The following is a 53,900-nucleotide window of genomic DNA, read 5'->3' on the forward strand; positions in this document are numbered from 1 at the left end:
ATGGAGAAGATCGCCGTCGCGCTCCCCCGGCTCCGGCTGGTGATCGTCGGCGAGGGGGACGAGGCCGGGGTCGCGCGGATCGTCGCGGACGCCGGGCTGGAGGGGCGCGTCCTCACCTCGGGCGGGTTCGTCGACGTCGCGGCGCTGCTGGAGTACTACGAGCTGGCCGACCTCTGCGTCTTCCCCTCGCTCTTCGAGCCGTTCGGCCTAGTGGCGACCGAGGCCATGGCTCTGGCCAGGCCGACGATCCTCGGCGACGGGTTCTCCCGGATCTTCCTCGGCGACCCCGCCGACCCCGCCGTGCGGTACGCGCGAAGCGCCGACCCCGGCTCCATCGCCGACGCCGTGATCGACCTCATGGCGGATCCGGTGGCCCGCCGCGCTCTCGCGGACAGCGGGGAACGGTTCGTCAGGGAGCGGCTGAGCTGGGCCGGAGCCGCGAAGGAGACGATCGCGGTCTACCGGTCCGCACTCGCCCGTAAGTGAGCCGTACGCGGCGAGTCACCGTGTACATCCGGCGGTGAGCCGTACGCGAAGTCACCTGTACGCCCGGCGGTGAGCCGTACGCGGCGAGTCGCGTCGTGGTCGCCCGGCGAGGGACCGTCTCTTACCGGCGTTTGTGCCCCTTGGATTTGGTGTGTCGGGCGGCGGGCTCGCGGCCGGGGGGCTGGCGGGGCTGTCCGTTCGACGGCGGGCGCGGTGGGTTGGGGCGGGCGACCGATTCCCGGTCGAGGCGGATCTGGTCGCCGTGGTGGGTCAGGGTGATCGGCGGGCCCTCCAGGAGCTCGTAGGTGGTCGTCTCTTCCGTGGCGGTGACGCTCAGGAGGCTGCCGCGGTAGCGCAGGCGGAAGGCGAGCCGGGTGATCTCCGGCGGCAGCTTCGGGGCGAACCCCAGCCGCCCCTGGCCGGCGCGCATCCCGCCGAACCCCGTCACGAGGACGATCCACGCCCCGGCCAGCGAGGCCATGTGGACACCGTCGACGGTGTTCTTCTCCAGGTCCTCCAGGTCCATCAGGGCCGCCTCGCCCAGATAGCGGTAGGCCAGGTCGAGGTGCCCCACCTCGGCGGCGATCACCGCCTGGGTGCAGGCGGACAGGGACGAGTCGCGGACCGTCAAGGGCTCGTAGTAGGCGAAGTTCCGCGCCTTGTGCTCGGCGGTGAAGGCGTCGCCGCGCAGGTGCATGGCGAGGACCAGGTCGGCCTGTTTGACCACCTGCTTGCGGTAGAGGTCGAAGTAGGGGAAGTGCAGGAGCAGCGGGTACTGGTCGGGCTTGGTGGCGGCGAAGTCCCACGGCGCGTGCTGGGTGAACGCCTCGTGCTGCGGATGCACGCCCAGGTCCTCGTCGTAGGGGACGGACATCGCGGCGGCGGCGTCGCGCCAGGCGGTGGTCTCCTCGGCGGTGACGCCGAGCCGCTCGGCCTCGTCGGGATGGCGGGCCGCGGTCTCGGCCGCCACGCGCAGGTTCTGCTGGGCCATCAGGTTGGTGTAGACGTTGTTGTCGACGACGGCGCTGTATTCGTCGGGGCCGGTGACCCCGTCGATCCGATACCGTCCGGCCGGGTCGTGATGGCCGAGGGCGCACCACAGCCGGGCCGTGCCGACCAGCAGCGGCAGGCCGGTCTCCCGCTCGAACGACGTGTCATCGGTGGCGTCGACGTACTGGGTGACCGCGTGCGCGATGTCGGCGTTGACGTGGAACGCCGCGGTGCCGGCCGGCCAGTAGCCCGAACACTCCTCCCCGTGGATGGTCCGCCACGGGAAGGCGGTGCCGTGCAGCCCCAGCTGGGTGGCGCGGGCCCGCGCCAGCGGGACGATGGACCGGCGCCACGACAGCGCGTCGGCGACGGCTCGCGGATAGGTGTAGGTGAGGACCGGCAGGACGAAGATCTCGGTGTCCCAGAACGCGTGCCCGTCGTAGCCCGAGCCGGTCAGCCCCTTGGCGGGTATGGGGCGCTCCTCCAGGCGCGCGGCCGACTGCAGCAGGTGGAACAGCCCGAAACGGACGGCCTGCTGCACCTCGGGGTCGCCTTCCACCTCGACGTCCGCGCCGTTCCAGAAGTCGTCGAGGAAGCGCCGCTGGTCGGCGCACAGACCGTCCCACCCGGCCAGCCGGGCGGCGGCGAGCGCCGCGACGACCTGATCGTGCGTGGCGGCCCGCGAACGCCGCACCGACCACCCGTAGGAGAAGTACTTGACCAGTCTCAGCGGCCGTCCGGGGGCGAGATTCGTGGCGACGGTGAGCCGGCTGACATCGCCGCTGCCGTCGGCGTCGACCAGGGTGCCGTCCGGCCCGTCGATCTCGTGGCTCATGCCGGCGGCCACCCGTATCCCGCTGACCCGGGTGCGGTGCACCATGATCGCCGGGCCGTTCTTGTTCGGGACGTTCTCCTCCAGCACCAGTGGCGACCGCAGCCGCGCGGCCGCCCGCGGGTCGTCGTCCGTGGTCTCCTGGGTCTCGTTGGCCACCAGCTCCGACTGCACGACGACGCGCAACGGCTCGTCGACCGCCTCGACCTCGTACCGGATCGCGGCGACGGCGCGGTGGGTGAAGGACACCAGCCGGGTGGAGGTGACCCGCACCCGGGTGCCGGTCGGCGAGCTCCACAGGACGGTGCGCGTCAGGGTGCCGGCGCGCAGGTCGAGGACCCGTTCGTGCTCGTGCACCGTCCCGTAGCGCACGTCGAAGGGCTCGTCGTTGACCAGCAGCCGGATCACCTTGCCGTTGGTCACGTTCACCACCGTCTGCCCGGACTCGGGGTAGCCGTAGCCCGCCTCCGCGTACGGCAGCGGCCTCAGCTCGTACAGCCCGTTGAGGTAGGTGCCGGGCTCCCCGTGCGGCTCGCCCTCGTCCAGGTTGCCGCGCAGGCCGATGTGCCCGTTCGACAGCGCGAACACCGACTCGCTCTGCGCCAGCACGTCCAGGTCCAGCCGGCGCTCCCGCACCGACCACGGCTCGATGGCGAACGCGGGATGCCGGATCATCGCCGGCCCTCCGACTTCAGCAGGTCGGCCAGGTCGCCGACGACGACGTCGGCGCCGTGCTCGCGCAGCGCGTCCGCCTGCCCCTTCCGGTCGACGCCGACGACGAAGCCGAAACCTCCGGCCCGGCCGGCCGCGACTCCGGCCAGCGCGTCCTCGAACACCGCCGCCTGCGAGGGCTTCAGCCCCAGCGCCTCGGCGCCCGCCACGTACATGTCCGGGGCGGGCTTGCCCGCCAGGTGCCGCTCGCGGGCGACCACCCCGTCGATCCGCGCCTCGAAGCGTCCGGCGATCCCGGCGGCGGCCAGGATGTGGGCGGCGTTGGCGCTCGAAGACACCACCGCCCTGCGCAGCCCTGCCTCCTCGGCGGCCCGCACGTATCGGACGGAGCCGGGGAACACCTGCACGCCGTCCCTGTCGAGTATGGCCTGCACCAGGGCGTTCTTCCGGTTGCTCAATCCGTACAGGGTCTGCGCGTCCTGCGGGTCGTCCGGCTTGCCCTCCGGGAGGCTGATCCCGCGCGCCTCCAGGAAGCTCCGGGTCCCGTCGAGCCGTTTCTTGCCGTCGACGTAGCGGTCATAGTCGGCCACCGCGTCGAACGGCACGAAAGGGGTGCCCGTGCGGTCTGCCCGGTCGCGCAGGAAGTCGTCGAACATCGACTTCCACGCGGCGGCGTGCACGGTGGCGGTGCGGGTGAGCACGCCGTCCATGTCGAACAGGCACCCGCGCACCCCGTCAGGCATCCCCAGCATGATCCCCCCGATCAGCGCCATGCGGCCCGACCTGCGACTTACCCCCTCTCCCGCTCTTGTCACCCGGGCCGGAGACGTCAGGCCGTGGACGGCGGCACCGGTTACCGGGGAGCCGGGGCGGACCACTCGACCAGCGGCGGGCGGACCGCGGCGCACAACGGGTGACCCCGGGCATCGGTCAGCCCCAGCCGCGCCACCAGCAGCCCGTGGCCCACCGCGGCGTCCAGCACGTCAGGGGGGACGCCGTCGAACAGCAGCTTCGCCCGCCGGAACATCGAGAACCTCCCGGCGTCGTCGGCCGACATCCAGGACAGGTAGACGAACCGGCCGCCCGGCCCGCCCTGGACGAACGGGCCCCGGAGATCCCAGCCGGACTCCCCGCGGGTCGCGGCCACTTCCAGCTCCCAGACGGCTGAAGGGGCGTCCGCGGGGAACGTGCCCGTCAACTCGCCGGGGCGCGCCCGCCGTTGCACGCCGACGTGGATGTCGCGGACCCCGGGAAGCCCGCATTCGAGCCCTGGCAGATCGGACGCCTCGATACGGAGCAGCATGCCGGCATCATGCCCCGGCCCTACGACAGAACCGGCCCGCGCCGGCATCAGCCCTGGCACGCGGGGCAACCTCCGCTCGCGGGCGGCGCGGAGTAACCCTCGGGCAGCAGGAAGGCCAGGATGCGATGGCCTTCCCCGGCGCGTACCGGAGCGAGCGTGGTGATGGTCAGCTGGACGTGACGGTCGTCGGCGCCCGTGTGACCCGGCTCGCGGAAGAGCATCGGCCTGGACGGGCCCTGCACGAGCAGCTCGGTGCCCCCGGCCCAGAGGCGTTCGGCGTCGGGGCTCCGCTCGCGCAGGTCGTCCACCACGGCCATCAGCTCGTGGCCGCGCCGCGACCGCATCGCCCGTCCGCGGACCAGCGACATCAGCGCCGTCGCCTCGCGCTCCCACTCGACCATGACGTGCTTGGAGTGCTCGTGCAGGAAGAACCAGTGGAGGATCGTCCGCTCGCCCTCGGGCATGGCGGTGAAGTCGCAGATCCACCGGGCGAACGCGGAGTTCTGGCTCTGGACGTTCCACAACCCGTCGGTCACGTACGCGGGGTGCGGTTCGAGAGCGCTCACCAGGCGGTGCAGGGCCGGGTCGGGCTCGACGGCGCCGTCAGGCTCGGGAGGAGGGGTGCCGTTCGCGAGGTACCACAGGATGCTGCGCTCGTCCTGACCGAGCTGGAGCGCCGACGCGATGGCTTCGAGCAGCTCGGAGGTGGGGCGGTGTTCGGCGCCCTGCTCCAGCGCGCTGATGGTGCGGATGGAGTATCCCGTGAGGTAGGCCAGGTCCTCCTGGGTGAGGGAGTCACGGCGGCGGGAACGTCGCGGGGGAAGGCCCACCTGGCTCAGGGTGATCCTGGCGCGGCGCTCGCGCAGGAACTGGCCGAGGAGCTCGCGGCTCTCGTGCAAGCGCTCCCCCCTTGCCGCGTCAAGCAGGAAATGGCGTTGCCGGTAACGGTATCGCCGGTAACGGCGTCCCGGGAACTCAGTTTGCCCTGGTGCCTCGGCGACCCCGTGATCACCATGGTCGACATGACAATCATTGAGGCAAAAGCGCGGAGCCGCCCGCTGCTGCTCACCGCCGGGATGCTCGCGGCGCCGATCTGGATCCTGCTCGCCGCGGCCCAGGCGGCCAGCCGAACGGGCTTCGACCTGACCCGGCACCCGATCAGCATGCTCTCGCTGGGCGACCTCGGCTGGATCCAGGTCTCCAGCTTCCTGGTGACCGGTGTGATGACCCTGTGCGGTGCGGCGGGGATGCGCCGCGCCGGCTTGGGCGGCGTGTGGGGGCCTCGCCTGCTCGGTCTCCAGGGGCTCGGTTTGATCGTGGCGGGCGTCTTCCCTGCCGATCCGGGCTTCGCGTTTCCTCCTGGTACGCCCGACGTGCCGGGGACGATGAGCTCGGTCGGAGCCGTGCATCTGGCGGGGGCCTGCGTCTCGTTCATCGCGATGATCACGTGCTGTTTCGTGCTGAGCCGGCGGTTCGGCGGCACGTCCTGGGCCGTGGCGGGCCGCGCCGGCGGCGTGCTGCTCGCGGTCGGCCTGTGCTGGGGGATGAGCGGCGCGCCGGGCGGGCCGCTCGCCATGTTCGCCGGCGTCGTCGCCGCGTGGGCCTGGATCGCGGTGACCATGTCCAAACTGGAGAAGGCCGTACGGGCCTGACAAGTCGTCATACGAGAGGGAGAGTCATATGTCGTTCCAGGCTTATCTGGACAACATCGAGACGAAGACCGGGCTGACGCCCCGCGAGTTCGTCGAGCTCGCGAAGGAACGCGGGTTCGACGACCCGTCCGTGAAGGCCGGCCACGATCGTCGAGTGGCTCAAGCAGGACCACGGGCTGGGCCGCGGGCACGCGATGGCGCTGGTACACGTGATCAAGAAGGGCCCGGCGATCGACGCCAAGCATGTCGGCAGCACCGGAACTCACCGGGACGAGTCCGACACCCTGTGGCTGGACGGAAAGGACAACCGGCCCTGATCCAGCCGGCGGCTCACCCATCGGTGGCCGCTAGGCGTGTCCCGTTCGAAAACCGGTGACCGGTGGTTACCGTAATGGTGCGCTGATGTCACTGGTCCGCGGCCGGGCGATGCGGTCGCCGCGCGGCCACGAGCTGACGGCCGTGGTGGACGACCTCCGCGATCGCAGATCGGACGCCGAACGCATCTGGGCGGGCGGCACCGATCTGCTCGTCCAGGGCCGTCCAGGCCGATGCTCTTCCGCGAGCCCGGCCACACCGACCCCCGCCGGCCGGACGACGAGGACCATCACGTCCGGTTGACCATCACCACGCTCGCTCCGGTGCCGGCTGTCTGACCCGGGGCCCGGGGTTCACGGGGCGACCAGCAGAGCCGACAGTCTGCGCAGGCCGCGGGAGGTGCGGGCCTTCACGGTGCCGAGCGGCACCCGCAGCCGTTCGGCGATCTCGCGCTGGCTCAGGTCGCCGAAGTAGGCCAGCTCGATCGCCTGCCGCTGGGCGTGCGACAGCTCGGCCAGCGCCCTGCTGAGCCGGTCGCGGTCCGCGAGGTCGTCGACCTCGGAGCGTCCTCGTCCTGGCGGGTCGCCGACCTCCTCCAGCGGCACCGTGACGGGCCTGCGTCCGCGCAGGTGGTCGACGGCGCGGCGGTGGGCGATGGCGAAGATCCAGGCCGCCAGGCTCCTGGACGGGTCGTACCTCTCGCGCGAGCGCCAGACGTCGGCGAAGACGACCTGCACCAGGTCCTCCACGTCCTGGGCGGGCACGTACCGGCGCAGGTAGGAGCGCACGGCGGGGCCGTGCGCGCGATAACACCCGCTGAGCGATTCCTCGTCACTGATCCGCATGTCCCTGCCCCTCACCCCAAAAACCTATTCAAAACTTATTCATAGCTGGGCATAGGGGGATGCCACAAGGTCCTCCGGTGAAAGGGCTGCTCAGGCGAGCGTGGCCGTGATGCGCGCGACGGCCTCGGGCAGCGTCGACACCCGGACGACGCCCGGGGGCGGCTCGCCCTGCCAGCCGAGCCCGCCGATGACGATCCGGCACGCCGGACGGAGCCTCGGCAGGGCCGCGAGCGGGGCGGTGTCACCGGTGATCGCCTGCTGCGACCAGACGAACACGACCACCGGGCCGAGCCTCCGCATCGCGTGGGCCAGCGCCGCGTAGGGGGTGCGCGCGCCGAGGACGCGGGTCTGCACGCCCACCTCGCCGAGCGCGGCGGCCAGAGCGTGCACCGGCAGGCTGTGCTGCTCGTCCTCGGCGCAGGCCAGCAGCACCGGACGGCCCTCGTGCGGCGGGACGTCGCGGGCACGGCGCTGCAGCGCCGCCTGGACCCGGTCGGACAGCAGGTGCTCGACGTCGATGCCGGCGCCGGTGTCGTCCTGGCGGCGGCAGATGGCGTCGAAGACGGGGAGCAGGAGCCGCTCCCACGTCCACACCACGCCGTGCCGGGCCAGCGTCTCCTCGACCAGGCCGGAGACCTGGTGGCTGTCGAGCACGAGCGCGGCCCGGGCCAGCGCGGCCGTTGGCGGCCGCCGCAGACCGGCCTCAGAAACGCCGGTCGGGGGTGCGCCGGTCGCGGGGGTGCCGGTCGGGGGTGCGCCGGTTTCCGGGGCGTCGGCGGGGGTCTCCTCCGTGGGCTCCGGCGTCGCGGCGGGAGGCGGGGGCGGCAGCGCCAGGGCGAGCCTCGCGGCCTCCGCCGGCGCCAGGCCGGTGGCGATCAAACGCTTCATCTCGGTCAGCCGCCGCAGGTCGGCGGCGTCGTACCGGCGGTGGCCGCCGGGGGTGCGGCGGCTGGGCCCCAGGCCGTAGCGGAGGTTCCAGGTGCGCAGTGTGGGGGCGGGCACGCCCAGCCGCCGGGAGGCGGCTCCGATGCCGTAGCCCGCGTCCTCCACGTTGTCCGGTGTCTCCTCGACCATGGTCTTCCCGCTGACGTTCGACGTGTCCGACCATCTTTTCGCGGTTCCGGAGCCGCTCGGACGCATGACCAGGCGTGTCCCCCGCGGAAACCCGGTACGCGCTGGTTACCGTGATAGTGCGATTCGAGCTCGCGTGCAACCGGGTCGGGCCCCTCCTGCGAAGACTTCCCATAGCGACAGAAGGGGCTGCGTACATGGACACGGTGATCGCGCGAACCACCCGCGTGCGCGAGCAGGTCGACCGGCGGCTGGCGCGGCTGCTGGACCACCAGGTCCGCCGGCTCGGCTTCCTCGCCCCGGCGGAGGTCGGTCTGGTGCGCGAGTACCTGACGGCGTTCGTCCTCGGCGGCGGGAAGAGGCTGCGGCCCGCGTTCGTCTACTGGGGCTACCGGGCGGCCGGCGGCGAGCGGCTGGAGTCGGTGCTGCCCGCGGCCTGCGCCGTGGAGCTGGTGCACGCGGCGGCGCTGCTGCTGGACGACGTGATGGACGAGGCCGGCTCGCGGCGTGGCCGACCGGCGGCGCACGTCGCGCTGGCCGAGCTGCACCGGCGGTCCGGCTGGCGGGGCGACGCCGACCGGTTCGGCGAGTCGGCGGCGACCCTGCTCGCGCTGCTCGCGCTGAGCTGGGCCGACGCCGCGCTGCTGGATACGGGGCCGCACCTGGGCCCCTCGCTCGACGTCCTCACCCGGCTGCGGGTGGAGGCGATCGGCGGCCAGTATCTCGACCTGGCCTGTACGGCCGGGGCCCGGACGGGTGACGAGCCGTCGCGGGTGATCTCGCTCTACAAGTCGGGCAAGTACACCGTCGAGCGGCCCCTGCACCTCGGTCACGCCGTCGCGGACGGCTGTCCCGAGACGCGCCGCACGCTGAGCGCGTACGCCATCCCCCTGGGCGAGGCGTTCCAGCTCAGGGACGACGTCAACGGCGTGTTCGCCGACCCGGCGCGCACCGGCAAGCCCTCGGGAGCGGACCTGCTCCAGGGCAAGGCGACCTACCTGCTCGCCTACGCCCGGCGCGAGACGGGCAGCGCGCTCCTGGACGACATCACCGACCAGCGGGGGGTGGCGGCGGCGCGCGAGCTGATCGTGGAGTGCGGAGCGCTGGACGCGGCGGAGCGGCGCATCGCCACGCTGGTCGACGAGGCGGTCACAGCGCTGGACCGGCCGCCCGGCATCCCGCACGAAGCCAGGACGGCGCTGGTGGACCTGGCCGCCCAGTGCACGGAAAGGACCTTCTGATGAGCCCCGTGGTCGTCGTCGGCGCGGGCCTGGGCGGGCTGTCGGCCGCCATCCACCTGGCCGCGGCCGGTCGCGAGGTCACCGTGGTCGAGGCCCTCGGCGAGCCCGGCGGCTGCTGCGGAACGACCCGCCTCGGGGCGTACCGCTTCGACACCGGTCCGTCCGTGCTCACCATGCCGGGCGTGCTCGCGGAGGTCTTCGGGGCGGCCGGGCAGGAGCTGCGGCACTGGCTGCCGCTGCGCCGGCTGGATCCCTCGTACCGGATGGTCTTCGACGACGGGTCGCGGCTGGACGTGCGGGCGGAGCGGGAGGCGATGGCGGAGCAGGTCCGCGCGGTGTGCGGGCCGGCGGAGGCGGCCCGCTACGAGCGCTACCGGAGCCTGCTCGACGAACTGTTCCGCGTCGAGTGGCCCGCGTTCATCGACGCGGACATGACCCGGCTGCGCGCCCTGGCCCGGCCGGCCGCGCTGCTGCGGCTGGCCCGGCTGGGCGGGTTCCGCCGGCTGGACCGCCTGGCGGCCCGCCACCTGACGGACCCTCGGCTGATCAAGGCGCACACGTTCCAGTCCCTGTACGTGGGGCTGTCGCCGCAGCGCGCGCTGGGCATCTACGCCGTCATCGCGCACATGGACACGGTCGGCGGCGTGTACTTCCCTCGGCACGGCGGCATGCACGCCATCCCGGCGGCCATGGCGGCGTTGCTGGAGAAGCTGGGCGCGGACCTCCGCTACGGCGCGCCCGCCGACCGGGTCGAGACGGACGGCGACGGTGTCACCGGCGTGCTGCTGCGGGACGGCGAGCGGCTGGCGGCCCGGCACGTGGTCGTCGCCTGCGACCGGCTGGCGGCTCGGCGGCTGCTGCCTTCCCGCGCGGGCGACTGGCGGCTGCGCCGTCCGCGCCACTCCCCGTCGTGCCTGGTGATGCACGTCGGCCTGGACCGCCCGCCGACCGGCCAGGCGCACCACACGCTGCACTTCGGCCGGGACTGGAACGAGACGTTCACCGCTCTGGAGGCGGGCCGGCCGCAGCCCGACCCGAGCCTGCTGGTCACCTGCCCGGCGCCGGACGGGCACGCCACCCTCAGCGTCCTGGAACCCGCGCCCAACCTGCGGCACACCGACTGGGACCGGCTGCGCCCCCGGCTGGAGTCCCGGCTGCTCGACCGCATGGCGCGACTCGGCTACGGCGACCTGTCGGGCGCGCCCCGGCTGGTGCTGGACCCGCCCGCCTGGGCGGCGCGCGGCCACACCGCGGGCACCCCGTTCGCGCTGGACCACCGCTTCACCCAGACGGCGTGGCTGCGCCCCTCCGCCGTGGCCCGGCGGGTGCCGGGGCTGCACTTCGCCGGCATGTACACCGCGCCCGGAGTCGGGGTGCCGCCCGTGCTGATCTCCGGCCGGCTCGCCGCCGAACGCATCCTCAAGGAGACCCGTTGACGCTCACCGCCAGCTACGAACGCTGCCGGCGGCTCCACGCCCGCTACGGCCGCTCCTACTACCTGGCCACCCGGCTGCTGCCGCGATGGAAGCGGAGGCACGTGCACGCGCTGTACGGCTTCGCCCGGTACGCCGACGAGATCGTCGACTCGTTCACGATGACCGCCGACCGGGCCCGCGCGCTGGACGCCCTGACCGTCAAGGTCGAGGCCGGGCTCGCCGGGGCGAAGCAGGACGATCCGGTGCTGCCCGCGTTCCTGCACACCGTCCACTCCTTCGGCATCGGCCACGACGACATCGCGGTCTTCCTCGCGTCCATGCGCGCGGACCTGTCGGTGACCCGGTACGCGACCTACGACGACCTGCTCGGCTACATGGCCGGATCGGCCGCCGCCATCGGCACCATGATGCTGCCGGTGCTGGAGGCGACGCCCGGCCGCGAGGAGGCGGCCCGCGAGCCCGCCCGCCAGCTCGGCCTGGCGTTCCAGCTCACCAACTTCCTGCGCGACGTGCGCGAGGACTACGCCAGGGGCCGCGTCTACCTGCCGATGGAGGATCTGGACAAGTTCGGGGTGGACCCGGACGAGCTGGGCGCCCGCCGTACGGGGCCCGCCCTGCGGGACCTGCTCGCCTTCGAGGCGGGGCGCGCCCGCGACCACTACCGCGCCGCCGCCGGGGGGATCGGCCTGCTCGCCGCCTCCTCCCGGCCGTGCGTCCGCGCCGCCTACGCCCTGTACGGCGGCATCCTCGACGAGATCGAGCGCCGGGGCTTCGAGGTCCTGGCGGGCCGGGTACGGGTGCCGCGCCGGCGCAAGGCGGCCGTGTTCGCCCGCCACCTGCTGGCCTCCGCCGAGGCGAGCAGGGCCGAGCGCCGCGTCAGCGTGGAACTCCCATGACCGCCGGCCTTTCCATGACTCCGCCTGTTGTCCTGGACGCGATGGGTGGGGACCACGGGCCGGTGGCGACGGTCGCCGGGGCCGTGGCAGCGTGGCGGCGGCACGGGGTGCCCGTCGTCCTGGTCGGCGCGCGGGACCGGGTGGAGCGTGAGCTGCGCGGGCACGGCGCCGCCGGGGAGATCGCGGTGGTGCACGCCGAGGACACCGTGCCGATGGCCGAGCGCGGCGCCGCCGCGGCGACGCTGACGACGTCGAGCCTGGCCGTGGGCTGCGAGCTGATCAGCCGGGGCGAGGGCGGTGCGTTCGTGTCCGCCGGGTCGACCGGCGCGGTGGTCTCGTGCGCGGTGCGCGGCATCGGCCGGGCCGGCGGGGTGCTGCGGCCGGCCCTGGCCGTGGCTCTGCCCTCGCTGACGGGTGGAGCCAGCGTGCTGGTGGACGCGGGTGCGACCGCCGACCCCAGCCCGGCCATGATCGCCCAGTTCGCCCAGCTGGGGGCGGCCTACGCGCGGGCCGTGCTGGGCCGTGCCGACCCGGTGGTGGGGCTGCTGTCGATCGGGTCCGAGCCGGGCAAGGGCAACCGGCTGACGCGCCGGGCCGGGGACCTGCTCGCCGCCCTGCCGCTGCGTTTCCACGGCAACGTGGAGGGCCACGACGTGCTGGCGGGCACCGTCGACGTGATCGTCACCGACGGCTTCACCGGCAACATCGTGCTGAAGAACGTCGAGGGGTGCGTTCGCACGGCGCTGGCCATGGTCGCCCAGGCCGGCATCGCCTCCCCGGAACGGCTCGCCGAGATAGCCCGCCGCTACGACCCGGAGACCCACGGCGGCGCCGCCCTCCTGGGTCTGCGCGGCACGGTCGTCGTCGCCCACGGCTCCTCTCCGGCGGCCACGATCGCCCGCGCCTGTGTGGTGGCGCACGCGCTGTCATCGCAGGACCCGGCGGCCGGCATCGATGCCGTGGCGGTGGAGACGGCGCCATGACCGCCGTCGGCGTCCAAGCCGTAACGGTGGAGACATCGTCATGACGTCCTCAGCGCAGCGGATCGGCTCCGTCCCAGGTGCCCTCGCTGGCGTACGGGGTGAAGCGGGCGAACAGCTCCTCCGCGTACCAGTCGTCGGCCCGCACGCGCTCGATGACCCGCCGGTGCGCCTCGCCCCGGTAGGCGAAGGCGCGCACCGCCTCGCGGTCGCGCCAGAGCGAGAAGGTCGCCTGCCGGGCCAGCGGCCACTCGCCGATGCCGATCGAGGCCAGGCAGCCGTCCTGCCGCCGCAGCAACGCGTCGACCGGCGGCACCGACCGGTAGAACGCGACCAGGCGGCGAGGCCGGATCGACGCCCTCGTGAGCACCGCCACCGGCCCGCCACCCCGGCGCGCCGCGCCCGCCCCGAAGGCCCCCGGAGACTCGAAAAGTACCCCGGTCGCCTCGCCCCTAAGAGGCTTCCTTGGGGCGTCGCCAGGCACACCGGACCCCAGGAATCCACCCACACCCTGGACCCGCTCGGACCTGAGGGGCTCCCCCGGGATGTCGCCAGTAGCCCCGGACCTGTAAGACCCGCCCATACCCCGAACCCGCTCGGCCCTGTGGGAGTCCCCGGGGGTGTCGCCGGTGGGCGCCGTAGGCTTGGACGGCCCCCTGGGGGTTTCGCTGGGCTTGAGGGGCGGGGGCGGGGCGAAGGGGTCGCGGCCCGACCAGGCGCCGCGCGAGGCCATCGGGGACAGCCGCGCCTGCCAGTATTCGGACGCCTCAGCCCGCCAGCGGGCCGCGATCGGCGAGGCGCGCAGGAACTCGTCCAGATCGTCCTCGCCGCGCCAGACCGCGAACAGCGCCCACCGGCGCAGGTCGGCGCCGAGGGACATGGCCCGGCCGCGGCCGGTGCCGAGCAGCCGCCAGAACAGCAGCCCGCCGGTGCGCCGCAACAACGGCCGGTCGAAGGCCATGTGCCGCATCGCGCGGGCGCTGTCGTACCGGATGAGGTGGAACGACGCGATGGTTGAGGTGTTGGTGTCGGTCATGGCCGGCTACCTGCTCGGCTCGGTGCCGGTGGCGGTCCTGGTGGCGCGGGCGCACGGCGTGGACCCGCGCGACGTCGGCGACCGCAACCCCGGGTACTGGAACGTCAAGGAGCAGCTCGGCCTGCGGGCCGCCGTGCCGGTGTTCGCCGGTGACACGCTCAAGGGCTCGCTGGCCGCCCTCGTGGCGCTCCTGGTCAGCGGCGTCCACACCACCGCGCTCGGCGTCGTCACCGGGGCGAGCGCGCTGCCGGTGTACCTGGCGGTGGCGGCGGCCATGGCGGGGCACGCTTGGCCGGTCTTCGCCGGCTTCCGCGGCGGCCGTTCGATCCTGACCTTCGCGGGGGGCGTCGCGGTCATCTGTCCTCCGGCGTTCGTGCTGGCGGTGACGGCGCTGGTGGTCACCGCCGTGGCGCTGCGCTCGTTCGCGGTGGGGGCGCGCCTGGCGGTGTTCGGCGTGCCGGTGCTGCAACTGCTGTTCGCGCCCGTGGAGCTGGTGGCGGCCACCGGGGGGCTGATGTGCCTCATCGGGCTGCGCTTCGGCCAGGCCGCGCTCGCCGAGCGCCGCCGCTGACCTCCGGGTACGTACGACCGCGCCAGGTCCGTACGGGACGCAGCGTCGCCTGGGTGAGCCGGAACGCGGCGGCGGGGTCGAGCAGCGGCGACAGCAGCAGGCCCAGGCCGGGGGCGCGGTAGCTGCCGCGCAGCGCGCCTGTGAGCAGCAGCCGCGCCGCCAGCAGCGCCGTGTCCAGACGGGTGGGGCGGCCGGCCGCCAGTCGGAGCACCGGCAGCGCCCCGGTCAGCCAGATGACGGCCAGGTCGGCCGCCTGCCAGCCGGGGCCCGTGACGTCGCGCAGCGGGAGCGAGCGGCCCCACTCCCGCCACAGCTCGCCCACCGAGTCGTGCATGTCGACCTCCAGCAGGCCGCCCGCGTCCAGAAAGCCGACCCTCCAGCCCTGCCCCGCCAGGCGCCTGGCCAGCGCCACGTCGTCGGTCATCCGGTCGCGTACCAGCGCGAACCCGTCCGCTTCTGCCATCCGGGCGCGCCGGAAGGCCATGCACTGGCCGTTGGCGACGGCGCGGTGCGGCGGCGGCGGGCTCGCCGGGCCGACGGGCCCGAACCGGTAGACCAGCGTCGCCAGCATGGAGGCGTGCAGGGCCTGTTCGAGCACGCCGTCGCAGACGAACCGGGGGCCGGCGCTCACCAGGTCGTACCGCTCCAGCGTGGCCGCCAGCGCGCCGAACAGGCCGGGCCCCGGCCGGGCGTCGGCGTCCAGCGTGACCACGACCTCGCCGCCAGCCGCCGCCACCCCCTGGCGCAGCGCCCACTGCTTGCCCACCCACCCGCCGGGCAGTGGCTCGCCGGTGACGACCTTGGCCCCGGCCGCTGCCGCCACCTCGGCCGTACCGTCGCGGGAGCCGTCGTCGACCACGATCACCTCGGTGACGGCGGGGTCGGAGAGCGCGGCCCGCAGGCACGGCCCGATCCTGGCTTCCTCGTCGCGCGCCGGGATCACCACGGAGATCGTCACGCCCGCGTCCCGGCGCGGCCGGAGCGGCGGAAGCCGCCGCCGCCCCCGCGCGAGCCTGGCCAGCGCCACCCCGGCGGCGACCGCCTGTACGACCGTGAGCGACCTCATCGGGAACCACCTCGCACGTCGCTCGCCGTGGGCCGCCCGGTGCGGAAGTCCTGGGCCACCAGGTCGGCCACGATGCGGGCGCCCAGTGTCACCATGGGCAGCCCGCCACCCGGGTGCGCGGAGCCGCCGACCAGGTACAGGCCGCGCCGGGGGCCGCGGTTGCCGGGGCGCAGGAAGGCCGACAGCCTGCCCCGGTAGGCGCTGCCGTAGATGGCGCCGCCCCAAGCCCCGTAGCGGTCGCGCAGGTCCGCCGGGGTGAAGACGTCGGCGAAGCGCAACCGGCCCGCCAGGTCGTGGCCGCGCTCGGCCAGCCGCTCCAGCACCAGATCCCGGTACGCCGCCACGCTGATCGGCCACCGGCCGGGATCACGGGCGGGCACGTTGACCAGCATCGTCCAGTTCTCCGCGTCCGCCGGGGCCTGCGAGGGGTCGTCCACGGCCGAGCAGCCGACGTAGATCGTCGGGTCGAGCGGCGGGCTCCCCCGGTCGAAGACGTCGGCGAACTCCCGTTCGTAGTCGGCCGAGAACAGCACCGCATGGTGCGGCAGGCCGGGCGTGCGCCCCTCCACGCCGGCCAGCACCAGCAGCGCCGACGACGAGCGCCCCAGCCGGGCGATCCTGCGCAGCCGCCCACGGTCGGGCAGCAGGCGGCCGTACAGCGCGGCGGCGTCGGTGTTGGCCACCACGACGTCCGACCGGACCCTCTCCCCGCTCGCCAGCCGGACCCCCGTGACGGCGGAGCCACCGGCCTCGACCGCCGCGACCGGCTCGGACAGGAACACCTGCACCCCCGCCGCCTTCAGCAGCAGGCCCAGGTCGTCGGCCAGCCGGGCCAGGCCGCCCGGCGCGTACCAGACGCCCTGCCCGTGCTCCAGCGCGGGGACGCACCCCAGCGCGGCGGGCGCGCGGTACGGGTTGGACCCGGCGTAGGTGGCGTAGCGGCCGACGTACTGCCGCAGCCTGGCGTCACGGAAGTAGCGGCGGGCCAGCCCGTCGAGGGTGCGCGCGGGCGCCACGGCCAGCAGGTCGGACAGCCGGGCCTCACCGGGGCGCCGGATCAGCGGCCCGGCGAACACGGTCCGGTCCGCCGCCTCCAGGGCGCCCCTGGCCCAGCCGTGGAAGGCCCGCCAGGCCCGCCCCTCGCCGGGGGCCAGCCGCTCCACCTCCGCGGCCATGCGCCCGGGGTCGCGCCGGGCGTCCAGCACCGTGCCGTCGGCGAACCGGTACCGGCACAGCGGGTCAGGTTCGATCAGCTCGCGGTCCAGGCCCAGCTCGCGGAAGAGGCCGGGCATGGTCAGCAGCGACGGCCCCAGGGAGAAGGCGAACCCGTCACGGCGATGCTCGGCCAGCTTGCCGCCCAGCCGGGGCAGCTGCTCGTACAGCCGGACCTCGTGCCCCCGCCGGGCCAGCAGCAGCGCGCACGCCATGCCGCCCACGCCGCCGCCGACCACCGTCACCTCTGCCATGACCGCCTCCAGGCCGGCGCGGCGAACGCGCCCATCGTGATCCCGCCGGCCGCCGCCACCAGCGGGTCGGTCGGGTCGAACACCGCGGCGAAGGCGATCGTCTCCATGACCGCCATGACCGTGTAGACCGCGAGCAGCCCTCGCCCCGGCGCGGCGTCGCCGGCGACGCGCCCGACGACCAGCATGACCAGGGCCGACACCAGCAGCCAGCCGGCGAAGTTGCTCAACGGGATGCCCCGGTAGAAGCCGTCGTCCGCCGCCCACGTCCACAGGCCGAGTCGGACCATCTGCGGGTCGAGGAACAGGTCCCACGCCGTCAGCGCGGCCGCGCCCGCGCAGACGCGCGCCCAGCCGCCGAAGAGGGTGGCGGCGACCGCGTACGCGGCGAGCCCCATGCCGCCCCACGCCATCGCCACCACGACGGGCACGCCGCCCACCTGGGGCCACAGCACGTCGCTGTAGGCGTACTCGCCGAACGGGAACCCGGTCAGCACCCCGACCACCTCGGCCGCGTACCCGGTCAGCACGGCCGCCCCGAACGCGGCCAGCGCCCGGCGCGTCCCCCACGCGCCGGCGGCGAAGGCGACGGCGGACGCGGCGAGCAGCGCCACGATCAGCCCGGTGAACCGTTCCGGCCGCGCGGCCAGCCCGGACGCCACCTGGAGGCCGACCATGGCCAGCAGGGACAGGACTCCCAGGGCGCGGGCCGGCCCGAGGGCCACGCGCCCCGCCTGTTCGCTTCTCGTCTGTTCCACACACTGTCTTTCGAAGCCGTCGCGATCACGGATGCACGTGCCCGATGGCGTCCCAAACGAGCGCCATGGCGGTCCGAGCATCGGGACAAGATTTCCCCGCGCCGCTGTGACCAGGTCCGACGCCGGCCTGCGGGTGGCGTGCGGCGACCCGTTGTGGGCAGCTGTGGGGCATGGTTGAGGACCAGTGCCTGGGCAGGCCGCGGGTGGCGGTGTCGAGCTGCCTGCTCGGCGCGCGCGTACGGCACAACGGCAACCACAGCCGCGCCCGCTACCTCACCGACGAGCTGGCGCCGTTCGTGGACTGGGTGCCGATCTGCCCGGAGATGGAGATCGGCCTCGGCACGCCCCGCGAGTCGCTGCGGCTCGAACGCTCCCCCAGTGGCCCCCGGCTCATGACCAGGAACACCGGCCGTGACCTCACGCCCGCCATGACCGGGCTGGCCGCCGAGCGGTCCGCCGGGCTGGACGTCGACGGGTACGTGTTCAAGGCGAAGAGCCCGAGCTGCGGCATCCACGGCATCCCGCTCTACGACGGGGAGACGATGGTGACCCGGCAGAACCGGGGCCTGTTCGCCGACGCGGTGATCGAGAGCCATCCCCTGCTGCCCGTGGAGGACGAGGGCCGGCTCCGCGACGCCGTCCTGCGGGAGGCGTTCACCGAGCGGATCTTCGCCCATGCGCGCCTGCGCGAGCTGCTGCGGAGCGACTGGCGGCCGCGCGACCTGGTGGCCTTCCAGTCCCGGCACAAGATGCAGCTGCTCGCGCACTCCACCGAGGGCTACCGCGAGACCGGCCGCCTGGTCGCGGAGGCGGGCACGCGCCCGCGCGAGGAGCTCGCCGGCGCGTACGGTACCGCGTTCTGCACCGCGATGGCGGTCAAGGCGTCGGTCGGGCGCAACGTCAACGTCCTGCAGCACTGCCTCGGCATGCTCGGTGACGAGCTCGACCCGGTCCGCCGGGCCGACCTGGCCGAGGTCATCGCCTCCTACCAGGAGCGCCGGGTGGCGCTCAGCGTGCCGCTCGCCCTGCTGCGCCACCACGCCCGCGGCGAAGCCGCCACCTACGTCCAGAACCAGACATACTTCCTCCCGTATCCGGACGAGCTGGGCCTGCGCAACCATGTCGTGTGACGTGCGCGGGCCCGGGTATGCGCAGGTCATGGCCGATAAACGGAAGAAGGACCCGTCGGTGGGCGACGAGGTCACCTGGCGCAGCCACGGTTCCACCGCCCACGGCAAGGTCGAGAAGAAGATCACCAAACGGGAGAAGGAGGCCGGCCGTACCGTGGCCGCCTCGCCCGACGAGCCCCAGTACGTGGTGCGCAGCGAGAAGAGCGGCAAGAAGGCCGTGCACAAGCCGTCGGCCCTGCGCAAGGACAAGGGCTCCTGATGACCGGGGAGGAGGAGCGGGCGATCGCGGCCGAGTTCGGCAAGGCGGTGAACATGACCGCCGGAGAGCTGAAGCGCTGGCTCGACACGGACGAGTCCAAGGCGGTCGGGCAGAAGGACGGCGGCGGCGAGTCCACCGGCCACGAGTCCGGCCGCAGGATCGTCGAACTGCTCCACAAGAAGGAGTCGGCTCTCACCGAGCAGGACTACGCGCACATGCGCAAGGTGATCGGCTACGTGCACCGCCACCTGGCGCAGCGGCCGTCCGGCGACGTCCGGGAGACCAGATGGCGTTACTCGCTGATGAACTGGGGCCACGACCCCCTCAAGTGACCGCGGTCCCGCGTCCGGGATGACACCTGTCACGGCCCTTCGATGACCGCGGTCTCTACCTCGGCACCGCCCCGTCCGGCGAAGATCTGACCATGACGAACGACAAGAAGACCTCCCCCGACTGGACGCTCGGCATGGCCTGCGGGCTGGCCATCGGCATGGGCCTCGGCGTCACCCTGCACGACCTCCTTCTGGGGATCTCGCTGTCCCTCTGCTTGGGGGTCGCCCTCGCGTACGCGCTTGCGCCGCGCGAGGCGGACACCGCGGACGCCGAGTAGCCCTCCTCTGACGGCTTGACAGCTGATCCAGAGCACCGGCTACTCTCTCATATATGAACAGCTCTTCAAGTGACAGTGTGTTGACCATCGACGGGTGCAGCGTCAAGGTGGTCGACGGTGACCGGGTGGCCGCCGTGCGCGAGCGGATGCCCGCCCCCGAGGACGTGGTCGACACCGCCGACGTCTTCGGCCTGCTGTCGGACCCCAACCGGCTGCGGCTGCTGGTCGCGTTGCTGGACGGAGAGCTGTGCGTGTGCGACCTCGCGGCGGTGACCGGGCAGAGCGAGTCGGCCGTCTCCCACGCCCTGCGGCTGCTGCGCGCGCACCGCATCGTGGCCGCCCGGCGGTCCGGCCGGATGGCGTACTACCGGCTTGAGGACCCGCACGTGCGGATGCTGCTGGACCTGGCGCTGGAGCACACCGGACACACCGAGGCGATCCACCCAGAGCGCGGCGGGGACCACTGATGGGCACCGGGCACGGGCACGGCCACGCGGGCGGCCGGCACCGCTGGCGGCTGGCGGTCTCCTTCGCCCTGATCGGCGCGTTCTTCGTGGTGGAGCTCGTCTACGGTCTCCTCTCCGGCTCGCTGGCGCTGCTGTCGGACGCCGGCCACATGGCCGCCGACGTGGTCACCCTCGGCGCGGCGCTGATCGCCACGCGGATCGCCACCCGGCCCGACACCACCGGCCGGCGCAGCTACGGCTCCTACCGCGCCGAGGTGTTCGCCTCGCTGCTGGCCGTGGTGCTGATGATCGTCGTGTCGGTGTACGTGGTGGCCGAGGCGATCGGCCGCATCGGCCACCACGTGGAGGTCTCCTCCGGCCCGATGCTGGTCGTCGGCGCGCTCGGCCTGGCCGTCAACCTGGTCGCCCTGATGCTGCTGCGTTCCGGCGCCGCCGAGAGCCTGAACGTCAAGGGCGCCTACCTGGAGGTCGTGGCCGACACCGCCGGCTCCGTCGGCGTCATCGTCGCCGGCTGGCTGGTCGCGACCACCGGCCGGCCCATCTGGGACACCGTCATCGCCCTGGCCATCGGCGTCTTCGTCGCCGCCCGGGCGATCTCGCTCGGCCGCCAGGTCTTCGCCGTGCTGGGCCAGCACGTCCCCGAAGGCATCGACGCCGGCGCCGTGGCCCAGGACCTGTCCGCCATCGACGGCGTCCGCGACGTGCACGACCTGCACCTGTGGACGCTGACGTCCGGCATGAACGTCGCCACCGCCCACCTGGTCACCGCCGACCAGAGCGACAACCACGCGGTGCTGGACCAGGCGCGCGACCTGCTGCTCCAGCGGCACGGCGTGGCGCACGCCACCTTGCAGGTCGAGCCCGCCGACCACAGCGGCTGCGACGAACTCGGCTGGTGACCCGAGCCCGGGGGCGGACGCGGCGCCGATCGAACTTCTTCGCCCGGGGTGCGTATCTCGGTATGGAAGAGCTCTGCCTACACCCCCGGGGACCGCACCATGAAGACTTTCGTCGGCAAGCCGCTCGGCGCCGCGTGCGCCGTGGTTCTCGGCACGCTCCTCACCGCGTGCTCGACGCCGGCCGCGGGGGAGCCCGCGGCCGCGCATCACGCCCACGCGGCTCCACCGGCCGCCGCCGCCAAGCCGGCGACCGCGGCGAGCATCGACCAGATCGGCGCCGCGCTCGGCTGCCCCAGCCCCGACGTGCAGATCGACGCCGACGAGCTACGGCAGGCCGTCTGCCGGACGTCCGCGGCCCACTCCGTCCTGATCACCTTCACCACGGGCAAGGGCCAGCGCGACTGGCTGGACGCCGCCCAGCCGTACGGCGGCACCTACCTGGTGGGCGAGCGCTGGGTGGTCGTCTCCGACCCGGCGGTGCTGGAAGGCCTGCGCACGAAGCTCGGCGGCGACATCGAGTCGACGCAGCACCACTGACCAGGACCGCGACACCCGGCTGAGAGGATGGGCACATGGCCCCGGTCCTCCGTCTGATCCGCGCGGCCGCCTTCGCGGCGGTCTGCGTCGTGGTCTCGGCCTGCGGCCACCTGTTCGCCGGCGGCGGCGCGATATCGGGGTCCGCGCTGGTGATCAGCCTGATCGCGTCCTTCGCCCTCGCCCTCGCCTGCAACAGGCGCGAGCGTACGCGGGAAGCCGTGCTCACCGCGACCGTGCTCGCCCAGCTCGTCCTGCACCAGACGTTCGCGCAGGTCGCGCCCGGCGGCGTCACCTCCACGGACCACGGCCACACGAACGCCGGCATGGCGCTGGTCCACCTGACCCTCGCGCTGGTCAGCGGCTGGTGGCTGCACCAGGGCGAGAGCGTCGTGTGGACGATGCTGCGGCTGTGGGGGGTCGCCCCGCTGCGGCTGCTGCTCCTGGTGCTCGCCTCGCCCGTACGGGCTCCCCGGTGCGTGCGGCCGGTTCGGTCCGCCGGCCGGAGCGGTCCCCGGCGCTCCCTGGAGTTCACGGCGGCGGTGCACCGGCGCGGCCCGCCCGCGCTCGCCCGCGCCGGCTGACGTACGCGTCCCCCGGCGCCCCGTGGTCATCAGGTGCGCGCGTCGTCACAGCCGCGCGCCCGCTCGGCATACCCGGCTGAGGGCCGGGCCTGTACCTACGGAGTTGCACGATGGCGATCGCGCCGCGTTCCATCCTGGCCGCGCTGATATGCGGCCTGCTTGTGGTGTTCTGTTCTCCCGCCGCCCTGGCTCACGACTCGTTGAAGGCGAGCTCGCCGGCCAAGGACGCCACCGTCACCTCGCTCGACGAGATCGAGCTGGAGTTCACCTCCCGCGTCCGCATGCCCTTCGTGGCCCTGCGCGACGCCGGGGACCGGCAGATGGACCTCGGAGAACCGCAGGTCGAGGGGAAGTTCGTCCGGACCGAGGTGCCCGAGCCGCTGCCGGCCGGGAAGTACGTCATCGCCTGGCGGGTGGTGTCGTCCGACGGCCACCCGATCGAGGGCGAGATCCCCTTCACGGCCGAGGGCGAGCCCTCACCGGAGCCGTCCACGCCGACCCCGGCCGCCGAGCGGAGCACGCCGCCGAGCGTCCCCGCCGAGACCACCGCGCCCGCGGCGCCGGAGAGTTCCGCCGTCGCCGCGGCCGAGGCGGGCGACGGGATCCCCGGCTGGATCTGGGTGGCCGCCGCGGCGCTCGCGCTGGTGGGTGTCGGCCTCTGGCTGGCGGGTTCCAGGGCGAAGCGGCCGGAGTGAACGGGCGGACGCCGGGGTTCTTGCGGCCCCGGCGCCGGTCCGTCGGAACACCGACCTCCTTCAGGACGGTGACCATGTGACCGGGCTGACAGAGGTGGTCATGCCGTTGAGTACGAGCCTGAGCATGGGGGCGACGGTGCCGCCGAAACCGGCCCGCGCCTGCGCCGCTCCCGCGGATCGGGGGTCCATGCCCTGGTGGGAGCGGTAGTTGGCGAAGCTGACCACGCGGAGATCCGGCAGCACCAGCCAGGCGTAGGCCTGGTCGGGTGCGACGGAGGGGTTCTGGATCACGAGTCCGGAGCTGTTCAGCGGTTCGTACGGGCCGGTCAGGCTGGGCGCGGCGAAGCCGTACAGCCCCGTGGGCGCACAGTCGGCCGGGTGGAACGAATGGCGGTGGGTGGAGAAGAAGAGGTAGTACCAGGAGTCGTGCACGATGACGTGCGGTCGCTCCAGCTCGTGGTTGACGCCTTCGGCGACGAGCAGGGGCGGAAGCAGGGACCAGGCGCCGTCCCGTGACTCGGCCAGGGCGATCGCACCGGTGAAGCCGTCCTCCCAGGCGGTGGACGCGGCGACGAGCAGGTAGTCGCGCCCGTCGGCCGGGTCGCGGAACCAGCCGGGATCGCGGAAGGCTCTGATGCGGCCCGGCGCCCCGTCGGACTCGTCGGCCGGCAGATACGTCAGGCCGTCGGAGCGCAGGACCTCACGGTGCTCGGCGTCTCGTCGCGGCAGGACCCCGCCGCGGTCCGCGACCAGGGCGGGGCGGGTCTCGACGACGCTCTGCCGGTAGGTCGGGCGTGCTTCGCCCCGCCGTCCGGCGGCCGTGTAGAACACGGACACGGTGCCGTCGGGCCGGCGGACCGCCGACCCCGACCATTCACGGCTGCCGGGCGAGGCGCCGTCAGCGAAGGCGTTCCCCAGGTCCTCCCACGCGTCGCCGCTCTTGCCGAGCAGGCGGATCCGGGCCTGGTCATGGCGCTCTTCGGGATGACCGAGGGCGGGAGCCGACAGGGCCATCCACAGTTCCCGGCCGCCGATCACGCTCGGTGAGCCGTCCTCCTCCTGAATCGGCCACAGGTCCCACAGATCGAGGTCCGGCAGGATCCTCGGCAGGGCCGGGGGATCGATGACGGGAGCCGTGGCCGTGCCGGTCTCGGTGAGCTGATCGAGGTGCCGGCGGGTCCATGGGGCGCCTGACCGTCCTCGGGAGTGCATGGATGATCTCTTCTTTCACTGGTCGGATGTGCTCTGCCGGTCACGCGAAGCAGCGCATGGCGAGTTCGACGGCGCCCGTGATTCCCGCGTGGTCGCCGAGCGAAGGGCTGACCACGTACTCGTCCATGGCGGCCCGATCGGTCAGCGCCGAGATCGCGGGGTAGCCGGCGGCGAGGTCGAACGCGCGTGCCCTCGTTCGTCCCATCAGCCCGGCGCGCTTGGTAACGCCACCCCCGACGATGATCCGCTCGGGTGACAGCGCGTAGGTCAGGTTCATGACGGCGTGGGCCACGTATTCGGCCTCGAGCTCCCACGCCGCCGGGTCGTCCAGGTCCTCGGCGCGCTGTCCCCACCGCCGGCGCATCGCCTCGCCGGAGGCGAGGCCTTCCAGGCAGTCCCCGTGAAAGGGGCAACTGCCCGCGAACGGGTCCCTGGTCCGATCGTGCGGGATGCGGACGTGGCCGAACTCCGGATGCAGCAGACCGTGCAGCGGCCGGCCGTTCACCACCGCTCCCACGCCGATGCCGGTGCCCACGGTCATGTAGGCGACCGTTCCCAGCCCTCGTCCCGCTCCGCGCCGCCACTCGCCCAGCGCGGCGGCGTTCACGTCGGTGTCGAGGCCGACGGGAACGCGCAGCGCGGCGCGCAGCGGGGAGACGACGTCGGTGCCGGACCACCCGGGCTTGGGCGTGGCGGTGATGTGGCCGTACGTCGGTGAGCCCGTCCGCAGATCGACAGGGCCGAAGCTGCCCACGCCGACCGCGGCGAGCGTCCGGTGCTCCCGGAAGAACCGCACGGCCGCGGTGATGGTCGTCTCCGGTGTGGTCGTCGGTATCACGCGGGTCGCGAGCACCTTCCCGTCGGCGTCGGCGATCGCGCACACCCACTTCGTCCCGCCCGCCTCGATCCCGCCGTAGAGCGGCGGCGCGCTCATCGCCGTCATCCTTTCAACGAGCCCTGCAGCAGGGCCTTGACGAAGTGACGCTGGAAGATGAGGAAGATCACCAGCGTGGGGGTCAGGATCAGCAGTGATCCGGCGCAGAGCAGCGGGATGTCGGTGCCCCACTGGCCCTGGAAAGCGCCCAGCGCGCCGGCCATCGTCCGTTTGGCAGGGTCGTCGACCAGGACGATGGCCAGCAGGAACTGGTTCCAGGTCCACAGGAACAGCAGGATGCCCAGGGACGAGATCGCCGGCATGGCCAGGGGGACGTGAATGCGGCGGAACAGCTGCCAGGTAGTGGCGCCGTCCATCCGGGCGCTCTCGGACATCTCCCCGGGCATGTTCACGAAGTGGGCGCGCATCCAGAAGACGCTGAACGGCATGAACAGGCCGATGAGCGGCAGGATGATGGCCCACCGCGTGTTGAGGAGTCCCATGTCGCGGATCTGGTAGTACAACGGCGTGATGATGCCCTCGAACGGGAGGGTCAGACCGAGCACGAACAGCAGGAAGATCACTCGTCCGCCGATCACGCGCAGGTGGCCGATGGCGAAGCCGGCCATCGTGCCCAGCAGGATCGAGATCGGGACCACACCCAGCACGATGAGCCCGCTCGACTTCAGCAGTTCGCCCATGTTGGCCGCCTCGAAGGCCCGCACGAAGTTGCCCCACTGCGGGTCGTCCGGCCAGGCCAGTCCGGCCGGATAGGTGCGCGAGGGGTGCAGGGCGGTGACGAACAGGCTGAGGAACGGCAGAAGCGTGACCGCCATCATGAGGATGAGCAGGAACCTGCCGGTCCACGCCTCCCGCCACGCGATGCTCATCGGTCGCCGTCCTTCGCGAACCACTGGATGGGAAGGGCGCAGGCGATCACGAGGACCATGAGCACCACGGCCAGGGCCGAGGCCATGCCCACCTCGCGTTCGGAGAAGGCGAGATAGAAGATCTGCAGGCCGGGCACCATGGTCGTGTTGCCGGGCCCGCCCTGGGTGGAGATGTAGATGATGTCGAAGCTGGCCAGCGCCGCGATCACGGTCACGGTGACGCAGACCGCGATCTCCTGGCGAAGGCTCGGGACCGTGATGGAGACGAACTCCCGCCACGGCCCGGCGCCGTCGAGCCGGGCCGCCTCGTACAACGCGGGATCGATCTTGCTCATGCCGGCCAGGAGCAGCAGCGTGCACAGGCCCAGCAGGACCCACGCGCCGATCATGCCGACCGCGGGCAGGGCGGTGGCGAAGTCACCCAGCCAGGCCCGCGTCACCCCGCCGAGGCCGATGAGCGAGAGCAACTGGTTGATCACTCCGGTGGAGGCCAGCAGCCAGCTCCACGCGATGCCGGCGGCCACCAGCGGGATGACCTGCGGCAGGAAGAGCACGGTCCGGGCCACGACGGCAAGCCTGCTCTGGGCGATGCGCCTGATCGTCGCGGCGATCGCCAGGCCCAGCACGACGGGGATCGCACTGAAGAACACGATCAGCTGGAAGGCGTTGACGAGCGAGTCGAACAGGTCGGGATCAGTGAAGACCTTGCCGTAGTTGGCCAGCCCCACCCAGGTGGAGGCGCCGATGCCGTTCCAGTCGTACAGGGAGTACTGGAATGTCAGGCTGATCGGGCGCAGCACGAACACCGCGTAGAAGGCGAGCGCCGGGGCGACGAACAGCCAGCCGACCAGGCCGCGCGTGCCGCCCAGCATGGTCACGACCGGCCGCCGGCGCGCGGCTCGGGCGCCGGCACGGCTGCTCATCACCGGTCTCAGTTCCCTTCGACCTGGGCGGCGTAGTCCGCCTGGACCGTCTTCAGCAGTTCCTGCGGCGTCTGCTCTCCGCCCACCAGCTTCTGCAGTTGCGGCGTCCAGCTCTTGGCGTAGATGGCACCTGTGGCGTTGGCGATGAAGTCCATCGCGCCGTTGTCCTCGGCGATGTCCGCCCCGGCTGCCAGCGTGCTCGCGGTGACCTGGTCCGAGGCGACGTCCGGCATGTACGCGTCGGCCGGTCCCATCGGACGCGATCCGCCGACCTCGACGCCGATCGTGCGGGCCTGCTTGTCGGTGGCCACCCAGTCGAGGAAGAAGGCGGCGCAGTCGGCGTTCTTGGCGTTCGCGGCGATGCCGAAGGTGAGGGGAGCCGACATCGCGGCCAGTTTGCCGCCCTGCTGCGCCGGCGGCATCAGGGAGAAGCCGACGTTGCCCGGCATCTGCTTGTCGAGGTTGCCCGACTCCCAGTCGCCGTTGAACATGAACAGGCCCTGACCGTCGATGAAGCGGCTCATCATGGTCGCGTAGTCGACCGCGTTGACGTCCTTCTGGAAGTATCCTGCCTTGATCCACCGCTCCAGGTGCTGGACGGCCTGGAGGTTCGACGGGGTGTCGATGCTGGCGCCGGGCTTCTGGAAGATCCAGTCGTTGATGGGCCCGGCCGGGCCGTAGGAGGCCATGAGGTTTTGCAGCGGGAACGCCAGGCCGCCGGTGGCGCCGCCGTTGAACTGGACGATGGGCGTGATATCCGCCTTCTTGGCCTTCTCCAGCACCTCGTCGAACTCCGCCAGCGTGGTGGGCGGGGCGGACATCCCGATCTTGGCGGCGAGCTCCTTGTTGTAGAAGACGCCGGTCATGCTGGAGTTGAGCCCCATGGCGTACAGCGAGCCCTCGCCGCGCGGCCGCCCGCCCTGGCCCAGGCGCAGCTGCTCAAGTTGGGAGGCCGGCCACTTGTCCCAGCCGAACGCCGTCGCGTAGCCGTCCAGGTTCTTCAGCAGGTTGTCCTTGACCAGCTCGGAGACCTGGGGCAGGCGCATCAGGTCGGGCGGGTTGTCCGCCAGCACGCGCGGCGCGTTCTGGGTGATCACCGCGAACTGGTCCTCGCGGAGGTTCCACGTGACGTTCGGGTGCTGCTTGGTGAACTCGGTGGTCAGCGCCTTGGGCAGCGGGAAGCCGGTCTCGAAGTAGCCGCTCATGGTGATCGGCTCCGTGCCGCACGTGGGTGCGGAGGACACCGGCGACGAGGCGGTGGCCTGAGGCTGCGGGTTGTCGCTGCCGGGCGCCGCGCAGGCGGCGGCCAGCGTCCCCATGGCGATCACCAGCGCGGCCCCGGACCTGCCGCGGCGACCTCGACGAGCCATGTGCGTCTCCTCTGCTGCTTGGGACGATCGGCGCCAGGCGGCGTCCGCCTCCGTTGCTAAATCGGGTTAGCGCCGATAGTCTCATCCTGCGCGTCGCAGGATGTCAACCCCCTGTAACACACTCTTGACGACCGGAGGTTCTGGGTGAGTCCACGACGGGTCACGCTGGCCGATGTGGCCAAGGCCGCAGGTGTCTCCCGCCCGACCGCTTCGCTGGTGCTGTCCGGCCGCGGCCGCGAACTGCGCATCTCCCAGGACGTCGAGGAGCGAGTGCTCAGAGCGGCCGACGAGTTGCAATATCGGCCCAACATCGTCTCCGTGGGCCTGCGCAAGGGCACCTCCCAGACGATCGGCTTCATCTCCGACACCGTCGCCACCTCGCGCCTGGCCGGCGACATGATCAAGGGAGCGCTGGAGGCCGCCCGGGACCGGGGCTTCATGCTGTTCATCGGTGAGACGGAAGGCGACCCCGAGCTCGAACGCCTCCTGCTGCAGACCATGCAGGACCGCCAGGTCGAGGGGCTCATCCTGGCCTCGATGTTCACCAGGACCATCAAGGTCCCCAAGAGCATGACGGCCTCACCCGCCGTGCTGCTCAACGCGCTTCCCCAGGAGCCCACGCCCTTGCCCGCCGTCCTTCCCGACGAGGTCGAGGCCGGCCGCCTGGCCGCCCGCGTCCTGCTCGACGCCGGCCACCGCGACGGGATCCACCTGATCGGTGCCGGGCCGGGCCTGCGCGACGTGCCCTCGGACAGCGTCGCGGCGGTGGAACGGCTCATCGGCATCCGCGAGACCCTCAGCGAGGCGGGAGTCGAGGTGGCGGGCGCTCGCAGGTGCCCCGACTGGCAGCCGGAATACGGCCTCGCCGCCACGCGCGACCTTCTGGGTACCGTACGGCCGCGTGCGCTGATCTGCTTCAACGACCGGATCGCCATGGGGGCCTACCAGGCACTCGACGACTTCGGGCTCAAGGTCCCCGCGGACGTCTCCGTCGTCTCCTTCGACGACCACCCCATCGCCTCGTGGATGCGGCCCAAGCTGACCACCGTGGCGCTGCCCCACTACGAACTGGGCCGCAAGGCCGTCGACGTGCTGTTCACCGAGATCGACCGCGACCGCTCGGACACCGGCCGGGTGGGCGACGTGCACCGGGTTCCGATGCACGTCCGCAGCCGCGAATCCGTCACGCCGCGGCCCGAGTAGGCGCCAGCCGACCTCGTACGGGATCGTCCCGCGTTAGCCTGATCCGTATGGACGACGGTGTGGAGATCATCGCCTTCCCCGACGCGGAGGCCTTCGAGAACTGGCTGGCCGAGCACCACACGCGGGCGGAAGGCGTCTGGGTCAAGGTGGCCAAGAAGAAGTCCGGCATCCCGTCCGTCACCGAGGACGAACTGGTCGACGTCGGGCTCTGCTGGGGCTGGATCTCGGGGCAGCGACGCGGCCTGGACGACCTCCACTACCTGCAGAAGTACGTCCCGCGCCGCCCCAGGAGCCTGTGGTCGCGGGTCAACGTCGACAAGGTCGCCGAGCTGACGGCCGCAGGGCGGATGCGCGAGCCGGGGCTGGCCGAGGTGCGTCGCGCCCAGGAGGACGGGCGGTGGGATCGCGCGTACGAGTCGCAGAAGAACGCGACGGTGCCGCCCGACCTCGCCGCCCTGCTGGACGCCGACCCGGCTGCCCGGCAGGCGTTCGAGGCGCTCGACAAGACTGGCCGCTACCTCGTGATCCTGCCGCTGCTCCAGGCTTCCACCCCGGAGATCCGGCAGGCCAGGCTCGCCAAGGCGCTGGAGTCCCTGGGGACGGGTAATGGAGACCGCTCCGCTTGAGGACAGCTGGATGCAAGTGATCCACAAGGTCGACGAGCTCAGATATCCGTCATGACAAACCAGAATAAAACCGGCGCCTTCGCGCGCACGAGCCGCCGAATCGCCGCAGCCGTGGTAATCGCCGCCGCGTCCCTCGCCATCATCGGCACCGCGGCACAGGCGAAGCCCAGGTACGACGACTATTACCCCTGCTGGGTCGAAGACTACGGCTGGATGTACTGCAAGGACGTCGGCTAGACGTACTCTTCGCAGCGCGGGATCCGGTCAACCATCGACGGCGTCCTCCGGGGGAAGGTCGACCTGGAGGACGCGTTCGATGAGGGTCTGCCAGCTTTCGGCCAGAGGGTGGGCCGCTTCCATGGCCGGTGGCGCGGCGTCCTCGTCCATGGACAGATAGAGCAGCAGCGGGCCTTCCAGGGCGGCGGTGAGCTGGACGGCGAGGGTGTCCGGGTGGGGCAGGCGCGAGCCTGACAGACCGAGGAGCATGCGGATGTGGGGCCGGGTCATGGCGACCTCGCCCACGGGGATCGGCTGGGCGCGGTCCAGGGCGGCCCGGGCGATGGCGTGGTGTTCCAGGAGGAAGGCGATGCGGGCGCGGCCGTAGGCGATCAGGCGCTGCGCGGGGTCGGCGCCCGGGCCCAGCGGGGGTGGGCCCGACAGCACCCGCTCCTGGAAGCGGCGCTCCTCCTCGTCGAGCAGCGCACGGAAGATGCCGGCCCGGGTGCGGAAGCGGCGGAAGACGGTGCCCTTGCCCAGACCGGCGCGCTCGGCGAGAGCGTCCATGGTCACCTTCCGCGTCCCGTGCTCAGCGATCATCGCGCGGGCCGCCGCCAGCAACTGCTCGCGGTTGCGTGCCGCGTCCGCGCGCTCACCACGTGGTTTTCCCAGGGGCACGACAGGGAAGTTCACCCGATCAATCTAACCGGGAATGTTAACCGGGGTAAAGTCCGTTTCTCTGTCGAGAGACGCGGGCCCTGGAGCTCTCCGGGCCGTCGCGTGCGACCACCCCCGCGTTCCGCGGGAAGCATCCACCCTGAAGAAGTGATCGATCCATGCACCTGTTCCGACTCGACGCCAGCATCCTCCCGGCCGCCTCCGTCAGCGCCGAGATCGCCGACCGAGCCGAAGCCGAGTGGACCGCCGCCCACCCCTGGGGCACGGTGACCCGCCGCCACCTGGGCACCGACCCGCTGGCCGCCGACGCCTGGGCACAGGCCGCCACCGCCCGCTCCACCCCCGAGGCCGACCGCACCCCGGCGCAGCGCGACGCCCTGGCCCTGGCGGCCGGACTGGCCGGGGAACTCCAGAACGCCGACGCCGTGATCATGGCCGTGCCGATCTACAACTACGGCGTCTCCCAGCACTTCAAGACCTGGTCCGACCTGGCCATGGCGGGCGCGGCCAAGGGCACCCCGCTGCTGAAGGGCACACCCGCCGTACTGATCACCACACTCGGCGGCGGCTACGGCCCCGGCACCCCGCGCGACGGGTGGGACCACTCCACCCCCTACCTGAAGCGCGTCATCGCCGACGTCTGGCAGGCGGACCTCACCCTGATCAAGTGTGAGCTCACCCTCGCCGCCACCACCCCGGGCATGGAGGCGCTGAGGGACCTCTCCGCCCAGCAGCGCGCCGACGCCCTGGCCGCCGCCCTCGAAGCGGGCCGGTCACTGGCCAAGGCCTGATCCCCGACGGCGACGGCGGGCCCCACGCCCCTGGCGGCCCGCCGTCGCCTCTCCTCTTCACGACGAGGATCATCCGGATTCGGTGGGGAGGCCGGCGTCGGTCCAGTCCTCGATGCCCTCCCGGTACTTGCGGACGTCGGTGTAGCCGAGGGCGGTGAGCCGGTCGGCGACCTGGCCGCTGTTGGGGCACGCCGGGTTGGAGCAGTAGGTGACGATGGCGGCGTCCAGGTCGGGGAGCAGGGCGGGCGCGAGCCTGTCGACGTCTTCCCTGACCAGGGCGATGGCGCCCGGCAGATGCCGCTTCGCGTGGTACTCGCCGCCCAGCGCGTCGACGACGGTCACGGTGCCCGCGTCGATCGCGGCCTTCAGTTCGTCCCGGGTGATGAGTGCGGTCATGCCGCCACCTCCAGAAGAATAGGACTATAGTCCGCTTATGTCTGGTGACAATAGCGGACCGCAGTCCGGTTCCGCAATCCCGTTGGAACTGCTTCTCAAGCCACCCCCGAAGGAACGGGCGGACGCGGCACGCAACCGGGCCGCCGTGCTGGAGGCCGCGGCCCGGCTGTTCGCCGAACACGGCGTGGAGGCGGTGTCCATGGATCAGGTGGCCGCGGCCGCGGGCGTCGGCAAGGGCACCTTGTTCCGCCGGTTCGGTGACAAGTCCGGACTGGCCGCGGCCCTGCTGGACGCCCGCGAGCGTGTGCTGCAGGAGGCGATCCTGCATGGACCGCCGCCGCTCGGCCCCGGCGCGGCAGCCGGCGAGCGACTCGCCGCGTTCGTGGACGCGTACTTCGACTACCTGCTGGAGCACCTGGACCTGATCCGCATGTCGGAGACCGCGGCGCCGGGTGCCCGCTACCGGATCGGGGCCTACCGGTTCTGGCACCGCCATGTGGCGATCCTGCTCGACGGCACGCCCGACCCCGACTACGCCGCCCATGCGGTGCTGGCCGCCTTGTCGGCCGAGCACGTGTCCGCTCTCCTGCCGGAGCTGGGCGAGAAGCGGATACGCGCCGGCCTTCATCGCCTCGCCCGTACGGCGGCACGACCCTGCGACGGGTGAGCCCGCGCGACCGGCCCCCCATTCCCCGCTAGAACCTCCCAGAACCCTTGACTCACACTCCGGTCAAATATACAAACGTTCATACACTGAACGAGGAGGCGGCCGTGACCACATACCGGACGGACGGGATGTCTCGGCGAGGATTTCTGGCGGGCACCGCGTCCATCACCGCGCTCGGCATGCTGGGCCTGGGGACGGCGGCGTGCGGAAGCTCGGCGGGAGCCGGCAAGACCACTGCCCGCATCGGGTGGGTGGAGCCGAAGACCGGCCGGCTCGCCGCCGCGTACAAGCCGATCTACGTCGGCGCGAGGCTGGCCCTGGAGGATCTCAAGGCGAACGGCGGGCTGCTCGGGCAGGCCGTTCAGGTCATGGAGGAGGACGACAAGGGAAGCCCGGCCTCTCAGCCGGCCGTGGCGCAACGGCTCATCCGGGAGGAGCCGACGTTCGTGGTCGGGCCGACCGGGAGTTCACAGGTCCTGGCGTCGGTGACGGCCCTCGCCCGGGCGAAGCTGATCCAGTCAGCCTGGGGCGGCGCGGAACTGCTCGGGGACGGCGACCGCTTCCCCTACCACTACCAGCTCGTGTACAACACCACCCAGCAGGCCAGGGTGGCGGCGCGTTTCCTGCACGAGGTCCGCGGGCTCCGCAAGATCGGCATCATCGTCGAGAACTCCGAGTTCGGCACGTCGATCCGGGACGCGGTCATCGCGACCCTGCGCGACTCCTACTCCGCGAAGCCGGTCGCGGTCGAGGTGTTCGAGGTGGACGCCTCCGACATGACGCCGTTCGTCCGCAACCTCGAACGGGCCGGCGTGGACGGCCTCGGCCTGTTCACCGGCCAGCCGCAGGCGACCATCCTGATCCTGCGGGCGATGGCGGCCAGCGACTTCCACCCGGTGATCGTCTCGCACGACCTCAACTACATCGAAGCTCTCGGGGAGTTCCCCCGCGCGCTGCTCGACGGGTTCTTCGGCACGACGTACCGAGGGCTCACCTACACCGGCGAGGAGGAGCCGTCCGCCGAGGTGCGCGCGCTGGTCGAGCGGATCGACAAGCATCCGGACACCGCGGGTCTCGGCTACTCGGCGGTGACCAGCCCCTACTACGACTACATGATGCTGATGGCCAAGGTGATCGAGGAGACCAAGAGCCTCGAACCGGCGAAGCTCAAGGCCGCGCTCGACCAGGTCGACGGCTACCAGGGCGTTCGGGCGAAGGTGTCGTTCACCGCGAAACGGCACTCCGGCATCGCCGACGAGGACATCACGGTGGGCACCCTCATGTCGGCCAAGGAGCCGCAGAGCCTGGGTGGGGTCCTCCGGCGGCGCGCGGACGGGATGTGACCGGCCGATGATCGCCGACATCCTGGTCGCCGGCCTGGTCTTCGGCAGCCTCTACGGACTGGTCGCGGTGGGCTTCAACGTCCTGCACCGGCCTACGAACGTGGTGAACTTCGCCCAGGGCGAACTCATCATGATCGGCGCGATGCTGATGGCGGCCACGCCGATCGGCGGGCTCCCCTGGGGAGTCGCCGCCGCCTGCGTGATGGTGATCGTGGCGGTCGTGGCGCTGGCCGAGGAGCGGGTCGCCGTGACTCCGGTGCTGCGCAGGTCATCCCACGCGGTCGGCTGGGTGATCACCACGCTCGCGTTCTCGCTGCTGCTCGCGGAGGCCGCCGGGCGGTTGTGGACGGACCAGCCGAGCGCCGTCGCGCCCCCGTGGCCGCTGTCCATGCGGGTCCAGGAAGTGCTGGGCGTCCGGTTCTCGAGCTACCAGGTCGCGGTGGTGGTCGTCGCCGTCGCCGTGGTGGCCCTGCTCGGCGTCCTGGATCGGTCCCGGCTCGGCACCGCGTTGCGGGCGGTGGCCGCCGACCGTGACGGCGCCCGGCTGCGCGGCATCGACCCGACGGCGCTCACCCGCCGTTCCTTCCTGCTCGGCGGCGCGCTCGCGGGGCTCACCGGGGTCCTCGCGGCGCCGCTGCTGCTGGCCTCGGTGACGATGGGGCTGGGCCTGTTGATCAAAGGCTTCGCCGCCCTGGCGGTCGGCGGGATCGGCGACAACCGCGGCGTGCTGGTCGCGGGCTGGATGCTCGGCGTCATCGAGGCCACCGGCGCCGTCTTCGCCTCCCCCGGGTCGCAGTCCGTCGTCCTGTTCGCGGCCATGCTGCTCATCCTGCTGATCCGGCCCAACGGCCTGCGTGGTCTGGCGGTGCAACGTCATGTCTGAAGTTCGCGGGGCACGGTCCCGCGCCGTGCGGCGCGCGGCCCCCTGGCTCGTCCTCGTGGCGGCCGCGGCCGCGCTGCCGCTGGTGAGCGGCGACCCGACGATCACCTATCTGGCCACCACGGCCGGGATCTACGTGCTGGTCGGTACGGGACTGAACCTCATGTTCGGCTACACCGGCCAGGTCTCGCTGGGGCAGGGCGCGCTGGTCGCCGTCGGCGCCTACACCACGGGCATCCTCATGGCCGACCACGACTGGACGTTCTGGGCGGCGGCCCCGGTGGCGGTGGCGGTCGCCGTGGGAGCGGGAACGCTGATGGCCCTGCCCGCGTTCCGGCTGTCGTCCTGGTACATCGCCCTGGTGACGCTCGGCGCGGCGATGGCGGCCCGCAGCCTCCTGGTCGAGTTCGAAGGGCTGACCGGCGGCTGGTCGGGGCTGATGGGCATACCGCGACCGGCTCTCGGGCCGTGGGAGCTCGGAGAACGGGACATCCTCTGGCTGGTTCTGGCCGTCAACGTCATGCTCTTCGTCATGGTCCGCACCATCGTCGGCTCCCGCCTGGGCCGCGGCATGATGGCCGTACGCGACGCGCCCGAGATGGCGCAGAGCGTCGGCGTCGCGCCCGCGCGGATGAAGCTGTTCGCCTTCGCCTGCGGCGGCGCCACCGCCGGGCTGGGCGGAGCGCTGCTGGCCGTCCACCACGGGCTGGTGACCCCGGACGACTTCACCCTCGACTTCTCCATCCTCTTCCTGCTGGTGGTCATCATCGGCGGCGCGGCGCGGCTGGCGGGCCCGGTCATCGGCACCCTGCTGTTCTTCGCCCTCCCCGAGCTGCTGACCGGCCTCGCGGAATGGCGCGGACTCATCTACGGCGCGGCGCTGCTCGTGCTGATGGTGTACGCGCCGCAGGGCGTCGCCGGCGCGTGGGAGAAGCTCCGGGCGCGCCGCCGGTCCTCCGGCGTGCCCGCCGACACCGACACCGCCGACCCGGGCATTCCGATCGAGGCGGGGCCGCCGCGGGGTGAGCCGCTCGGCGTCGAGCTGATCGGCGTCCGCAAGTCGTTCGGCGGGGTGCACGCCCTGCGGGGGATCGACCTGACCATCGAACCGGGCACGGTTCACGCGATCGTCGGGCCCAACGGATCGGGCAAGACGACGCTGCTCAACGTGATCAGCCGCCTGCTGCGGCAGGACGAGGGCCAGGTCATCCTCGACGCCGAGGACGTCAGCCGGGCCCCCGCCGAGCGGCTCGCCCGGCGTGGCGTGGCGCGCGTCTTCCAGACGCCTCGGCTGCTGGGCACGTCGAGCCTGCGGGACAACGTCCTGCTCGGCGCCTACACGCGGGAGCGGTCAGGCGGGCCGGCGATCGTCCTGCGGCTGCCGTGGGCCCGCCGCGAGCAGGCCGAACTGGCGGCGGAGGCCGACCGGCTCCTGGCCGGTCATGGACTGGCCGGACGGGCGTCCGAGGAGGCGGCCTCATTGCCGCACGGTGAGCAGCGGCTGCTGGAGGTGGCTCGGGCACTGATGGCGCGTCCGCGCCTGCTGCTGATGGACGAGCCGGCGGCCGGGCTCACGCCGCGGGAGCTGGAGTCGCTGGGCCGCCTCATCCGGGCGATCCGTGACACCGGCACCACCGTGGTGCTGGTGGAGCATCACATCGAACTCGTCGCGAGCGTCGCCGACGTGGTGACCGTCCTGGACCGGGGCCGGCTGGTGACGTCGGGACCGCCGCAGGAGGCACTCGGCGACGCGCGGGTCGTCGAGGTGTACTTGGGGGCACCCGCATGACAGCAGAGGAACTGATCACCGTGTCCGGGCTGAGCTCGGGCTACGGCGCGGTGCCGGTGGTCCGCTCCGTGGACTTCACGGTGCGTACGGGCGAGATCTTCGCGGTGGTCGGCGGCAACGGGGCCGGGAAGACCACCCTGCTCAGCACCATCTCGGGGCTGCTGCGCCCCACGTCGGGGTCGGTGCGGCTCTCGGGGACCGACATCACCGGGTGGAGCCCTGAGCGCGTCGTGGCGCACGGCCTGGTCCACATCCCCGAGGGCAGGCGCCTGTTCACCGGGCTCACGGTGGCCGAGCATCTGCGGCTCGGGCTCTGGAACGTCCCCAACCGGCGCGGGGTCGAGCGGGAGCGGACGGAACGGGTCGTCGACCTGTTCCCGGTGCTGGGCGAGCGGATGGACGCCTACGCCGAGGTGCTCAGCGGCGGGGAGCAGCAGATGCTCGCCATCGGCCAGGCGCTGATGCGCGAACCCCGGGTGCTGCTGCTGGACGAGCCGTCCATCGGCCTGGCTCCGGTGATCATCCAGCGGGTGTTCGCGGTGGTGGACCGGCTACGGGCGCAGAACATGACGGTGATCCTGGTGGAGCAGCGCGTCGGCCAGGCGCTGGCGCTGGCGGACCGGGGATTGGTGATGCGGCACGGCCGGGTGGAGGCGGCGGGGTCCGCCGCCGAGCTGGCGGAGGACCCCGCGCTGCGGGTCGCCTACCTGGGCGCGGCCGTGTCCGGTGACCAGCGGATCAAGGAGTGACATGAGCGGTGGATGGTGGGGCCCGGCGGTGCCCGCGGCCGAGGACTGCGTGGTCGGGGAGCTGCTCGTCCGCCGCGCCGCGGAGCATCCGGACCGCGTGTACGCGGTCTTCGAGGACGGGACGCGATGGACGTACGCCGAAACCCTGGCCGAGGCCGAGCAGGTCGCGGCCGGGCTGCACCGACTGGGTGTGCGGCCGGGTGACATGGTGGTCTCGTGGCTGCCCAACGGACCCGACGCCCTGCGCGTCTGGTTCGGTGTGAACCTGCTCGGCTGCACCCTCGTCCCGCTCAACACCGCCTATCGCGGTGGGCTGCTCGAACACGCGATCCGGCTGTCCGGAGCGCGGGTGGCGATCGTGCACGCCGAGCTGGCCGGGCGGCTGGACGAGATCGGCACCGGTGCGCTGGAACGGGTGGTGGTGCTCGGAGCGGACGACGCCCGGTCACCTCGCCGGGTCGCCGCGCCGGAAGTGCTGGGGCCGAAGACGCTGGCCACGCCGGCCCCGGGATTCCGCCCGGAGTCGCCGTCCTTGCCGTGGGACCCGTACGCGGTGATCCTGACGTCGGGGACGACCGGGCCGTCGAAAGGCGTCCTGTGCTCGTACGTCCAGCTCGCGGCGTGCGCGCGGGCCGCGTTCGACGGCTTCGGGGCGGCCGACCGCTACATGGTCAACCTTCCGCTGTTCCACGCGGGCGGCACCATCGGCACGTACGCCGCGCTGCTGCTCGGCGGCGGGATCAGTCTGGTCAGCGCGTTCGACACCGAGGCGTTCTGGCCGGCCGTCCGCGCGACGGGCACCACGCATGTGACGCTGCTCGGCGTGATGGCGACGTTCCTGGCCAAGCGCCCGCCGTCCCCCCAGGACCGTGCTCACCCGCTGCGGCGCGTCTTCATCATTCCGCTGATCGAGGACAGCGCGGCGTTCGCCGAACGCTTCGGCGTCGACGTGGTGGCCATGTTCAACATGACAGAGGTCTCGATCCCGATCATCTCGGGCCCCGACCCGGGCGTTCCGGGGACGTCGGGGCGGCTGCGGCCCGGTGTCGCGGCGCGGGTCGTGGACGAGCACGACCGGGTGGTGCCCGACGGCGAGGTCGGGGAGCTGGTGCTGCGCACCGACCAGCCGTGGGCGATGAACTCCGGTTACCTCGGGATGCCCGAGGCGACGGCACGGGCCTGGCGCAACGGCTGGTTCCACACCGGGGACGCCTTCCGCACGGTGGACGGCGAGTTCTTCTTCGTGGACCGGATGGGCGACACGATCCGGCGCCGGGGCGAGAACATCTCCTCGGCCGAGGTGGAGATCGAGCTGCTGGCGCATCCGTCGGTCCGGGAGGCCGCGGTGGTCGCCGTGCCGAGCCCGTACGGCGAGGATGACGTGCTCGCCGTGGTCGCCCCCGTGGAGGGCGCGACGATCGACCCGGCCGAGCTGTTCCGTTTCCTGATCCCGCGCATGGCGCACTTCATGGTGCCCCGTTACGTCCGCGTGGTCGGCGCGCTCCCGCACACCCCGACGAACAAGGTCGAGAAGCATCGGCTGCGCTCGGAGGGTGTCACGGCGGACACGGCCGATCGCGAGCGGCTGGGCGTGGTCGTCCGGCGGGACCGCATCGGCGGGAGCTGAGCCCGCCTGCCCGCCGGCCCCGAAGCCGGCGGGCAGGCGGACCGTCAGGCGTCCGGAGGGCCGGCGCCGACGAGTTGCAGGGCCAGGAAGGAGTACTGGTCGGCGAGGTCACGGGCCGACACCGCGCCCTCCGGGCGGAACCACTGCCCGGCGTTGATGCACATGTCGAGGATGGCCTTGGCGACCACGTCCACCTGGGCAGGGCGCGACGCCCGCGGGTCGCTGAGGCGGAACAGGCCGGCGGCCAAGCCTCGTTCGAGGGTGCGTTCGAAGATCCGGCGGATGCGCCGCTGGGCGTCGAGGATCTCCTTGGCCTGCTCCGCCGGGAGGTGACGCCATTCGGTCCGGGCGACCAGGCCCTCGACGCGCCGTTCGGTGTGGAAGAGCGTGAGCTCACGCACCAGCTCGGCCAGCTGCCGGTCGGCCCTGTCGCCGCCGCGCAGCAGCCCTTCCTCCAGCATGCCCTCCGAGTCCTCGTACGCCCGCTTGAGGATCGCGTAGAGCACTTCCTCCTTGGACTCGTAGTGGTTGTAGAGCGAGCCCGCGGTGACACCGCACGCGGCGGTGATCTTGCGGACGCTGGTAGCGGGGAACCCGTCCTCGTAGAACAGGCGCGCCGCCTCGTCGAGGATCCGCCGGCTCATCGAGGCCGTGGTCTGTGGTGCGCCGGCGGTCGTCCGGGAGCGTGTCGTAGCCACGCTTCGACGCTACCACCACATAAACGTTCATTGACCTGTCAGCGCCGCATATGGTAAACAAACGTTTGTACAAAATGGAGGTCTGATGCGTGAACCGGTGATCGACGTCTGTGAGGTCGTCTACGACACCGAGTGCTGGACGGCCTATCTGCGTGCGCTGGCCACCGCCGCGCCCCGCTATCTCATCCTGTTCGCCGGTCGGCTCGCCACTCTCACCGGGCGTGACCCCGGCGCCGTCGCGGCGGAGGCGGCCCGCGACGCGACCGGCACGGCGGACCAGCTGGCCGCCGTACTCGGACGCGGGTTCGACATCGACCACCACGTCGCCGCGCTGGCCGAAACCGGAGTCGCCCACCAGGTCCTGCACGGCGGGCCGTGGCCCATCGGGGACGGCACCGTCAACGACCGGGTCGCCTCCTACGCCGCTCGGCACCCGGACCTCCTCAGCGCCTGGGCCGGCGTCAGCTTCGCCGACCCGCGGGCCGCGATCAGCGAGGCCCGTCGTGCGCTCGACGACCTCGGCGCGACCGGCCTGTCGGTCATCCCGTTCCTCGACGGCGTCGACCCGTCCGGACCCGAGCACGCCGGGTTCTGGCGCCTCGCCGCCGACCGCGGTGTCCCGGTGTGGCTGCATTGCGGACAGCACTTCCGCTCGGACGTCCCGATCGACGTCTCCGCACCGCGTGTGCTGGACCGGATCGCCGGCGCGCACCCCGGCCTCGTCCTGGTCGCCGGTCACGGGGGATGGCCCTGGGTCACGGAGATGCTGGCGGTGGCACAGCGACACGCCGACGTCTACCTGGAGTTCTCCTCACACCGTCCGGCCAGGATGGGAGTCCCCGGGTCGGGGTGGGAGGCGCTGCTCGCCCTGGGCACCACGTCCGTCCGCACCCGCGTCCTGTTCGGATCGACCAGCTGGACACAGGCGCGCCCGCCCGCCGCACTCGCCGACGAGGTCACCCGGCTCGGACTGCCTGACGACGTCGTCCGGGCCTGGCTGCACGACAACGCCCGACGACTGCTGGGATCGGCGTCATGAACGGCCGCCGGATCCTGGTCACCGGGGCCGCCGGAGGCATCGGCACGTCACTCGTCGCCGACCTGCTCGGCCAGGGCGCGCGGGTGCTGGCGACCGATGTGGACGAGTCCGGATGCCGCCGCCTGGAGCGACGGTTCGGCGACCGGCTGCACACGATGCCCCTCGACCTGACGGAGAGCGGCGCGCCCCAGCGCGTCGTCGACCGGGCGATCGACCGGCTCGGAGGGCTTGACGGGCTCGTCAACAACGCGGGCGTGGAGCACCGCGCGGCACTGGCCGAGCACGGCACCGCCGACTGGACGCGCGTGCTGGAGATCAACCTGTCGGCGCCGTTCCGGCTGGCCCGCGCGGCGGCGCCCGTCCTCGCGGGACGGCCGGGCGCCGCCGTCGTCAACGTCTGCTCGATCGCGGTGACCGGGTTCGCCGGGCAGGCCGCCTACGACGCCAGCAAGGGCGGGCTGCTGAGCCTGACCCGCTCGCTCGCCGTCGAGCTGGGACCGCTCGGCGTCCGGGCGAACGCCGTGTGTCCCGGCTTCATCGACACGCCGATGCTCGACGTGAGCGGGCTCCGCGGGCTGGCGGAGAAGGTCGCGGCGAAGCTGCCTCTCGGCCGGTGCGGGCATCCGGAGGAGGTCGCCGCCGTGATCACGTGGCTGCTGGGAGCGGGGGCCGGTTACGTCACCGGCCAGGCATTGTTCGTCGACGGAGGGATGGTCAGAGCGTGACGCACGATACGGAGACCTTGCTGGTGTCCCGGCCGGCCCAGGGGGTGCTGTGGTTGACCATGAACCGTCCGGCCCAGCGCAACGCGCTCGATCGCACACTGGGCGAGGAGCTGCTGCGCGCGCTGGAAAGCGCCGAGACCGACCCGCAGGCCAGGGTCGTGGTGCTGACCGGGGCGGGCAGCGCCTTCTGCGGCGGGGACGACCTCGGCGCGGTGGACGAGCACCTCGCCGGGGACCGCAGGAACTCTCCGGTGCTCGGCGACACCGCCGATCCGGTGTACCTGCGGATTGTGGAGGCGATCGTCACGGCGCCGCAGCCGGTCATCGCGGCGGTCAACGGCCCCGCGGCCGGTGCGGGCACCGAGCTGGCCTGTGCGGCCGACCTGCGGATCGCCTCGGACACGGCGCGGATCGGAAGCTGCCTGGTGAACGTGGCGCAGACCGGCACCGCCGTCATGCTGCCCCGCATCGTCGGAACCGCGAAGGCGACCGAGATCTACCTGTCCGGCGGGCTGCTCGACGCCGCCGACGCCGAACGCCTGGGCATCTACACCCGCGTCGTCCCGTCCGGGGAGCTCCAGGACGCGGTCCTCGCCGAGGCGCGTCGGCTCGCGGCCGGCCCGACCCGGGCGATCGGGCTCTACAAACAACTGCGCGAGCGGGTGTACGGACAGCCGCTGGAGCAGGCTCTGCGCATCCAGAACGGCTTCCACATCCGCAACAACAGGGAAGTCCATGACGCGGTCGAAGGGGCGCGCGCCTTCCTGGAGAAGCGCAGCCCCGAGTTCACCGGCCGTTGAGGAGGAAAGCATGACCGTGACAGACGACAAGGCGGACGGTGACATCTTCGGCCGCCTCGACGGCCGGGTCGTCCTGGTGACAGGCGCGGCGAGCGGCATCGGCGCCGCCTCGATGAGGCTGTTCCGGGCAGTGGGCGCCGAGGTCGTCGGCGTGGACCTGACTCCGGGAGAGGGGATCGTCCAGGCGGACGTCTCCGACCCGGCACAGGTCGCCAGAGTCGTCGACGAGGTCGCCGCCCGGCACGGCCGGCTCGACGTCGTCCACGGCAACGCCGGCGTCAACGTCCCCGGCCGCCCGCACAGCATCACCGACGACGACTACCGCAAGGTGATGGGCGTCTGCTGCGACGCCAACTTCTACCTGGTGCGCTCCGCGGTCAGGCACATGCGCGCGCACGGCGGGGTGTTCGTGTTCACCTCGTCGATGTGCGGGGTGGCGGCGACACCCCGCTCCCCCGTCTACAACATGGCCAAGCACGCCCTCATAGGCCTCGCCCAGTCGGTCGCCGTCGACTACGGCGCGCAGGGGATCCGCGCGGTCGCCCTGGTCACCGGGCCGACGCACACCGCGATGGTGGACGAGCTGTGGCCGCCGGGCCCGCTCCGCGACTCCCTGACCGCCACCACCTCCGCCGGCCGGCTGGCCAGCCCCGAGGAACAGGCCCGCGCCGTGGTGTTCGCCGCGCTGCCCGGCAGCTCCTTCCTCACCGGCTGCACCCTGACCGTGGACGGCGGGGCCACCGCCGGATGGAACGAGATGGCCCGTACGATGCTCACCCTCAAGGCGGTGTGATGACGGAACTGGGACGTATCGAAGGCGGCGTCGAGACCCCCATGAGGGACGGCGTGCTGCTGCGCGGCGACCTGTGGCGGCCCGCGTCGCCGGCTCCGGCGGTGGTGTTCAGGACGCCGTACGGACGGCGTCAGATCAGCTCCGACACGCTGCAGCCCCAGCACTGCCTCGCCGGCGGGTTCGCCGCACTGATGCAGGACACCAGGGGCCGCTTCGAATCCGACGGCGAGTGGCAGGCCGTCATGTGGGAGCAGGAGGCCGAGGACACCTACGACACCGTGGAGTGGGTGGCGGCGCAGCCCTGGTGCAACGGCGAGGTGTTCCTCGCGGGAACGTCCTACCTCGGGATCGTCGCCTGGCTCGGGGCGGCCTCGCGCCCGCCGCACCTGCGGGGGATCGCCCCGGCCATGACGACCGGCGCGACGGCCGACCTCCGCGACACCGGCGGCGCGCTGCGGCTGGACCACCTCGTCGGGTGGCTCGCCTACATGGCCGCCGACTGGCTGGGCCGGCAGGGCCCGGACGCGGACCCCGCGCTGGCCGCGCAGGTCGCGTCGCTGATCCACGATCCCGAACAGGCGATGCGGCGGCTGCCACTGGCGGACATGATCGATCTGCCCGGGTTCCCGATCAGCATCGGCGACCTGCTGGACGGGCGGATCCGGGCCCTGCCCGACTGGGACCTCGCGGCGGTGGAGGTGCCGAGCCTGTCGGTGACGGGCTGGTACGACGTCTACGCCGCCGCGACCGTTCGCGGCCACCTGGAGATGCGCCGGCTGCGGCCGGATCTGCGGCACGAGCTGATCGTCGGCCCCTGGGCGCACACCGGCGCCCTGACCCATCTGCAGGGCGAGGTGAACTTCGGCGTCGCCGCCTCGGCGGCGGCCGCCCGGCTGCCCGCCCGGCACCTGGAGTTCTTCCGCCGCTGCGTGGACGGGCCCGGCGAGTCCGACCCCGTCCTGTACTTCCTGATGGGCGCCGACGTGTGGCGCACCGCGGAGCAGTGGCCGCCCGCGGACGCCGCCGGGCACACCCTGTACCTGACCGGCCCCGCCGTCCCGGGCGAGACGCCGGGCCGGCTGACCTCCGTGCCGAGCCCGGCCGCACCCGACGGTTACGTGCACGACCCGGCCGACCCGGTGCCGAGCCGCGGCGGGCGTGTCCTGCACCTGGGCCGCCTCACCCCCGGGCCGCTGGACCTCAGCCGGACGGCCACGAGATCCGACGTCCTCCTCTATCTCGGGGACGTGCTCGCCGAGGACGTCGACGTCGTCGGCCAGGTGCGGCTCCGGCTCACCTTCGCCACCGACGCGGCGGACGCCGACGTGATGGCCCGGCTGGTGAACCACCTGCCGGACGGCCGTCTGCTGCCGGTCTGCGAGGGAGTGGTCCGGCTCAGCCACCGCGACGGGCCGGGCACCCCCGTACCGCGAGGAGAACCGATCCAGGTGGACGTCGACCTCGGACACACGGCCCAGCGGTTCGAGGCGGGCCACCGCATCGGCCTGATGCTGTCCAGCAGCAACTTTCCGCACTACGACCGCAACCAGGGCGACGGGAAGCCGTCCACCCAGAGCGTCCACTACGGCGCCTCGGTCCTCATCCTGGGTGACGAGGGAGAGTCATGACGACATGGAGCCGTGAGGACCGTGACGGCGTCGCCGTCCTCACCTACCGCAACCCGCCGCGCAACTTCCTCACCTTCGCCGCGCTGGAAGAACTGGACGCGGAGCTCGCGCGGGTGGAGACCACACCCGGCATCGGCGTCGTCGTGCTGACCAGCGGCGTCCCCGGATACTTCATCGCGCACGCCGACCTGGACGAACTCGCCGGGCTGTCCCGCGGGCCGGTGCCGCGGGCCAAGATCTGGTACACCGCGATGCGGCGCATCGAGCGGATGCCCCAGCCGGTGATCGCCGCGATCGACGGCCAGGCATGGGGCGGCGGCCTCGAACTGTCCCTGGCGTGCACGCTGCGCTGGGCCTCGGCCTCCGCCCACTTCAGCCTGCTGGAGATCGCGCTCGGCATCATCCCCGGGGCGGGCGGCACCCAGCGCCTGGCCAGGCTGATCGGCCCCGGGCGGGCCGCCGACCTCGTCCTGTCCGGCGACGTCCTCACCGCCGACCAGGCCAGGACGTACGGAATCGTCGAACGCGTGCTCCCCACCCCTGACTTCCAGGCGGAGACACTGAAATTGGCCCGTCACCTGGCGTCGCGTCCCGCCGCCGCGCTCGCCGCCGCGAAACGCGCCCTGGTCGAGGGCTCCAGGCTGCCGATCACCGAAGGTCTCCGGCTGGAGGCCGCGCTCTTCGCGGAGAGGCTGGCCAGTCCGGAATCCGTGACGCTCCAGGAAGAGGCGCGGCGCCGCTACGCCGATGCGGCGGACGGTGACCCCATCACCTTCGGGGGCCGATCGTGAGAACCGCCGTCATCACCGGAGCCGGCCGGGGCATCGGCCGGGCCACCGCGTTCGCGCTCGCCCGAGACGGTTACGCCGTCGCGGTCGGCTACCACCGGAACGCCGAGTCCGCCGCCGAAGTCGTCGACACGATCAGCCGCAACGGGGGACGGGCCGCCGCCTTCGCGCTGGATGTCGCGGACCGGGACCAGTGTGCGGAGTTCGTCCGCGCGGCGGGTGAACAGCTCGGCCCCGTCCGCGCGGTCGTCTCGAACGCGACAGGCTTCGGCTCCGGCTCGCCGTCCCTGGGAAAGGCGCTCGAAACACCCTGGCACACCTATGAGCGGCAGTTCGCGACCCGGGTCGGCTCCCTCCTCGCCCTGGTGGCGGCGGCCCGCCCGCACCTCGACGGCGGCGGCCGCGTCGTGACGACCGTGAGCACCGGGACGGACAGGCACGTCCCCGGCTACGCGGCGATCGCCGCCGCCATGGCCGCGGCGGAGAGCGTCGTCCGCTACCTTGCCGTCGAACTCGGCCGCGACGGCATCACGGTCAACCTGGTGAGCGGCGGCGTGGTGGCGACGGACGCGCTCCGCGACATCAGCCCCGACCCGGAACGACTCCTGGCCACCGCCGCGCGCGCCACGCCGCTGGGTCGCGCCGGCACCCCCGAAGACCTGGCCGAGGTCGTCGCGTTCCTGTGCGGCGAGGGAGCGGGCTGGATCACCGGACGCTCCGTCGTCACCGACGGAGGAAACTCCCTCCGCTGACCTTCGACAGGTGAAACCGGCGTGAGGGGGCCGTGAAACCAGGGGCGCCGAGAGTGGCGCCATGAGCATCACAGAACTCGGCCGTACCGCCCCCTCCAGCGGAACAGAACCGGCCGTACTCGCGGAAGGGCTGGTCAAGGCGTTCGGCGATCACCGCGCCGTCGACGGGATCGACCTGGAGATACGGCCCGGTGAGATCTTCGGCGTCCTCGGGCCGAACGGCGCCGGCAAGACCACCATGCTGAGGATGCTGGCCACCCTGCTGGCGATCGACGCCGGCCGGGCGGAGATCTTCGGCGTGGACGTGGCGGGCCGGCCGCACGTGATCCGGCAGCTGATCGGCGTGACCGGGCAGTACGCGTCGGTCGACGAGCAGCTGACCGCCCGCGAGAACCTCCGGCTCTTCGCCCGGCTGCAGCGGATCCCCGCGCCGAGTGCCAGGCGGATCGCCGCCGACCTGCTCGGCCGGTTCGGTCTGGAAGAGGCCGCGGACAAGCCGATCGCGCACTTCTCCGGCGGCATGCGGCGCCGCCTCGACCTGGCCGCCAGCCTGATCACGAGACCACCGCTGATCTTCCTGGACGAGCCGACCACCGGCCTCGACCCGCGCACCCGTGGCCAGATGTGGGACACCATCCGCGGCCTGATCACCGACGGGTGCACGGTGCTGCTGACCACGCAGTACCTGGACGAGGCCGACCAGCTGGCGGACCGGATCGCCGTCATCGACCACGGCCGCAAGGTGGCCGAGGGCACGCCCGACGAGCTGAAGACCATGGTCGGCGCCTCCACCCTCCAGCTGATGCTCGCCGAACCCGGCGAGGTGCCGGCCGCCGTCGAGGCCGTCCGGCGCGGCCTCGGCTCCGAACCGGTGCTCAGCCCCGAGAAGGGCCGGCTCAACGTCGCGCTCGACCAGGCCGACATGGCCGCCGACGTGCTGATCGCGCTCCGTACCGCAGGGATCTCGATCTCCTCGGTGAGCGTCGCCAAGCCCAGCCTGGACGAGGTGTTCCTGGCGCTGACCGGTCACGAGACCGAGACGGAGGAGACCCGATGAGCACGACCACCGCACCCGTCAGGCAGGCGGTACGAGCGGCCGAACGGGTGGCGGCCACCCGGCGGCACGTCTCCGTGGGCGAGACGCTCGGCCAGACCCTCGCGATGGCGTGGCGGGCCGCCAAGAAGATGCGCCGCAACCCCGAGCAGTTCTTCGACGTGGCGTTGCAGCCCGTCCTGTTCACCGCGATGTTCGCGTACATCTTCGGCGGCGCGATCGCCGGGGACGTGCAGAGCTACCTGCCGCTGATGATCCCCGGCATCCTCGCCCAGACCGTGCTGACGACCTGCATGGTGACCGGCGTCCAACTGCGCGAGGACATGGAGAAGGGCGTCTTCGACCGGTTCAAGTCGCTGCCGATCGCCCGGATCGCACCGCTCGCCGGCCCGATGGTGGCCGATCTGCTCCGGTACGCGATCGCGGCGACCCTGACCTTCGCCATGGGCCTTCTGATGGGATACCGCCCTGGCGGCGGCGTGGCCGGGGTGCTCGGCGCGATCCTGCTGGCGATCCTCACGGGGTGGTCGCTGGCGTGGGTGTTCACCTGGGTCGGCACGATCGCCCGCAGCGCCGGAGGCGTGCACGGCATCTCAATGATGATCCTCTTTCCGCTGACGTTCCTGTCGAACGCGTTCGTCCCCGTCGAGACCCTGCCCGGCTGGCTCGCCTCGTTCGTCCGGATCAACCCGGTCTCACACCTGGTCACGGCCGCTCGCGACCTCGCCAACCACGCTCAGGTGAGCGGGGCGGTGGCGTGGACGCTGCTGGCCTGCCTGGTCGTGGTCGCGGTCTTCGCGCCGCTGTCCGTACGGAGCTACAAGCGGCACATCTGACCCGCGGCGAGCCGTCCGACGAGCGCCCGCGCCTCGTCGAGCAGTTCCGCGCCGCGCCGGTCGCCGTAACCGGCGCGGACGCGGGCGAGCGCGCCGGGCGCGACCTGCTCCGCGTACGGCTCGATCCGGTCGAAGGCCATGCCGGCCATCATGCCGTTGTAGGCGAACCGCTCGGCCAGCACCAGCAGGGCGACCGCGTCACCGGGGGCCAGGGCCGCCCGCAGCAGCCCCCAGGCGCCGAGCGCGAAGAGCAGCGAGCCGCTGACCGGGTAGTCGAGGAGCCGGCCGTCGGCGCTCAGCACGTCGCGGGCGCGCCCAGCGGCGCAGAAGCGGAACAGCTCCTCGCCGTACGGGAGATCCGCGGGCTCCCCGTGGTAGGCGTGCGCCGCGAGGGCGAGCGCCTCCGCCGTGACCACCCATGGTTCGAAGCCCGAGCGCGGCATCCCGGGCAGCCGCAGATCGCGCGCCCGCTCGACCGCCAGCCGGTAGTCCGAGAGGGCGGCGGCCGTCTCGCCGCGGGCGAGGGCGAGCTCGGCGGCGCACAGCGCGGCCACCGCCGGCCCGCCGAGTACCGCCCCGCCGTCGTTGAGCCGGTTGATCTGCGCGAGCTCGGCCTCCGCGGTCCGGTGATCGCCCTCGCCGAGCGCGATGATCAGCAGCAGCGAGCGCAGCTGCGTCTCGTCGTCCGTGGCGCCGATCCGGCTGAGCACCGGCAGGGCCGCTCGCGCGTGGCCCACGGCGCGCCGTCGGTCGCCGCACCGCAAGGTCAGGTGAGCCAGCGTGGTGTGCAGGATCGCCCGGAGCCACGGCCCCTCGTCCTGCGGGAGCAGCGCCAGCCCTCGCTCGGTCGCCGTGACCGCCCCCGCGATGTCCCCTGCGTTCTCCAGGACGTGGGCGCTCATCTGCGTCGCCACCAGCGCCTCGTCACGGTCGGCGCTGCGGCACAGCTCCCGCAGCCGATCGCGCAGGCCGGCGCTGTTCGAGGGGGCGCCGATGAGCGTCACCTTCGTCATCGCCGCGAGGCGCGGGTCCGTGGCGTCGCCGACGGGAAGCCTGCTGAGCAGATCGTGCAGCGGCTCGCTCCGTTCGTCCAGGAGGATCATCGAGTTGGCGATCGCGACCACCAGGGCGGCCCGGGTCAGCTCGACGAGCTCCGGCGGCGGGAACCAGCCCGTGACGGCCTGGATGATCGCGGTCCTGAGCGCGATGATCCTGGCGTGGTCACCGCGGATCGACCACAGCGCGCCGACCCCGGCCAGCAGCGGGACCGCCGTGGCCGGGTCGGGCTCGGCGAGCGCCCGGCGGAGCAGATCGGCCAGGTTGGTCTCCTCGGCCCGCAGCGCGTCAACCGCCGCGAACTGGTCCGGGCCGAACAGCACGGCGGCGTGCTCGTGCGCGTAGCCCGTCGCCCAGGCCAGCAGCGCCGCTCGCGCGGACACCTCCTCACCGGCTTCCTCCAGCCGCACCTGTCCGAACTCCCTGACGGTCTCCAGCATCCGGTAGCGGACGCCGTGGGCCGCCTCGTCGACGCTCAGCAGCGACTGCTCGGCCAACGCCTGCACCGCGTCCAAGGCGCCCATGGCCTCGGCCGCGGCCGCCGTGAACCCGTCGCTGAACAGGGACAGCCGCCGCAGAGCCCGCCGTTCGGGCTCGTCCAGCAGATTCCACGACCAGTCGATGACCGCGAGCAGAGTCTGGTGCCGGCCCGGCGCGCTGCGATCGCCCCCGCGCAGCAGCGCGAACCGGTCCGCCAGGCGCCGCGCGATCTCCTCCACCGCCATCACGCGCACCTTCGCGGCGGCCAGCTCGATCGCCAGCGGCAGCCCGTCGAGCCGGGTCACGACCTCGCGCACCAGGCCCTCGTCGAGCCGCACGCCCGGCCGGGCCGCCGTCGCCCGCTGGCGGAAGAGCTGCACCGCGTCGCCGGGCTCCAGCGCGCCGAGCGGGTAGACGTGCTCCGCCGGGATCGACAGCGGGGCCCTCGACGTGGTGAGCACCCGCAGATCCCGCGTGGCCGCCGCCAGGAAGGCCGTCAGCTCGGCCACGGCGTCGATCACGTGCTCGCAGTTGTCCAGGATCAGCAGCGCCGGCGCCCGGCCGAGATGCTGCGCGATGCGGGCCCGTACATCCGACGGCCGCTCGAACGCCGGCATCCCGCGCCCGCTCACCGAGTCGCGCACCCCCAGCGCCGAACCCACCTCGCCCACCACTCCCTCGGGCGACGAGACGCCGACGAGCCCGACGAAGTGGACGACGGGCTGGGTGGCGTTCCTGCCGACGACGTGGGCCAGCCGCGTCTTGCCCAACCCGCCCGGCCCGACGACGGAGACGACCCGGTGGGTCTGCAGCAGGGCGTGCACCGCGCTGATGTCGCCGTCGCGGCCGAGCAGCGACGACCCGTCGAACAGCACACCCTCCCGTACGGGCCGGTCCGCGGCGAGCAGTTCGGCGTGCACGCGCGCGAGGGCCGGCCCCGGATCCGCGCCGAGCCGTTCGGCCAGGTCGGCCCGGTGGCGTTCGTAGCGCTCCAGCGCCGCCGCCGTGCCCCTGACCGCGGCCTCGCCGCGCAGCAGGCAGGCGAGCAGTTCCTCATCGCGCGGCCGGTCGGCCGCGGCCTCCTCCAGCAGGGGCAGCGCGCCCTCGTGGTCGCCGGCGCGGGAGCGCGCGACGGCCGACACGCGACGCGCCTCCGCCAGCCGCCCCGCCGCCACCACCCGCACCTCACCGAGCGGTCCCGCCGCGGTCCCCAGCCCGCTTGCCGCCGCCAGCCCGCCCGCCGCCGCCAGCCCGCTCGCCGCCGCCAGCCCGCTCGCCGCCGCCAGCCCGCTCGCTACGCTCATCGCCTCCTCGGCGCCGCGCCGAGCCTCGGCCACGTCCCCCTCGGCCAGCGCCTTCCGCGCCCGCTCCACCAGCGCGCCGAGCAGCAACGCGTCCACCTGCTCGTCCGGCACCCCGAGCCGGTAGCCGCGCGCGGTCCGCACCACCGCGTCGGCCGAGGTCGCGGCCCGCGTCCTCGACACGACCACCTGCAGAGCCTTCGTGGGGTTCGCGGGCGGCCCGTCCGGCCATAACTCCTCGACCAGCCGCTCGTCCCCAGCCCCCGCCCGCCCGTGCAGCGCGAGCACCGCCAGCAGGGTCTGGGCGCGCTCACCGGCCACCCGCGTCCCCTGCCAGCGGACGCCGTCGAGCAAGGTCAACACCGGAGGCACCCTTCCAGCTTACGAGCGGACCGCCGCCTCCGGCCTCAGCGCTGCTTGCGATCTCGACCAGAGGTCCACGCCGCCCCTCCGCACGGCCCCGCCTATCGGGGAGGCCGCGGCCTCAATACGATCTGGACATGCCGGGTGAGACATGACGATCAGACTGGTCGTCGCGGACGACCACGCCATGATCAGGGCAGGGCTGCGGCTCGTGGCGGAGAACGCCCCAGGGATGGAAGTGGTCGGGGAGGCGGCCGACGGCGTGGAGGCCGTCGCCGTGACGAGGGAGCGACGGCCGGACGTGCTGCTGCTCGACATCGCCATGCCGGGCATGGACGGCCTGGCCGCCGCCACGACGCTGCTCGGGGACCCCGCCCCGCCGAGGATCCTGATGCTGACGACCTTCGGCAGCGACGAGAACCTGCACGCGGCGCTGCGCATCGGGGTCAGCGGCTTCCTGCTGAAGAGCTCGCCTCCCGAGCATCTCCTGGAGGCGATCCGGGTCGTGGCGGCGGGCGACGGACTGATCGACCCCGCGGTCACCCTCCGGGTCATCGCGTCCTTCGCCGCTCAGCCCCCGCTCTCGCCGCCTCCTGAGCTGGCCACGCTCACCGCGCGCGAGGTGGACGTGCTGCGGCTGCTGACACGGGGTCTGTCGAACCGGGAGATCGCGGCAGAGTCCGGGGTCGGCGAGGCCACGGTCAGGAGCCATGTCGCCCAGATCCTGCGCAAGCTGGACGTGCGGGACCGTCTCCAGGCGGTGGTGCTGGCCTACGAGTCCGGCTTCGTCCGCCCTGGTCAGGAATGATGCGCGGCAACTGGCGGCCGAGCCGGATGGACACCCTGCTCGCGCTGGCCGTGGTGGTCGCCGGGCAGGTCGAGTCGTTCGGGCGGCAGGGGTTCGAGCCGGGTCAGATCAGCCGTCCGGTGCCGCTGGCGGTCGGCGCGGCCGCCGCCGGGGCGCTGCTGCTGTTCCGGCAGAGGTTCCCGATGAGCATGCTGCTCGCGCTGGTGGGGGTCGGCATCGGCGTGCGGGAGGTCACGGAGGCGGGCTACTACGCCGCGTGGCACTTCTACTCCACGCTCATCCTGGTGCACACCGTCGCCAGCGCGGCGGAGCTGCGTACCCGGCGAGGGCTGGCCGGGCTGGGGTGCGTCCTGCTCGCGTACGGCTATTTACAGACATTTCAGCATAATGACGTGGCCGAAGTGCTGATCAGCGCCATTTTCGTCGGCGTCGCGTACGCCAGCGGCATCCTGTTGCGCCGCCAGATCGATCAGACGTTACGCCTCGCCAGACAGGCCACCCGGCTGGAGGTCGAGCGCGAGGAGCGTGCCCGGCAGGCGGTCGCGGGTGAACGGGTGAGGATCGCCCGGGAGCTGCACGACATCGTCTCGCACAACGTCAGCCTGATGACCTTGCACACGGGCGGTGTACGGATGATGCTCCGCGACGACCCGGACCGTGAGCGGGAACGCACGCTGCTGACCGGCGTCGAGCGGGCGGGCCGAGAGGCGATCGAGGAACTCAGGCTGATGCTCGGCATGCTGCGCAGCCCCGGCGGCACGGCCGCCGAGCCGCACGCCACCGGGCTGGACCGGCTGGACGCCCTCGTCGCCCAGATCCATGAGGCCGGTCCGGCCGTGGAGGTGCGGGTCGAGGGCGAGGCCAGGCCGGTGCCCCCAGGGCTGGACCTGTCGGCGTACCGGGTGATCCAGGAGGCGCTGACCAACGCGTTGAAGCACGCGCGGGCGACCCGGATCGTCGTCACCGTCGCCTACTCCGCCGGCGCCGTGACCGTGGAGGTCACCGACGACGGCACGGGCGACGGGCAAGGGGGCGGGAGCGGACAGGGCCTGATCGGGATGCGCGAACGCGTCGCGATGCACGGTGGCGACCTGTCCGCCGGCCCCGTGCGGGGTGGCGGCTACCGGGTACGCGCCAGGTTCCCCTCGGGCTGAGCCGCCCACTCCGCGTCGCTCATCCGTACGATGCGCAGGCCGATGACCCCGGCCCCGGCCAGGTACAGCAGTCCGCCCACGACCGTGCCGACCGGGAATACCGGCGCCCCGAAGATGCCCAGCACCATCGCGAACGGCGCCCACCAGGGCGCCTGCCGGCAGTACGCCAGGACGAGCCCCAGCGCGAACAGCCCGAGGATCCCGGCGAACCCCGGGATCTGGAACCCGAACACGAGTCCCGGGTCGGCGAACGCCTGGTCGGCGAGCGCGGCCCCTTCGGCGGGCGGCAGCGAGCGCTCCAGGCGGGCGTAGAAGTAGTCGCCCAGCATCAGCGCGGAGAAGTTCACCACGCCGAGCAGGGCGATCCCGCCCGTGACGTGACCGAGGAGCACCGCGCGGTGGCGTACCAGGTGGATCATGCCGATGATGCCCGGGATCAGCAGCACCCAGCTCCAGTGCAGGACCGCCGCGCTGATCGACACCTCCTCCAGCTGACGCCCGTAGACGCCGGCCGTGTCGCCGCCGCCCAGGCGCAGAGCGGGATCGAGGACCACCCCCGCGACATACAGGACGGGCGCGGCGATGAGGCACGCCCCGGCG

General features: G+C 72.6%; 58 protein-coding genes and 1 pseudogene (2 of these 59 only partly in view). 39 read left to right on the plus strand and 20 right to left on the minus strand.

What is annotated here, in order from left to right; all coding sequences use genetic code 11:
- Window positions 1-486: the 3' end of a glycosyltransferase family 4 protein gene (locus tag ABD999_RS37620; RefSeq protein WP_271275516.1), read on the plus strand. 753 nt of this gene lie to the left of the window's left edge; 486 of the gene's 1,239 nt are visible here — the last part of the coding sequence; its start codon lies off the left edge, out of view; it ends in the stop codon at window positions 484-486.
- A gap of 121 nt (window positions 487-607) precedes the next feature.
- Here the strand turns inward: ABD999_RS37620 and ABD999_RS37625 are convergent, their stop codons facing one another.
- The 4 genes from ABD999_RS37625 to ABD999_RS37640 all read right to left on the minus strand — a co-directional run bounded on the left by ABD999_RS37625 (window position 608) and on the right by ABD999_RS37640 (window position 5,182).
- Window positions 608-2,983: a glycoside hydrolase family 65 protein gene (locus tag ABD999_RS37625; protein WP_271275517.1), complete on the minus strand. Its 2,376-nt coding sequence runs from the start codon at window positions 2,981-2,983 to the stop codon at window positions 608-610.
- Entirely contained in the window at window positions 2,980-3,753 is a 774-nt protein-coding gene (locus ABD999_RS37630; protein WP_271275518.1) for a beta-phosphoglucomutase family hydrolase, read from the minus strand. The genes ABD999_RS37625 and ABD999_RS37630 overlap by 4 nt, the downstream gene beginning before the upstream one ends.
- 80 nt (window positions 3,754-3,833) lie before the next feature.
- Window positions 3,834-4,283, minus strand: coding sequence for a DUF5990 family protein (locus ABD999_RS37635; protein WP_271275519.1), 450 nt, complete (start codon window positions 4,281-4,283; stop codon window positions 3,834-3,836).
- A 47-nt stretch (window positions 4,284-4,330) separates the two neighbouring features.
- Window positions 4,331-5,182, minus strand: a complete 852-nt coding sequence (locus ABD999_RS37640; protein ID WP_271275520.1) for a helix-turn-helix domain-containing protein — start codon at window positions 5,180-5,182, stop codon at window positions 4,331-4,333.
- A gap of 123 nt (window positions 5,183-5,305) precedes the next feature.
- Between ABD999_RS37640 and ABD999_RS37645 the strand changes: the two genes are divergently transcribed.
- From ABD999_RS37645 to ABD999_RS37655, 3 genes and pseudogenes are all read left to right on the plus strand, one after another.
- Entirely contained in the window at window positions 5,306-5,935 is a 630-nt protein-coding gene (locus tag ABD999_RS37645; protein ID WP_271275521.1) for a DUF998 domain-containing protein, read from the plus strand.
- Between the two features lie 28 nt (window positions 5,936-5,963).
- Window positions 5,964-6,252: pseudogene (locus tag ABD999_RS37650) on the plus strand (DUF4287 domain-containing protein).
- Between the two features lie 85 nt (window positions 6,253-6,337).
- The gene (locus ABD999_RS37655) at window positions 6,338-6,553 is read left to right on the plus strand and encodes a hypothetical protein (protein WP_271275523.1); all 216 of its coding nucleotides are present in this window, start codon (window positions 6,338-6,340) and stop codon (window positions 6,551-6,553) included.
- A 50-nt stretch (window positions 6,554-6,603) separates the two neighbouring features.
- On the opposite strand, the gene ABD999_RS37660 is transcribed toward ABD999_RS37655, so the two are convergent.
- Both ABD999_RS37660 and ABD999_RS37665 read right to left on the minus strand, forming a co-directional pair.
- Window positions 6,604-7,095 carry an RNA polymerase sigma factor gene (locus ABD999_RS37660; protein WP_271275524.1) on the minus strand — a complete coding sequence of 164 codons (492 nt, stop codon included), beginning with the start codon at window positions 7,093-7,095 and terminating at the stop codon, window positions 6,604-6,606.
- 90 nt (window positions 7,096-7,185) lie between these two features.
- Window positions 7,186-8,169 carry a MerR family transcriptional regulator gene (locus ABD999_RS37665; protein ID WP_271275525.1) on the minus strand — a complete coding sequence of 328 codons (984 nt, stop codon included), beginning with the start codon at window positions 8,167-8,169 and terminating at the stop codon, window positions 7,186-7,188.
- Between the two features lie 194 nt (window positions 8,170-8,363).
- Between ABD999_RS37665 and ABD999_RS37670 the strand changes: the two genes are divergently transcribed.
- Genes ABD999_RS37670 through ABD999_RS37685 form a run of 4 tightly spaced genes read left to right on the plus strand, consistent with a single transcriptional unit; the run spans window position 8,364 to window position 12,722 of the window.
- Window positions 8,364-9,407 (plus strand): polyprenyl synthetase family protein, encoded by a 1,044-nt coding sequence (locus tag ABD999_RS37670; protein ID WP_271275526.1) that lies wholly within the window; start codon window positions 8,364-8,366, stop codon window positions 9,405-9,407.
- Window positions 9,407-10,843, plus strand: coding sequence for a phytoene desaturase family protein (locus tag ABD999_RS37675; RefSeq protein ID WP_271275527.1), 1,437 nt, complete (start codon window positions 9,407-9,409; stop codon window positions 10,841-10,843). Before ABD999_RS37670 ends, ABD999_RS37675 begins: the two co-directional genes overlap by 1 nt.
- On the plus strand, window positions 10,840-11,739 hold the full coding sequence (locus tag ABD999_RS37680; protein ID WP_148035741.1) for a phytoene/squalene synthase family protein: 900 nt from the start codon (window positions 10,840-10,842) through the stop codon (window positions 11,737-11,739). Before ABD999_RS37675 ends, ABD999_RS37680 begins: the two co-directional genes overlap by 4 nt.
- Before the next feature lie 14 nt (window positions 11,740-11,753).
- Window positions 11,754-12,722: a phosphate acyltransferase gene (locus ABD999_RS37685; protein ID WP_271275581.1), complete on the plus strand. Its 969-nt coding sequence runs from the start codon at window positions 11,754-11,756 to the stop codon at window positions 12,720-12,722.
- 49 nt (window positions 12,723-12,771) lie between these two features.
- Here ABD999_RS37685 and ABD999_RS37690 read toward each other — a convergent pair whose 3' ends face one another.
- On the minus strand, window positions 12,772-13,755 hold the full coding sequence (locus tag ABD999_RS37690) for a hypothetical protein (RefSeq protein ID WP_271275528.1): 984 nt from the start codon (window positions 13,753-13,755) through the stop codon (window positions 12,772-12,774).
- Here ABD999_RS37690 and ABD999_RS37695 point away from each other — a divergent pair.
- The gene (locus ABD999_RS37695; protein ID WP_271275529.1) at window positions 13,730-14,326 is read left to right on the plus strand and encodes a glycerol-3-phosphate acyltransferase; all 597 of its coding nucleotides are present in this window, start codon (window positions 13,730-13,732) and stop codon (window positions 14,324-14,326) included. The two genes, ABD999_RS37690 and ABD999_RS37695, sit on opposite strands and share 26 nt — an antisense overlap.
- Here ABD999_RS37695 and ABD999_RS37700 read toward each other — a convergent pair.
- The 3 genes from ABD999_RS37700 to ABD999_RS37710 are packed head-to-tail and all read right to left on the minus strand — an operon-like array spanning window position 14,277 to window position 17,613.
- A complete protein-coding gene (locus tag ABD999_RS37700; RefSeq protein WP_271275530.1) occupies window positions 14,277-15,392 on the minus strand; it encodes a glycosyltransferase family 2 protein in 1,116 nt (371 codons plus the stop codon). The genes ABD999_RS37695 and ABD999_RS37700 overlap by 50 nt on opposite strands.
- On the minus strand, window positions 15,389-16,858 hold the full coding sequence (locus ABD999_RS37705) for a phytoene desaturase family protein (RefSeq protein WP_271275531.1): 1,470 nt from the start codon (window positions 16,856-16,858) through the stop codon (window positions 15,389-15,391). The genes ABD999_RS37700 and ABD999_RS37705 overlap by 4 nt, the downstream gene beginning before the upstream one ends.
- Window positions 16,846-17,613 (minus strand): carotenoid biosynthesis protein, encoded by a 768-nt coding sequence (locus ABD999_RS37710; RefSeq protein ID WP_271275532.1) that lies wholly within the window; start codon window positions 17,611-17,613, stop codon window positions 16,846-16,848. The genes ABD999_RS37705 and ABD999_RS37710 overlap by 13 nt, the downstream gene beginning before the upstream one ends.
- Window positions 17,614-17,783: 170 nt before the next feature.
- Between ABD999_RS37710 and ABD999_RS37715 the strand changes: the two genes are divergently transcribed.
- From ABD999_RS37715 to ABD999_RS37755, 9 genes are all read left to right on the plus strand, one after another.
- Window positions 17,784-18,743 carry a YbgA family protein gene (locus ABD999_RS37715; RefSeq protein ID WP_271275533.1) on the plus strand — a complete coding sequence of 320 codons (960 nt, stop codon included), beginning with the start codon at window positions 17,784-17,786 and terminating at the stop codon, window positions 18,741-18,743.
- Window positions 18,744-18,771: 28 nt separating this feature from the next.
- Complete coding sequence (locus tag ABD999_RS37720) at window positions 18,772-19,002, plus strand: hypervirulence associated TUDOR domain-containing protein (protein WP_148035746.1); 231 nt, start codon at window positions 18,772-18,774, stop codon at window positions 19,000-19,002.
- Entirely contained in the window at window positions 19,002-19,334 is a 333-nt protein-coding gene (locus tag ABD999_RS37725) for a DUF3140 domain-containing protein (protein WP_148035747.1), read from the plus strand. Before ABD999_RS37720 ends, ABD999_RS37725 begins: the two co-directional genes overlap by 1 nt.
- 92 nt (window positions 19,335-19,426) lie before the next feature.
- Complete coding sequence (locus tag ABD999_RS37730; protein ID WP_148035748.1) at window positions 19,427-19,612, plus strand: hypothetical protein; 186 nt, start codon at window positions 19,427-19,429, stop codon at window positions 19,610-19,612.
- A gap of 77 nt (window positions 19,613-19,689) precedes the next feature.
- Window positions 19,690-20,079, plus strand: a complete 390-nt coding sequence (locus ABD999_RS37735) for an ArsR/SmtB family transcription factor (protein WP_271275534.1) — start codon at window positions 19,690-19,692, stop codon at window positions 20,077-20,079.
- On the plus strand, window positions 20,079-20,978 hold the full coding sequence (locus tag ABD999_RS37740; protein WP_271275535.1) for a cation diffusion facilitator family transporter: 900 nt from the start codon (window positions 20,079-20,081) through the stop codon (window positions 20,976-20,978). The genes ABD999_RS37735 and ABD999_RS37740 overlap by 1 nt, the downstream gene beginning before the upstream one ends.
- Window positions 20,979-21,077: 99 nt before the next feature.
- Window positions 21,078-21,515 (plus strand): hypothetical protein, encoded by a 438-nt coding sequence (locus ABD999_RS37745; RefSeq protein WP_271275536.1) that lies wholly within the window; start codon window positions 21,078-21,080, stop codon window positions 21,513-21,515.
- Between the two features lie 35 nt (window positions 21,516-21,550).
- Window positions 21,551-22,096, plus strand: a complete 546-nt coding sequence (locus tag ABD999_RS37750; protein WP_271275537.1) for a hypothetical protein — start codon at window positions 21,551-21,553, stop codon at window positions 22,094-22,096.
- A gap of 110 nt (window positions 22,097-22,206) precedes the next feature.
- Window positions 22,207-22,791 (plus strand): copper resistance CopC family protein, encoded by a 585-nt coding sequence (locus ABD999_RS37755; RefSeq protein ID WP_271275538.1) that lies wholly within the window; start codon window positions 22,207-22,209, stop codon window positions 22,789-22,791.
- 60 nt (window positions 22,792-22,851) lie between these two features.
- Here ABD999_RS37755 and ABD999_RS37760 read toward each other — a convergent pair whose 3' ends face one another.
- The 5 genes from ABD999_RS37760 to ABD999_RS37780 are packed head-to-tail and all read right to left on the minus strand — an operon-like array spanning window position 22,852 to window position 28,060.
- Entirely contained in the window at window positions 22,852-24,003 is a 1,152-nt protein-coding gene (locus ABD999_RS37760; protein ID WP_271275539.1) for a glycoside hydrolase family 68 protein, read from the minus strand.
- Window positions 24,004-24,043: 40 nt separating this feature from the next.
- On the minus strand, window positions 24,044-24,937 hold the full coding sequence (locus ABD999_RS37765; RefSeq protein ID WP_271275540.1) for an ROK family protein: 894 nt from the start codon (window positions 24,935-24,937) through the stop codon (window positions 24,044-24,046).
- 5 nt (window positions 24,938-24,942) lie between these two features.
- Entirely contained in the window at window positions 24,943-25,767 is an 825-nt protein-coding gene (locus ABD999_RS37770; protein ID WP_271275541.1) for a carbohydrate ABC transporter permease, read from the minus strand.
- Window positions 25,764-26,690 carry a carbohydrate ABC transporter permease gene (locus ABD999_RS37775; protein ID WP_271275542.1) on the minus strand — a complete coding sequence of 309 codons (927 nt, stop codon included), beginning with the start codon at window positions 26,688-26,690 and terminating at the stop codon, window positions 25,764-25,766. The genes ABD999_RS37770 and ABD999_RS37775 overlap by 4 nt, the downstream gene beginning before the upstream one ends.
- 8 nt (window positions 26,691-26,698) lie before the next feature.
- Entirely contained in the window at window positions 26,699-28,060 is a 1,362-nt protein-coding gene (locus tag ABD999_RS37780) for an ABC transporter substrate-binding protein (protein WP_271275543.1), read from the minus strand.
- Between the two features lie 144 nt (window positions 28,061-28,204).
- Here ABD999_RS37780 and ABD999_RS37785 point away from each other — a divergent pair, with 144 nt between their 5' ends.
- From ABD999_RS37785 to ABD999_RS37795, 3 genes are read left to right on the plus strand one after another with little or no spacing between them, the layout of a single operon-like run.
- Window positions 28,205-29,263 (plus strand): LacI family DNA-binding transcriptional regulator, encoded by a 1,059-nt coding sequence (locus ABD999_RS37785; RefSeq protein ID WP_271275544.1) that lies wholly within the window; start codon window positions 28,205-28,207, stop codon window positions 29,261-29,263.
- 47 nt (window positions 29,264-29,310) lie between these two features.
- Window positions 29,311-29,889, plus strand: a complete 579-nt coding sequence (locus ABD999_RS37790; protein ID WP_271275545.1) for a YdeI/OmpD-associated family protein — start codon at window positions 29,311-29,313, stop codon at window positions 29,887-29,889.
- Window positions 29,890-29,940: 51 nt separating this feature from the next.
- On the plus strand, window positions 29,941-30,126 hold the full coding sequence (locus ABD999_RS37795; protein ID WP_271275546.1) for a hypothetical protein: 186 nt from the start codon (window positions 29,941-29,943) through the stop codon (window positions 30,124-30,126).
- Window positions 30,127-30,153: 27 nt separating this feature from the next.
- Here the strand turns inward: ABD999_RS37795 and ABD999_RS37800 are convergent, their stop codons facing one another.
- Window positions 30,154-30,798 carry a TetR/AcrR family transcriptional regulator gene (locus tag ABD999_RS37800; protein ID WP_148035762.1) on the minus strand — a complete coding sequence of 215 codons (645 nt, stop codon included), beginning with the start codon at window positions 30,796-30,798 and terminating at the stop codon, window positions 30,154-30,156.
- A gap of 143 nt (window positions 30,799-30,941) precedes the next feature.
- Between ABD999_RS37800 and ABD999_RS37805 the strand changes: the two genes are divergently transcribed.
- Window positions 30,942-31,574, plus strand: coding sequence for an FMN-dependent NADH-azoreductase (locus tag ABD999_RS37805; protein WP_271275547.1), 633 nt, complete (start codon window positions 30,942-30,944; stop codon window positions 31,572-31,574).
- Between the two features lie 69 nt (window positions 31,575-31,643).
- On the opposite strand, the gene ABD999_RS37810 is transcribed toward ABD999_RS37805, so the two are convergent.
- On the minus strand, window positions 31,644-31,970 hold the full coding sequence (locus ABD999_RS37810; protein WP_148035764.1) for a rhodanese-like domain-containing protein: 327 nt from the start codon (window positions 31,968-31,970) through the stop codon (window positions 31,644-31,646).
- Window positions 31,971-32,052: 82 nt separating this feature from the next.
- On the opposite strand from ABD999_RS37810, the gene ABD999_RS37815 reads away from it, so the two are divergent.
- The 6 genes from ABD999_RS37815 to ABD999_RS37840 all read left to right on the plus strand — a co-directional run bounded on the left by ABD999_RS37815 (window position 32,053) and on the right by ABD999_RS37840 (window position 39,025).
- Entirely contained in the window at window positions 32,053-32,637 is a 585-nt protein-coding gene (locus tag ABD999_RS37815; RefSeq protein ID WP_271275548.1) for a TetR/AcrR family transcriptional regulator, read from the plus strand.
- A 104-nt stretch (window positions 32,638-32,741) separates the two neighbouring features.
- Window positions 32,742-33,980 (plus strand): ABC transporter substrate-binding protein, encoded by a 1,239-nt coding sequence (locus tag ABD999_RS37820; RefSeq protein ID WP_219549686.1) that lies wholly within the window; start codon window positions 32,742-32,744, stop codon window positions 33,978-33,980.
- Between the two features lie 7 nt (window positions 33,981-33,987).
- Window positions 33,988-34,863, plus strand: coding sequence for a branched-chain amino acid ABC transporter permease (locus tag ABD999_RS37825; protein ID WP_148035767.1), 876 nt, complete (start codon window positions 33,988-33,990; stop codon window positions 34,861-34,863).
- Window positions 34,856-36,649 (plus strand): branched-chain amino acid ABC transporter ATP-binding protein/permease, encoded by a 1,794-nt coding sequence (locus ABD999_RS37830; RefSeq protein ID WP_271275549.1) that lies wholly within the window; start codon window positions 34,856-34,858, stop codon window positions 36,647-36,649. Before ABD999_RS37825 ends, ABD999_RS37830 begins: the two co-directional genes overlap by 8 nt.
- Window positions 36,646-37,398 (plus strand): ABC transporter ATP-binding protein, encoded by a 753-nt coding sequence (locus ABD999_RS37835; protein WP_271275550.1) that lies wholly within the window; start codon window positions 36,646-36,648, stop codon window positions 37,396-37,398. Before ABD999_RS37830 ends, ABD999_RS37835 begins: the two co-directional genes overlap by 4 nt.
- Before the next feature lies 1 nt (window position 37,399).
- Window positions 37,400-39,025, plus strand: coding sequence for an AMP-binding protein (locus ABD999_RS37840; RefSeq protein ID WP_271275551.1), 1,626 nt, complete (start codon window positions 37,400-37,402; stop codon window positions 39,023-39,025).
- 44 nt (window positions 39,026-39,069) lie between these two features.
- Here ABD999_RS37840 and ABD999_RS37845 read toward each other — a convergent pair whose 3' ends face one another.
- Entirely contained in the window at window positions 39,070-39,723 is a 654-nt protein-coding gene (locus ABD999_RS37845) for a TetR/AcrR family transcriptional regulator (protein WP_148035771.1), read from the minus strand.
- An 85-nt stretch (window positions 39,724-39,808) separates the two neighbouring features.
- Between ABD999_RS37845 and ABD999_RS37850 the strand changes: the two genes are divergently transcribed.
- The 9 genes from ABD999_RS37850 (at window position 39,809) to ABD999_RS37890 (ending at window position 48,138) form a co-directional block, all read left to right on the plus strand.
- Window positions 39,809-40,762 (plus strand): amidohydrolase family protein, encoded by a 954-nt coding sequence (locus ABD999_RS37850; RefSeq protein ID WP_271276189.1) that lies wholly within the window; start codon window positions 39,809-39,811, stop codon window positions 40,760-40,762.
- A complete protein-coding gene (locus ABD999_RS37855) occupies window positions 40,759-41,487 on the plus strand; it encodes an SDR family NAD(P)-dependent oxidoreductase (RefSeq protein WP_271276190.1) in 729 nt (242 codons plus the stop codon). The genes ABD999_RS37850 and ABD999_RS37855 overlap by 4 nt, the downstream gene beginning before the upstream one ends.
- Window positions 41,484-42,287, plus strand: a complete 804-nt coding sequence (locus ABD999_RS37860; RefSeq protein WP_271276191.1) for an enoyl-CoA hydratase-related protein — start codon at window positions 41,484-41,486, stop codon at window positions 42,285-42,287. Before ABD999_RS37855 ends, ABD999_RS37860 begins: the two co-directional genes overlap by 4 nt.
- Before the next feature lie 10 nt (window positions 42,288-42,297).
- A complete protein-coding gene (locus tag ABD999_RS37865) occupies window positions 42,298-43,080 on the plus strand; it encodes an SDR family NAD(P)-dependent oxidoreductase (RefSeq protein WP_271276192.1) in 783 nt (260 codons plus the stop codon).
- Window positions 43,080-44,708 (plus strand): CocE/NonD family hydrolase, encoded by a 1,629-nt coding sequence (locus ABD999_RS37870; RefSeq protein WP_271276193.1) that lies wholly within the window; start codon window positions 43,080-43,082, stop codon window positions 44,706-44,708. The genes ABD999_RS37865 and ABD999_RS37870 overlap by 1 nt, the downstream gene beginning before the upstream one ends.
- On the plus strand, window positions 44,705-45,499 hold the full coding sequence (locus ABD999_RS37875) for an enoyl-CoA hydratase/isomerase family protein (protein ID WP_271276194.1): 795 nt from the start codon (window positions 44,705-44,707) through the stop codon (window positions 45,497-45,499). The genes ABD999_RS37870 and ABD999_RS37875 overlap by 4 nt, the downstream gene beginning before the upstream one ends.
- Window positions 45,496-46,248 carry an SDR family NAD(P)-dependent oxidoreductase gene (locus tag ABD999_RS37880; RefSeq protein WP_219551837.1) on the plus strand — a complete coding sequence of 251 codons (753 nt, stop codon included), beginning with the start codon at window positions 45,496-45,498 and terminating at the stop codon, window positions 46,246-46,248. The genes ABD999_RS37875 and ABD999_RS37880 overlap by 4 nt, the downstream gene beginning before the upstream one ends.
- 61 nt (window positions 46,249-46,309) lie before the next feature.
- Window positions 46,310-47,305: an ATP-binding cassette domain-containing protein gene (locus ABD999_RS37885; RefSeq protein WP_271276195.1), complete on the plus strand. Its 996-nt coding sequence runs from the start codon at window positions 46,310-46,312 to the stop codon at window positions 47,303-47,305.
- Entirely contained in the window at window positions 47,302-48,138 is an 837-nt protein-coding gene (locus ABD999_RS37890; RefSeq protein ID WP_148035780.1) for an ABC transporter permease, read from the plus strand. The genes ABD999_RS37885 and ABD999_RS37890 overlap by 4 nt, the downstream gene beginning before the upstream one ends.
- Here ABD999_RS37890 and ABD999_RS37895 read toward each other — a convergent pair.
- Complete coding sequence (locus ABD999_RS37895; protein WP_345483136.1) at window positions 48,120-51,338, minus strand: ATP-binding protein; 3,219 nt, start codon at window positions 51,336-51,338, stop codon at window positions 48,120-48,122. The two genes, ABD999_RS37890 and ABD999_RS37895, sit on opposite strands and share 19 nt — an antisense overlap.
- 151 nt (window positions 51,339-51,489) lie before the next feature.
- Between ABD999_RS37895 and ABD999_RS37900 the strand changes: the two genes are divergently transcribed.
- Window positions 51,490-52,146: a response regulator gene (locus ABD999_RS37900; protein ID WP_271279727.1), complete on the plus strand. Its 657-nt coding sequence runs from the start codon at window positions 51,490-51,492 to the stop codon at window positions 52,144-52,146.
- A complete protein-coding gene (locus ABD999_RS37905; protein ID WP_271279728.1) occupies window positions 52,143-53,300 on the plus strand; it encodes a sensor histidine kinase in 1,158 nt (385 codons plus the stop codon). Before ABD999_RS37900 ends, ABD999_RS37905 begins: the two co-directional genes overlap by 4 nt.
- On the opposite strand, the gene ABD999_RS37910 is transcribed toward ABD999_RS37905, so the two are convergent.
- A protein-coding gene (locus tag ABD999_RS37910; protein ID WP_271279729.1) for a hypothetical protein crosses the window boundary here: on the minus strand, window positions 53,267-53,900 show its 3' portion. 38 nt of this gene lie beyond the right edge of the window; only the last 634 of its 672 coding nucleotides appear in the window; its start codon lies off the right edge, out of view — the gene reads right to left on this strand; it ends in the stop codon at window positions 53,267-53,269. The two genes, ABD999_RS37905 and ABD999_RS37910, sit on opposite strands and share 34 nt — an antisense overlap.

It is taken from the genome of Nonomuraea ferruginea (assembly GCF_039540635.1).
GTDB classification, from domain to species: domain Bacteria; phylum Actinomycetota; class Actinomycetes; order Streptosporangiales; family Streptosporangiaceae; genus Nonomuraea; species Nonomuraea ferruginea.

Excerpts from the sequence above, each read along its gene's own strand:
- ABD999_RS37635 (WP_271275519.1), bottom strand. The coding sequence starts at position 4,283 with ATGCTGCTCCGTATCGAGGCGTCCGATCTGCCAGGGCTCGAATGCGGG.
- ABD999_RS37770 (WP_271275541.1), bottom strand. The coding sequence starts at position 25,767 with ATGAGCATCGCGTGGCGGGAGGCGTGGACCGGCAGGTTCCTGCTCATC.
- ABD999_RS37790 (WP_271275545.1), top strand. The coding sequence starts at position 29,311 with ATGGACGACGGTGTGGAGATCATCGCCTTCCCCGACGCGGAGGCCTTC.
- ABD999_RS37695 (WP_271275529.1), top strand. The coding sequence starts at position 13,730 with ATGGTTGAGGTGTTGGTGTCGGTCATGGCCGGCTACCTGCTCGGCTCG.
- ABD999_RS37870 (WP_271276193.1), top strand. The coding sequence starts at position 43,080 with ATGACGGAACTGGGACGTATCGAAGGCGGCGTCGAGACCCCCATGAGG.
- ABD999_RS37900 (WP_271279727.1), top strand. The coding sequence starts at position 51,490 with ATGACGATCAGACTGGTCGTCGCGGACGACCACGCCATGATCAGGGCA.
- ABD999_RS37805 (WP_271275547.1), top strand. The coding sequence starts at position 30,942 with ATGCACCTGTTCCGACTCGACGCCAGCATCCTCCCGGCCGCCTCCGTC.
- ABD999_RS37665 (WP_271275525.1), bottom strand. The coding sequence starts at position 8,169 with ATGGTCGAGGAGACACCGGACAACGTGGAGGACGCGGGCTACGGCATC.
- ABD999_RS37830 (WP_271275549.1), top strand. The coding sequence starts at position 34,856 with ATGTCTGAAGTTCGCGGGGCACGGTCCCGCGCCGTGCGGCGCGCGGCC.
- ABD999_RS37660 (WP_271275524.1), bottom strand. The coding sequence starts at position 7,095 with ATGCGGATCAGTGACGAGGAATCGCTCAGCGGGTGTTATCGCGCGCAC.
- ABD999_RS37750 (WP_271275537.1), top strand. The coding sequence starts at position 21,551 with ATGGCCCCGGTCCTCCGTCTGATCCGCGCGGCCGCCTTCGCGGCGGTC.
- ABD999_RS37755 (WP_271275538.1), top strand. The coding sequence starts at position 22,207 with ATGGCGATCGCGCCGCGTTCCATCCTGGCCGCGCTGATATGCGGCCTG.
- ABD999_RS37760 (WP_271275539.1), bottom strand. The coding sequence starts at position 24,003 with ATGCACTCCCGAGGACGGTCAGGCGCCCCATGGACCCGCCGGCACCTC.
- ABD999_RS37775 (WP_271275542.1), bottom strand. The coding sequence starts at position 26,690 with ATGAGCAGCCGTGCCGGCGCCCGAGCCGCGCGCCGGCGGCCGGTCGTG.
- ABD999_RS37810 (WP_148035764.1), bottom strand. The coding sequence starts at position 31,970 with ATGACCGCACTCATCACCCGGGACGAACTGAAGGCCGCGATCGACGCG.
- ABD999_RS37685 (WP_271275581.1), top strand. The coding sequence starts at position 11,754 with ATGACTCCGCCTGTTGTCCTGGACGCGATGGGTGGGGACCACGGGCCG.
- ABD999_RS37720 (WP_148035746.1), top strand. The coding sequence starts at position 18,772 with ATGGCCGATAAACGGAAGAAGGACCCGTCGGTGGGCGACGAGGTCACC.
- ABD999_RS37840 (WP_271275551.1), top strand. The coding sequence starts at position 37,400 with ATGAGCGGTGGATGGTGGGGCCCGGCGGTGCCCGCGGCCGAGGACTGC.
- ABD999_RS37765 (WP_271275540.1), bottom strand. The coding sequence starts at position 24,937 with ATGAGCGCGCCGCCGCTCTACGGCGGGATCGAGGCGGGCGGGACGAAG.
- ABD999_RS37630 (WP_271275518.1), bottom strand. The coding sequence starts at position 3,753 with ATGGCGCTGATCGGGGGGATCATGCTGGGGATGCCTGACGGGGTGCGC.
- ABD999_RS37625 (WP_271275517.1), bottom strand. The coding sequence starts at position 2,983 with ATGATCCGGCATCCCGCGTTCGCCATCGAGCCGTGGTCGGTGCGGGAG.
- ABD999_RS37655 (WP_271275523.1), top strand. The coding sequence starts at position 6,338 with ATGTCACTGGTCCGCGGCCGGGCGATGCGGTCGCCGCGCGGCCACGAG.
- ABD999_RS37730 (WP_148035748.1), top strand. The coding sequence starts at position 19,427 with ATGACGAACGACAAGAAGACCTCCCCCGACTGGACGCTCGGCATGGCC.
- ABD999_RS37675 (WP_271275527.1), top strand. The coding sequence starts at position 9,407 with ATGAGCCCCGTGGTCGTCGTCGGCGCGGGCCTGGGCGGGCTGTCGGCC.
- ABD999_RS37905 (WP_271279728.1), top strand. The coding sequence starts at position 52,143 with ATGATGCGCGGCAACTGGCGGCCGAGCCGGATGGACACCCTGCTCGCG.
- ABD999_RS37715 (WP_271275533.1), top strand. The coding sequence starts at position 17,784 with ATGGTTGAGGACCAGTGCCTGGGCAGGCCGCGGGTGGCGGTGTCGAGC.
- ABD999_RS37890 (WP_148035780.1), top strand. The coding sequence starts at position 47,302 with ATGAGCACGACCACCGCACCCGTCAGGCAGGCGGTACGAGCGGCCGAA.
- ABD999_RS37690 (WP_271275528.1), bottom strand. The coding sequence starts at position 13,755 with ATGACCGACACCAACACCTCAACCATCGCGTCGTTCCACCTCATCCGG.
- ABD999_RS37885 (WP_271276195.1), top strand. The coding sequence starts at position 46,310 with ATGAGCATCACAGAACTCGGCCGTACCGCCCCCTCCAGCGGAACAGAA.
- ABD999_RS37725 (WP_148035747.1), top strand. The coding sequence starts at position 19,002 with ATGACCGGGGAGGAGGAGCGGGCGATCGCGGCCGAGTTCGGCAAGGCG.
- ABD999_RS37700 (WP_271275530.1), bottom strand. The coding sequence starts at position 15,392 with ATGAGGTCGCTCACGGTCGTACAGGCGGTCGCCGCCGGGGTGGCGCTG.
- ABD999_RS37850 (WP_271276189.1), top strand. The coding sequence starts at position 39,809 with ATGCGTGAACCGGTGATCGACGTCTGTGAGGTCGTCTACGACACCGAG.
- ABD999_RS37865 (WP_271276192.1), top strand. The coding sequence starts at position 42,298 with ATGACCGTGACAGACGACAAGGCGGACGGTGACATCTTCGGCCGCCTC.
- ABD999_RS37825 (WP_148035767.1), top strand. The coding sequence starts at position 33,988 with ATGATCGCCGACATCCTGGTCGCCGGCCTGGTCTTCGGCAGCCTCTAC.
- ABD999_RS37745 (WP_271275536.1), top strand. The coding sequence starts at position 21,078 with ATGAAGACTTTCGTCGGCAAGCCGCTCGGCGCCGCGTGCGCCGTGGTT.
- ABD999_RS37780 (WP_271275543.1), bottom strand. The coding sequence starts at position 28,060 with ATGGCTCGTCGAGGTCGCCGCGGCAGGTCCGGGGCCGCGCTGGTGATC.
- ABD999_RS37670 (WP_271275526.1), top strand. The coding sequence starts at position 8,364 with ATGGACACGGTGATCGCGCGAACCACCCGCGTGCGCGAGCAGGTCGAC.
- ABD999_RS37835 (WP_271275550.1), top strand. The coding sequence starts at position 36,646 with ATGACAGCAGAGGAACTGATCACCGTGTCCGGGCTGAGCTCGGGCTAC.
- ABD999_RS37855 (WP_271276190.1), top strand. The coding sequence starts at position 40,759 with ATGAACGGCCGCCGGATCCTGGTCACCGGGGCCGCCGGAGGCATCGGC.
- ABD999_RS37645 (WP_271275521.1), top strand. The coding sequence starts at position 5,306 with ATGACAATCATTGAGGCAAAAGCGCGGAGCCGCCCGCTGCTGCTCACC.
- ABD999_RS37705 (WP_271275531.1), bottom strand. The coding sequence starts at position 16,858 with ATGGCAGAGGTGACGGTGGTCGGCGGCGGCGTGGGCGGCATGGCGTGC.
- ABD999_RS37875 (WP_271276194.1), top strand. The coding sequence starts at position 44,705 with ATGACGACATGGAGCCGTGAGGACCGTGACGGCGTCGCCGTCCTCACC.
- ABD999_RS37740 (WP_271275535.1), top strand. The coding sequence starts at position 20,079 with ATGGGCACCGGGCACGGGCACGGCCACGCGGGCGGCCGGCACCGCTGG.
- ABD999_RS37795 (WP_271275546.1), top strand. The coding sequence starts at position 29,941 with ATGACAAACCAGAATAAAACCGGCGCCTTCGCGCGCACGAGCCGCCGA.